The sequence below is a fragment of the Novosphingobium sp. HII-3 genome (assembly GCF_002916655.1).
Taxonomy (GTDB): Bacteria; Pseudomonadota; Alphaproteobacteria; order Sphingomonadales; family Sphingomonadaceae; genus Novosphingobium; species Novosphingobium panipatense.
In genome coordinates this window covers 1-53,778 of sequence record NZ_PPSM01000007.1, presented here as the reverse complement: position 1 = coordinate 53,778, position 53,778 = coordinate 1, and the positions used below count along the sequence as shown (strand labels likewise).

The following is a 53,778-nucleotide window of genomic DNA, read 5'->3' as shown; positions in this document are numbered from 1 at the left end:
GCCGTCCAGTTCGGAATGGCAGGTGCTGACGATGTGCGCGGCGGCCGCGCCGTGCTTCAGCCATGCGGCGACGTTGGGCATCGCTTCGAGACCCGTGGGATCAGAGAGGGCCTTCATCGCACCGCAGTCCGAGTGACCGCAGACGATGATGTCGCGCACGCCCAGCGCCGCCACGGCATACTCGACCGTGGATGTGACGCCGCCGTTTTGCGTGGCGTAGGGCGGCACGATGTTGCCGGCGTTGCGGCAGACGAACAGGTCACCGGGATCCGCCTGCATGATCTGCTCGGGCACGATGCGCGAATCGGCGCAGGAGATCATCAGCGCCTTGGGCGACTGGCCGTGCGTGGTGAGCTTGTTGAAGAGCTCGCTGCTGGCTGGAAAAAGTGTCTTCTCGAAGTTGAAGACGCGACCGATGAGTTCGTTCATGCTGAACACCTTTCTGTTATCCACTGCCGTCGGCGCACGCACCGCGACTTAATGTGAAAAGTTAGGTGTCCTGATTTTCGGCATTCATGCGGCGTTGTTACGAAGTCTTGCTGCGCTGCAGCGCGGCTCAACCTTGCTCTAGCGGCAGGCGGATCGTCGCACGCAGCCCGCCTTCGGCACGATTGCGCAGGTCGAGTGTCCCGTTTTCGGAGCGGACCGCCTTGCTGACGATCGGCAGGCCGAGCCCCATGCCCGCCGTGTCGCGCGCACGCGCCGTGTCCAGCCTGACGAAAGGCTGAAGGGCATCGGCGATCCTGTCGTCCGGGATACCGGGACCGTCGTCTTCCACGACGATCTCGACCGCCCCGCCGTCGCGCCTCACGCGCACCCGGACATTGCCGCCGTAGTGGAGGGCGTTCTCGATGAGATTGGAGAGCGCCCGCCGTATGGGCACCGGCCTTACGCTGATCTCCAGGTTCGACGGCCCCGAATACGTCGCGTCCGCACCATGGTCGGCGGCTGTATCGACCAGGGTTTCGGCCATCACCGCTATGTCGATGCGGGCTACGGGGATCGACCGGCCATCGCTCTCGACATAGGCCTGGATCGAATCGAGGAGCATGCGCATCTCCTCGATATCCTTGTTGAGGCCGTCGCGAACTTCCGGGTCGACGCTGTCGTCATCGAGCCGAAGCCGCATCCGGGCCAAAGGCGTTTTCAGGTCGTGTCCGATCGCCAGCATTGTCTGGGTTCGATCGATGAGGGATTGATGGATGCGCTGCTGCATCTCGTTCAGCGCGCGGATCAGCTCCCGCAATTCATCCGGCCCACGTTCCGGCACCAGACGAGGCGGACCGGAGCCAAGGTGGCGCGTAGCTGCAATAAGCGTGCGCAGCGGCTTCAGCGTCGTGCGCACCAGGACCCAGGCCAGAGCCAAGAGGAGCAGCGTGGGCAGCGCCAGCCTGATCACGCGACTTGCGGTCAGCTTCCACGCGGCGTTCGCATACGTCCGAAACTCCACGAAGCTGTTGTCGGACAGGCGCATGGAACCGCCGATATTGCCTTTGCCCGGAACCCCCTCGAGATGGAGTTCGAGATCGGCAAGCGCCAGTTCGGGGGCAATTTCCAGCACCTGCTCGCGCAGGTTGGACAAGCCGAGGGCCGATCGACGGCGAGCGGCCGGGGCCGACCACTTCAGCTTGAAACGCTGGGTACTCAGCACCCCGGCCAGATCGGTGCGCTCCGCCATCGGGGCCCGCTGCAGTGTTCGCCGCGCCAGCACGAGGTTCTCCGCAATCCTTTCCGCATCGTCACGGCGCAGGACGAACGAGTTCACCCGGTCGAAAAGAAAGGAGTTGGCGGCGAAATCGACCAGAACGACGAGCAACAGCACGGCCAGCAGTCGCTCAGGCAGGCCCAGGCGCCTGAATCGAGCGACAAGCCTGCCTGCCATCAGTTGCGGATCACTTCGGCCTTGAACATGTAGCCGACACCCCGAACAGTCACGATCGGCGGCTCGGCGCCTTCCGCCTGCAGCTTGCGGCGCAGGCGGCTTACCAGAACGTCGATGGAACGGTCCGAACTGTCGCCGATGCGGGAGCGCGAGAGTTCCATGAGCCGCTCGCGTCCCAGAACGCGCTGGGGGTAGCCGAGAAAGGTGGACAGCAGATCGAATTCGGCGCCGGTAAGGTCCACGATCGCGCCACTGGGTGACCGAAGCTCGCGCCGGGCGATGGACACCTGCCATCCGTCGAACTGGATCATGTCGGGGCTGCGCGTATCGGCGGCCGGCTCCGTCGATGAATCAAGCCCTCCCCCCCGACGCAGGACGGCGCTGACCCGGGCCGCCAGTTCGCGCGTGCTGAATGGCTTGGCCAAATAATCGTCCGCGCCCAGTTCAAGGCCAAGGACGCGATCTTCCTCGCTTCCTCGTGCACTGATGAAGATGATCGGAACATCGCTTTCGCGGCGCAAGCGGCGGAACAGGTCGAAGCCGCTGGTCCCGGGAAGCATGATATCGAGCACCACGAGATTGACTGCGGTCTCCCGCAGCGTCACCCACATTTCCGCGCCCGTCGCAGCGGTGAGCACATTGAACCCGCTCTGACGCAGGGCCCGCGCCGTAAGCGTGCGCAACGCTCCATCATCCTCGACGAGCAGAATAGTGGGGGGCGTGGACATCGTTTCTTGCGAATTTCTATGAAGTGGTGCGGCCGTCATCGTGAACAAACTCTGCTGGCATATAGAGGAACCGCGCGGTCAGGGAAACCGCGCGGCGGAAAATCTCTCTCAGTAGCACGGCTTGGCGCCGGCCACTGAAAGGGCATGAGAGATCCGGCCGGAGCAAACGGCGGAAGGCAGCCATAGCCTGCGGTTTTGCCGAGCAACGACCGGAGCGCTTCAGAGTGGGGCTGTCGAATGACAAGGTTTTGGCCCTGACGTGACGAAATGTTGCCGGCGACGACGAACGGGACGGCGAGCGCGACCAGCGCCTTGCGCCGCGTCCTATCGAGCCGTGACGGGTTCACCCGCAGTTCAGTCCTTCTGGTTCAAAAGCTTATCGACGTGCCCACCGCAACCGCCGTTACCCGGTTGGCTCGGAAAGGGAGACGCAAGTCATGAGTACTAATCTACTGAAATCCATCGCCAAGAAACTGGCGCTCGGCGCGGCCGTGGCTGCATCCGTCGTGATGACGGCCTCTCCGGCCCAGGCGCAGGACCGCTACTACGACCGCGGCGACAACACGGCCGCCATCGCCATCGGCGCCGGTGTCATCGGCCTCGCGCTCGGAGCCGCGCTCGCGGATCGGGACGACCGGTATTACTACGACCGCGACCGCTGGGGTTCACGCCGCTACGTGCGGGTGCGTGATCGCCCCGGCTACTATTACTACTACGACAACGCGCCGAACCGCTACTACCGGGACCGTTACTACGATCGGTACTATTCGCAATGGAACCGCCCCGGCTGGCGCGGAGGCGATCGCCGCGACTGGAACCGCAGCCGGCACTGGCGGGATGATCGTCGCGCAAATCGCGGTCGGGACCGCTGGGACGGCCGTGGACGGGATCGGTACGACCGTCGCCGCTGAGGCTGATCGGAATACCGCCATGGGCAGCAGGTGCAAGCGCTGCGCCCTCCCGTGGCGGTGATCCACCGGCCCATCTGAACCACCCTCGCCAAGCGGGACTGAGGCGGCTATGGGCGCCTCACCATGAATACCGCAGATCTGCGCATTGCCCTCTTTTCAGGCAACTACAACTACGTTCGCGATGGAGCCAACCAGGCCCTTAACCGTCTCGTCGGCTTTCTTCTTCGTCAAGGCGCGGACGTGCGCGTCTACGCTCCCACCGTGGCGCGTCCGGCTTTCGAACCCACTGGGCAACTGATCGGCGTGCGCGCCTTCGCAATTCCGGGACGGCCGGAATACCGGTTCCCGTTCTCCATTTCCGGCAGGGCGCGCCGCGATCTTGCTGCCTTCAAGCCGAACGTGGTCCACGTCTCCTCGCCGGATCCGGTCGGCCATCAGGCCGTATCCTGGGCGCGGCGCCAGAACCTTCCGGTTCTCGCCTCCGTCCACACGCGGTTCGAAACTTATCTGCGCTACTACAACATGGCTTGGGGCGAACCCGTGGTAGAAGCCATCTTGCGCCGGTTCTACCGGCGCTGCGACGCTCTGGTCGCGCCATCGGAAAGCATGGCGCAGCTCCTCCGCGAGCAGCGCATGAACTACGATGTGTCGATCTGGTCGCGCGGTGTGGATCACGAGATCTTCAACCCGGGCCGCCGGGATCTCGAATGGCGCCGCAGCCACGGCATCGAGGACCACGAAGTCGTAATCGGTTTTCTCGGTCGGCTGGTTATGGAAAAGGGCCTCGACGTCTTTTCCGATACCGTTGACGAGCTTCGCCGGCGCAACGTGCCTCACAAGGTGCTGGTGATCGGCCAAGGCCCCGCCCGAGAGTGGTTCGAGGAACGCCTGCCCGGCGGCGCCTTCGTTGGCTTCCAGGCCGGCTCTGACCTGGGCAGGGCCGTGGCCTCCCTTGATGTGCTTTTCAATCCGTCTGTGACCGAAACCTTCGGCAACGTCACGCTGGAGGCAATGGCATGCGGCATTCCGGTAGTGGCGGCCGCCGCAACCGGCAGCCAGAGCCTGGTGGACGACCGTGTCTCCGGCCGCCTCATCCCACCGGGAGCGAGCCACCAGTTTGCCGAAGCACTGAAGAACTACGCCGAAGATGCCGCGCTACGCCGCGCCCATGGCGAGGCTGGCGTCGCGCGCGCACGGGAATTCAGCTGGGACAGCATCAATCAGGCTGTGGCCGACACCTACCTGCGGCTCATCCGCCAGAAGACGCGCGGCTAAGCGCAACAGTTCAGGACAAGGCGCGGCGTTTACACCGCGCCTCGCGCCTCTCTCCTCCCTGCCTCTGGCCGAAACCGGCCAGCCGCTTGTGCGCGCGGCATGATCTCGTTTGGGTGTGTCACGCTCCCTTGCGCTGCAGCCGCACCAGGGCACGGTCGATCTCCGCCCGGACCGCGCCGTTCAGTTCACCGTCCACGACCCGGTAGACGATGCGGCCCTCTTCCATCGAATAGGCGACCGTCGCCATGTCGTCATTGAAGCTGGCCACATAGAGCGCGGGCTTGCGCTGTATCAACGCAAGATCGTCGGCGCGGAGAACCAGCGTGTCGCGCATGAAATAGGCGCCGGTCATTTCCGCAGGCGCCACGTCGGCGCTGGCGTGCGTCGCCCCGGCCGTTGCCATTGCAAGCAGGACAAGCCCTGCCTGCAACGCTGTCAGGAATCGCTCCATGACGACTCTTCCTCTCCGGTGCAGACCTGTCCTGCAGGTCTGTCATCTGGAAGAGACTCGTAACATGCAGACACGGTTCCACGAAGCAGTCATTGGTGAGGAAGCTTGATACTGCTGCAAATATCGCACTGCAGTATGATCAGCTGTATTCAACTGATACTCGCTACGTGCTGAAGAATCGAAGCTCTACGGTGCAAATTCAGGGAAAACTGCGAAGGCAGTTTGACAGTTCTCACCGCAGTTGCTCAGGCGCAAAAATTCCGGCGGCAGGGTGGAGGAACCGTCCAGCCCGGATGACGTTGCCTGACGGACGGCCCTGCCCCTGGAACAAAGGAACCTGCGATGACCACCAACACCGCGTCTGCACGCTACGTCGGCTTCGGCAAGTCTGGCAAAGGCTCGATCTCCACCCGGTCCGGTGTGCTGTCGGAACAGCCCTATGGCTTTGGCACCCGTTTCGAAGGCGTGCCCGGCACCAACCCTGAAGAACTGATCGCCGCCGCCCATTCCGCGTGCTTCACGATGGCCACCAGCTTCGCTCTTGCGAGCGCGGGTTACTCTGACGGGACCCTGGACACCGAATGCACCGTGACTCTCGACAAGGAGGGTGACGGTTTCGCAGTGACTAAGTCGGCCCTGAAGCTTTCGGCGGCCGTGCCCGGCATCTCACAGGACGAGTTCGATCGCATAGCGAACGATGCCAAGGCGAATTGCCCGATCTCCAAGCTGTTCAACTGCGAAGTCACTCTGGAAAAGTCGCTGAAGGGCTAGCGCGCCGCACCAAGGCGGGGCTCGCGATCCGTCCAGGCGCAGCCCTGCCGTAGTTGCTCACCCATCTGCAGAGTCACGGCAAAGGGGTAGACGGTGTCGGACATCCCATCGCTGCACCGTGTCGGCGTGACCGCCAGTATCACCTCGCGCCCGCCGATGGAGCCGCTGAAGGACACGCCCCCGCGCCCCGCGAAGCGCGCGACGGACACTTGGACGCCTTCCGGGTTTTCCGGAGTCGTGTAGCGGAATCCTTCGGCGCCGACCGTACCGCCCCAAAAGGGCTCGGTACCGACAAGCTGAATGATCTCTCCAGGCTTGATGCCATTCCACGGGCGGTGATCGCCGGCATCGCCAGGCAGGTTGTCGGTGGCAGAATGACATGCTGCAAGAGCGAAGAACCCTGCAAGCGACGGAAGCGTGAGAGAGGTTAGCCGCGACATGACCCGAGCCTACGAGCGAGGAGCCGAGTCTTCAATCGCAAGGTGCGCCGATTCGCATGCAGTTCTGCTTCGGCGTTTGATCTGCCCGGGTCACACGCCGGAAAACTAATCTTTTTCAAGCCGCCGTAGCGCTGAACTCTCGTTCAACATTATCAGATTCCAGCGCTTTCTATGCGCTTGCGTGTTATGCAACAGCGATTACCGCTAATGAAATTGCGATGCTAAGCCAACTGCGCTTTTGCTGCACCGCACAAGATAACTGCAGCCCGAGGCGAACCAAGCCTCGTCGAAAAGCAAGGATCGCACCATGTTCAAGACTGTCTTCGCCTCCGCCGCCATCGCTCTTCTCGCCGTTCCGGCCGCCGCTCACGCTGATGACAGCCGTGAGTTCTCGCACGAGGGCGTGAACTACACCTACACCACCGCTCAGAAGGGCAAGGTCACCGTGATCAACGGCACGACCTCCGCCGGCGTTCCCTTCCGTCTCTACGTCAAGGGTGGCCGCGTATCGGGCACCTACAACAGCCGCTATGTGTCGTTCACGACCGCAGAGGCCGCCAAGCTGAACCTCGCCCAGTAAAAAACGGGCAGGTTTCGGGCAAACTGATCGCGCAGCTCGCGCGCTCGGGCATCCTCCTCTCCCCCGCCTGAGCCGCTGAGCGCCGAACCAGGCGCCGTCCCGCACCGCCGGGACGGCGCCTTTTTCTCGTGCCGGGCGCTGACAAGGGATGGCGGTTGAAGTAGCGCCTCAGGCGCACATACCTTTGGAAATTTGATGGCTGCGGGCAAATTTGTTCTCTTGCTGATGGGCGGCGGGCTTGCGGGTGCCGCCTTCGCCGCGTTGACGACAGGCGCGATCACGCGACTCCCCGATGCGCAAGAGAGCCTCTCCCCTCCGCCGGTCGCGCAGCCGGACGCGGGTTCTGATAGCGACGAGGGAGCTTTCGTCCTTGGCACCGCGCAATGGCCTTTTCAGGCCGAAGGCGGTGCGGACGGGCTGGCCTACTCCCCGGAAGATCTGGAGGCGCCGGACTATGAGCCGGGCCCCGCGGCGGAAGACAACCGCCCTTTCGCCTACCATGCCGGGGAGCCGCCGAAGCGGATGAGTCAGCCGATGCCATCCGCGCGCCCGGTTCCGCCCCCGACAGGCAGGGTCGGGGGCGCGGGCGACGCCGCCACCGCTGCCGCAAGCCGTGCGGCCGATGCAGCGCAGGACGTGCTCGCGGCCGAAACCGCCCTTTAATCGTTAGCGGACAGGCGCCGCAGGTTCTTGCGGACCTCGCGGCGGTAATGCGACACCATATGGCGGCATACCGTCTCCGGATCGTGGCCAAGCTGCCCCATGGCAAAGGCAATGCCGAGTTCCCAGCCAGCCCAAACCTTTTCGGTCACCATGCGAACCATCTCGGTCCCCGCATCGGCATCGCAGCGATTGATGCGTGCCGTGCGCATCGCGATCACCGATCCGGCCTCCGCCCAAAGCTTGCCGGCCTCGTCCAGCAAGTCCCGGGTGGCGCAATCCTGCTTCATCCGCGCACGTCCTCGTCCTTCGCCCGTGCGCAGGTTTTGCACACGCTCCGGCGGTCCGCTGCCGAACATCGCACATCCTCGGGAAAAACCCGGACGCTCGACCGGCGAGCCGGGTTGCGGCGCTCCTTAGTCGAAGTCCGGCGCGCGGGAAAGATTTTCATCCAAGGGTGACGAAGACCTCCGCCTCGATGACCCACTCCCCCGCCGTCTCGCGCCACTTGGCCGCATAAGTTCCCGAGGCCTCCGGCTGCGGCGAGCCGGCAGCCGTTCCATGCCAGTGCCCCTGCTCCATTGCGACCGGCTCAACCGCCGAAACGATGACATGTTCAGGCGTCCGTTGGTAGATCAGGCGATCGGCATGGCCGAATTCCCGCCGCCAGATCTTTACCTGCGCCATGCGGCCAGCGATCACGGCACTGTCGCTGCCGGTCACCATGACACAGTCCTTTGCCAGCAAAGGTCCGATCGCGGCCGCGTCACCGTCGGCAATGGCGCGATTGAAGGCGGCGCGTCGGGTTCGGACGGCGAGTTCCGTCATAATCCCTCCACACCCGGCCGCAGCGGAGATGCCGCGCCTTCACCGGCGACGGTCATCCACCGCCGCACGTTCCAGCGTTCGACAAGGCCCTCCTTCACATAGGGATCGGCGACCGCAAAGGCCTCCGCCACCTCTGGCCCCTGCCCTGCGAAGAGCAGCATCGCCGTGTCCAGCGGATTTTCGATGGCCCCCGCCAGAAGCATCTCGCCACGTTCGCAGGCTCTCCACGCGTGTTCGAGATGTGCATCACGCAATGCGCCACGCCGTTCGAGATAGCCCGGGGCTAGGTGATAGATGAGCAGATAGTGGTTCATACAGAGATCATGGCGCGCGCTGCGCCCCCCGGAAAGGCCCTGCCTTCAACCATCCACCGGATCTGGAAGGCACAGCGCGCGGGAGCCCATAGATCGGGTCTATGCCGCCCATGGACCAACGGCATCTAGGCCAGCGAGGCAGGATTGCTCTCAATGCACGGCGGTCACGATCGACCGTGGGAGCGCACCGGATGATTCTGAAGATCGCAGGCGTCAGCCTGTCGCTGGCAATGCTGATGATGGCCCCCGGATCGGCCTTCGCCCAAGCCTCCGCAACGGCGTCCGAGGCAACGTCCCCCGGGCCCGGCCAAGGTACGCCCGCCCTTGTTCCCTCCGACTTCGTCGTTCCGGCACAGGCGGAGGCCGACAGCTTTAAGCTCGTGCCGCTCGGCCCTGACGTGGTGGATGTGGACTTCGCCGCGTACATGTCCTCGATCGAGCATCTGCAGGCGACCTTCACGCGCAGCACGGACTGGCCCCATGCCAACCTTTCCGCCGCTGACGCGATGCGCGACATGGAGAACGAGCAGACTCGCTTCCGGGAGCGCAAATCCTTCGCCTACGCAGTCCTGACGCCGGACGGAAAGCGGGAACGGGGCTCGGTGTACGTGTCGCCCAGCCCGGTCGACGGCTACGACGCCGTAGTGAGGCTCTGGGTAACCAAGGCCGAATACGACGCCGGGTTCGACACGCGGCTGTACAGCTGGGTGACGGCCTGGATCGCCGAAGACTGGCCTTTCGCCAGGGTGGCCTACCCCGGCCGCGCCATCGCGTGGAAGGATTGGGATGCTCTCGTGGCGGCGCAGAAGGCTGGCGCGTAAATCTGGCAAGGCCACGCTGCGAACAGGCCTGCGGACACGTCAGGCACCCTGCAGCGCCAGCTTGCCCAGCAGCGCCAGTGCCGCAGCGGGAGCTCGCTCCTTGGCCCCGTTGATGAAGAACGCAAAAATCTCGCGCCCCTCGACGGTCCAGGCTCCGATGCGCTCCTTCCAGGCGTCGAGTTCACCTTCGGCGTAGCCCTGCTCCAGCTCCGCGCGGGCGTTCTGCAGGCGGGCGTAGATGAAGGGGGCGCCCTCGGTCACATCCAGAACGGCGTATTTGGGCGAATCGGCAAGGATGACCGCGACCCCCGCCTTGCGGCACAATGCAAAGAAGGCAGGATCATCGAAGCTTTCGTGCCTCGCTTCGATCGCATGTTGCAGCATCATGCCCTCCTGCCGCGTAGGCAGCAGGGCCAGGAACGCGCCGATCTCATCGGGATCGAACGCCTTCGCTGCAGGAAGTTGCCAATTGATCGGGCCCAGCTTCGGGCCAAGTTCGACGAGCCCCTGAGCCATGAAGTTCGCCACGCCCTCACCCGCTTCGGCCAGATTCCTGCGCGTGGTGCAGTAACGGCTGCCCTTGACGGCGAAGCGGAAATGATCCGGCACCGCGTCGCGCCATTTGGCGAAGCTGGCCGGGCTCTGACGGCGGTAGAAGGTCGCGTTGATCTCCGTCGCGGTCAGCCGCTCGCCAAGGTAGGCGAGTTCGCGAGCGTGCGGCAGGCCTTCTGGGTAGAAGAGGCCGCGCCATGGTGCATAGGTCCAGCCGCCAACTCCGATGTGCACGGTCACCGATTCTTCCCCGTCAGCCGCTTGCGATTGGCGGCAACCTTTCGGCGGTAATGCCGCACGGCCTTGCCCGTGCTTGTGGCCGACCCACCGCCTGCCGCCAGCATCATCCCCGCCGTGGCGGCGGCACGGACCTTCTCCGTGACCATGAGCCGGTTCTCGCGCTCACTGCCCTGTCCCGTCATGATGTCGAACGTGCGCAGCCCGATGACCGTGAGGCTCTCCACCCCCAGCCAGTAGCTGTCGTGGGCCAGCTTCATCCAGTCGGCGGCCGGGTTCCGGTGCATTGCCTGATCCTCGTCACTGCGGGCGCGGGCTGCGCAGTGACGAGGGTGATCGGCTTGGGACCTGTCGTCAATCGTGCTCGCGTCCGTTGGAGCCGATGTAGAGTTCGCCGCCGGTATCCTTGAAGACCTTGCTCATCTCGGCCATGCCCGCCTCGGCGTCTTCGGCGGCCACGAAGGTCTCAACCGGCTGGTTCTGCTTGGCGGCAAACTCGCGCACTTCCTGCGAGATTTTCATCGAGCAGAACTTGGGCCCACACATTGAGCAGAAGTGCGCGGACTTGGCACCTTCTGCCGGAAGGGTCTGGTCATGGTACTGCTCCGCCGTATCGGGGTCGAGGCTAAGGTTGAACTGATCCCGCCAGCGGAACTCGAACCGCGCGCGGGAAAGCGCATCGTCGCGGACCTTGGCGGCGGGGTGGCCTTTCGCGAGGTCGGCGGCGTGGGCGGCCAGCTTGTACGTGACGACGCCAACTTTCACATCGTCGCGATCCGGCAGGCCCAGGTGCTCCTTGGGCGTGACGTAGCAGAGCATCGCGGTGCCGTACCAGCCGATCATGGCCGCGCCGATGCCGCTGGTGATATGGTCGTACCCCGGCGCGATGTCGGTGACGAGCGGCCCGAGGGTGTAGAACGGCGCTTCGCCGCAAGCCTGAAGCTGCTTTTCCATGTTCTCCTTGACCTTGTGCATCGGCACGTGGCCCGGCCCTTCGATCATGACCTGCACGTCCTGTTCCCAGGCGCGCCTGGTCAGTTCGCCGAGCGTGTAGAGTTCGGCGAACTGCGCCTCGTCGTTGGCATCCGCGATCGAGCCGGGACGCAACCCGTCACCCAGCGAATAGGCGACGTCATAGGCCTTCATGATCTCGGTAATCTCGTCGAAGCGTTCGTAGAGGAACGATTCCTTGTGATGCGCCAGGCACCACTTGGCCATGATCGAGCCGCCGCGCGAAACGATGCCCGTCACGCGCTTGGCGGCGAGCGGCACGAAGGGCAGGCGCACACCCGCATGAATTGTGAAGTAGTCCACCCCCTGCTCGGCCTGTTCGACCAATGTGTCGCGAAAGATCTCCCAGGTCAGTTCCTCGGCAATGCCGCCGACCTTTTCGAGCGCCTGATAGATCGGCACGGTGCCGATGGGCACGGGGCTGTTGCGAATGATCCATTCGCGCGTGTCGTGGATGTTCCTGCCGGTGGACAGGTCCATCACGGTGTCCGCGCCCCAGCGGATCGCCCAGACCATCTTGTCGACTTCGCTCGCCACGTCCGAAGCGACGGCGGAGTTGCCGATGTTGGCGTTGATCTTCACCAGGAAGTTGCGCCCAATCGCCATCGGTTCGCTTTCGGGGTGGTTGATGTTCGACGGGATGATGGCGCGGCCGCGCGCCACCTCCTCGCGCACGAATTCGGGCGTCACGTAGTCGGGGATGAAGGCTCCCCAATTCTGCCCGTCACGCACATATTCCTTGAGCCTCGCACGGCCGAGGTTTTCGCGCTCGGCCACGTATTCCATCTCGGGCGTGATGATACCGGCTTTCGCGTAGTGCATCTGGCTGACGTTTCGGCCGGGCTTCGCGCGCAGCGGGCGCTGCACCACGTTGGCGAAGGTGGGGACACCGGCGGAGCGGTCGGGCCCCTTCAGGCCGTTGTCCTCGGGCTTCACCTCGCGACCGGCATAGTCCTCGACGTCCCCGCGCGCGAGGATCCATTCGCGGCGCTTGAGCGCAAGGCCTGCCGAAATGTCGATGGTGGCCTGGGGATCGGTGTAAGGGCCGGACGTGTCGTAGACGCGCACCGGCGCTTCGCCGCTGCCGGGTTCCAGATGGATCTCGCGCATGGCCACACCGAGCGGGCCGACGTGGATCTTCCTCGATCCACGAATGGGGCCGGTGGTGACGCCGATTTCGAGCGTGCTGTTGATGTCTGCCATGGATTGCCTCTCTTCCTTCCATGGGACGGAAAAAGAGACGAAACTGCGGGCCATGGACGGACTTCGACCCGACGCTCCACTTCCTCCGCCCGTACTAACGGGTTCAGGTTCGACGGGTCTTGTGGAGCATACCCACAACTCTCAGCCACTCGCTGGCTCCCCGGGGACGACGTGGAAGATAGACGGCGGCGAAGGCGCGGTCTAGGGGCATAGGCAATGCCGATGCTCTATCGCCTGGACGGCGCCGCTCAGGCCGTTGCCCGCCTTTTCGGAGCCGAGGCCGGTAACGATCCATGGTCGGGCGGGCACGCCGCACCGGGCCAGTTCGCGCCGGTCATCACCGCCGGGCGCGAGGCCGTGGCCGGGCCAAGGCCCCGCGAGCGCACGCCGCGCCGGATGATCCCGCGCCTATGGGGTGTGCCACCGCCACCCTCGGTGCTGGAACAACGCGGCATACTGACGGTGCGCAACCTCGACAGTCCGTTCTGGATCGGCAACTTGCGCAACAGCGAATTCCGCTGCCTCGTCCCCGCAACCGCCTTCATGGAATGGGGCCGCCCTTCGCCGGCTGACGGCAAGCGGCGGCAATGCTGGTTTGCCTGCACCGATCAGCCGGTCTTCGCCATGGCAGCCGTGTGGAAGGACAGCGAGATTCCTTCCTTCGCCCTCCTCTCCTGCCCGGCAAACGCCGCGCTCAAAGCGGAAGGCCGAGACACGATGCCGGTGATCCTGCCCCCCGATCCAGCAGCGCAGGAAATCTGGCTGCGCGGCGCCTGGGACAGGGCGAAGGGTCTGGTGGCGCCCTATTCGTCCTCGCTCATGACTCTGCGCAGCTGACCTTCGCCAAAAGGCTGACAGTTGCCAAAGGCCGGGGCGCGACCCATCTCGCGTGCGATGGCTACCTCTCTCGACAGCCTGCTCGGCGAGATCCGCTCCTGCCGCCTGTGTCAGAACGCGCTCGGCTTCGAGCCTCGTCCCTTCGTTGCCGCCAGCCCCGCCGCGCGGCTCCTCATCATCGGGCAGGCGCCCGGCAGCAAGGTCCACGCCAGCGGCATCGGCTGGAACGACGACAGCGGCGACCGGCTTCGGGACTGGCTGGGGATGGATAAGGCGACGTTCTACGACACGTCCAAGGTGGCGCAGATGCCTTCCGGCTTCTGCTATCCCGGCAAGGCCAGCGGCGGAGACAAGCCGCCCCGCCCCGAATGCGCGCCGCGCTGGCACGCAGCCCTCCTCGCGCAGATGCCGAACATAGGGCTGACCCTGCTGGTCGGCCAGTATGCCCAGAAGCGCTACCTCCCGCGTGGCTTCGCGCCCAACCTGACCGAAGCGGTGCGCCAGTGGCGCGCGGCGCCTGAAGGCCTGTTCCCGCTTCCCCATCCGGCGTGGCGCAGCCGGATCTGGATGGCGAAGCATCCCTGGTTCGAAGCGGACGTCCTGCCCGACCTGCGCCGCCGTGTTGCGCAGGTCCTCGGCACGGATTAGGCCGAAGGTGCGGCTGTGCGGGGCCGCCCGACTGAAACCCAGTCCACCTGCCGCGTCGCGTACATCACGCCTGCGAGTGCGACGAACAGCAGCACCGAACCGATCAGAAGCGACCACGCTTCAAGATTGAGGAGGACGAAAAGCAGCGCGTAGAGCCCGACCAGCAGCGCGCCGATGAAGCGGCCTCGCTTCCAGCTTTTCAGCACAGCGGCACTGTATGCGGTGAGAAGCCCGATCACCGCTGCGCTTGCGAGGATGTACGCGAGCGTGAAGCCGATCACTTCGGCGAAAGCCAGCAGCAGTGCGAAGAACAGCACCAGCGCCGCGCCCGTGAGAAGATACTCCACCGGCGCCACGCGCGCACCGCCCACCACGTCGAACAGGAAGAAGGCGAGGAAAGTGAAGCCGATGAACAGGAACCCGTACTTCACGGAACGATCCACCTTGGAATAGAGGTTGACCGGCTCGACGAGATCGACGTTCACCACCCGCCCCGGAGCGCCGATGACTTCGGGCGCACCGCCGGAAGCCATCCCGCCTGACGCGGCGCTGCGCGTGTCCGTCAGCTCAATCTGTACGCCGTCGTTCCCGCGCACCGGGAAGCCAACATCTTCCATCGCCACGGGCGGTTGGCCCAGAGCGAGCTTGTCGATCCGATAACGCGCGGAAAACCCCGCATCGGAAACTCGCGGCCGGTCCGGCAGGAACGAGCCGGAGAAGCTCGGGCTCGGCCAGCTGGAGGTGACCTCCCACTGCGTCTGCCCGCCGCGAGGGACAAGGCTGATCCCGCCGCTGCCGCGCACTTCCAGCGCATATCCGATGCGAAGCGTGCCGGCACCGTCCCAGGGCAGGAACGCGAAGAAGCCTTGCGCGCCCGACGCGGCGGGGCCCTTGCCGGGCTGCACTTCAAGCGGGCGACCGTTGGCGGTGAGCGATCCGCCGGCGGTAAGGCCGCGCGCATCCGAGGTTCCGACGCGCACCTCCGCGCGCTCCCAGATCAGCCGCTCCCGCGTGACGCCGAAGCGCGCAAGGTCGGCGGGAAGGGTGAAGGTCGCCTTGCCATCAACCCTGGCAGTGAAGAGAACCGACCGGTAGATCGATTTCTGCCGCTCCTGCGGGTCCACGCGGGTCTTCACCCGATTGCTGTCGGGAGAGATGTAGAGCAGCTTCTCCACCTCGGCGACGCGGGTGATCGGTTTTCCATCCACCGTCTCGTTCTGAGTCTGCGTGGTACGAAAGGGCACCACGAGGACCGGGCCGGACAGGATCTGCGGGCCGCCCCATCCGGCGTTGATGGCATTCTGCGCCGTGCGCGACTGGTCCTGCCGATCGTAGACGAGCGCGTAGACCAGCAGCAGCGGAACCATCAGGACGAGGGCGACCAGCCCCACGAACAGCAGTTTCATGCCGGGCGAACGTTCCCGGCGCGGCGTGCTGTCATGCTCCATCAGGTCTCCTGTACTCGTCTGCCCTGTCTCCCGCGATCATGCACGAGCCGTACCCCGGCCGCCACAGATTTGACCCCGGAGCGCTTAGAACGTGTACGCGACGCCCGCCCCGACAAGCCACTGGTTCGCGCTGCCGCGCAGCGACGTGAACGGCGTGTCTTTGCCGTCGTTCAGCATGCGCGAGTAGTTCGCCACGCCGAACAGCGAGAACCCGCCGTCCCGCACGTCGCCCGAAAGGTCGTAGGCGGTCAGCAGCGAAACGTTGGCGCTGTCCCATCCACCCTTGGCGTTGTAGACCGGAAGGCCGCTTGCCGCGCTTTGCCCCGGGGTCACCGAGTAGTAGTAGCGGGCGAAATCGTCGTCCACATGACGCGCGCTGATGGCGAGGACCGCAAAGAGCGCGGGGCTGAGCGGCGTGGCGTAGCTGATCGCGGGTGACCAGGTCATGCCCTTGTAGGCGCCGTTCACGTCCCACTTCACATCCGTCGACAGGGTAAGGGAGTCGTACTCGTGAAGCAGCTTGTACTTGGTCACGCCGGCCGAAGCGCCCAGTTCGATGGCAACGTCCAGCTTCCCAGCGGCGCGCACGACATCGTCCTTGATGCCGCCGTTCCGGTTCGATGCGACCGTGCCGACGGGGCCAAGCGAAAAACCGAAGCCGGAATCGCGATCGTCCGGAATGAAGTCCAGCGCCACGCCGGCCGGGCGGGGGTTGATGTCGATGCCCTTGAAACGCCCCCGCACCAAAGGAACCGGCTGCACGCGATAATCGTCAGAACCGCGGTAGCTTGGCAGATAGATTGCGCCAACGCCGACAGTCAGATGGTCGCCATCGAGAACGTTCTCCTCGGGCGCCTCCTGAGCGGCAAGCGGCATCGACAGCAGCGCAGCGCAAACCGCGAGGAGGCTGGGTGCTAGACGTGAAAGCATGAAGATCCCCTGATTATTTGACAGGGCAACGCATTCGCGCCCCCACGGTTGCGTAAGCCCTGCGACGTATACGTCAGCGCGCAGAAAATATTTCAGCGCGCGGTAACGGCTATAACGGGCGCGCCGTCCGGCGGAGTGTCGTTGCCTTCGCCGAGCCGGCGCTGCATCAGGAACACGTCTATCCACTGCCCGTGCTTCCACCCCGCTGCCGCCAGCGTACCGACCGGCAGAAATCCTGCGCGCGCATGAAGGACGACAGAGGCGGGCTCCGAAGCCGCGATCACGGCGAAGGCCTGCCGGAAACCACGCCGCTCGCATTCGGTCAGCAAGGCTTGAAGCAAGGCGCTGCCGATGCCGCGGCCAAGGCAGTCGTGGCGGACATAGATCGTCGTCTCCACACTGTACCGGTACCCGGCCCGAGGCCCGTAACGCTGCGCAAACCCGAAGGCGAGGACGCGCCCGTTCGCACCCCGGGTTACGAGGAACGGGTAGCCGCCGTCGACCAGATCCACCCTCCGGCGCGCCATCTCGGCGGCGTCAGGCGCTTTGGTTTCGAAGGTCGCAGTGCTTTCCTCCACGTAGTGCGCGAAGATTTCCGCGAGTGCTGCCACGTCCCCCGACGTGGCGTCGCAGATGGTCAATTGCCCGGTCATCATCAGGAACATGCAGCAAAGCGCCGGGACTGCCAAGTTGCAGCAATCGTTCGCAGTGCCTAAACAGCGCGACGATGGACCGATTTTCCGGCAACGATGCCTCGTGTGACCTTGCAATCCTCGGCGGTGGACTTGCCGGAGGACTGATCGCCCTCGCCCTCGCGGCCCGCCGACCCGACGTTCGCGTCAAGATTTTCGAGCAGGGTGAAAGGCTTGGCGGCGATCATGTCTGGTCGTTCTTCGCCAGTGACTTGCCCGAGGGCGGCGAAGCCCTTGTGGCGCCCATGGTGGCGGCACGCTGGGACGGGTATCAGGTGCGTTTCCCCGGCAATCGGCGGGATCTTTCCACGCCTTACCGAAGCGCCACCGGCCCGATGCTGGACAAAGCGGTGCGCGCCGCGCTGCCGGCTGAGCGGATCGTCACCGGCGTGGAGGTCAAGGCGGCGGATTCAGGCGGGGTCACGCTGGCCGACGGCCGCCATTTTCAAGCCGGAGCCGTCATCGACGCGCGCGGGAGCCGAGGCCTGCCACACATGCGCGGGGGCTGGCAGAAGTTTCTCGGCCAGACGCTGCGCCTGTCCGCCCCGCACGGCCTGTCGCGCCCGGTGGTGATGGACGCGACCGTCGCCCAGCTCGACGGCTACCGCTTCGTCTATTGCCTGCCGTTCTCCGAAACCGAAATCTTCGTCGAGGACACGTACTACTCCGATACGCCCGATCTGGACCTGCCCGTCCTGCGCGGTCGCATCGCAGAATATGCCGCTACTTCGGGCTGGGCGGTCGAACAGGTCGCTTACGAGGAAAAAGGCGTCCTGCCCGTCGTCGCAGACGGGGATTTCGGCGCTTTCTGGACTGCGGGCGGCGACCTTCCCCGCGCAGGGACACGGGCGGGGCTCCTTCATCCGCTCACGTCCTACTCGATCCCCGATGCGGTGCGCTTCGCGCTGCTGGTAAGCGGCCTCGACAATCTCTCTGCAGCGGCCCTATCTAGGGCAAGTCATGACCGTGCTATCCAGCACTGGCGCGAAAGGCGCTTTTATCGAATGTTGAGCCGTATGCTATTCGGAGCGGCCGAAGGGCCGGAGCGCTGGCGCATGCTCGCCCGCTTCTACACTTTGCCGGAGGGTCTTATCGAACGGTTCTACGCAAGCCGTTCCACCACCCGAGACATGGCCCGCATCCTGGCGGGCAAGCCGCCTGTGCCGATCGGCGCGGCCCTCGCCAGCCTGACGGGTCGTGGACGCCCGCTGGCCGACCTGGGGGGCCTCTCGTGAAGAAGGCCTGCGTCATCGGTGCCGGCTTCGGCGGCCTCTCTCTCGCCATCCGCCTGCAGAGCGCAGGCATCGCCACCACCCTCGTCGAGGCGCGGGACAAGGTGGGCGGCCGCGCCTACGTCTGGGAGCGGGAGGGCTTTACCTTCGATGCGGGACCGACTGTGGTCACCGATCCCGAATGCCTGCGCGAGCTCTGGGCGCTGTCCGGCAGCGACATGGCCGCCGACGTGACGCTGATGCCGGTGTCGCCCTTCTACCGCCTCAATTGGACGGACGGCGTCACCTTCGACTACTCGAACGACGAAGGCGCGCTGCGCCGGGAGATCGCTCGCGTGGCCCCGGGCGACATCGAGGGTTACGAGGAGTTCGAACGGTATTCCGCTGGCGTCTGGCAGGAGGGGTACGTCAAGCTGGGGCATGAGGCGTTCCTGGACTTCTCAAGCATGCTGAAGGCCGCGCCCGCCCTCGCCCGCTATCAGGCCTGGCGGTCGGTCTACTCGATGGTTTCGCACTTCGTGAAGAACGAGCATCTGCGCGAGGCGCTGTCCTTCCACACGCTGCTCGTCGGCGGCAATCCGATGACGACAAGCGCGATCTACGCCCTGATCCACAAGCTGGAGAAGGACGGCGGCGTGTGGTGGACCAAAGGCGGCACAAACAAGCTGGCGCAGGGCATGGCCGCGCTGTTCGAACGGCTGGGCGGCACGCTGCGCGTCGGGGACAAGGTCCGGCAGATCCACACGATTGGCGACCAGGTCACCGAGGTTGAGTGCGAAAGCGGCTGGCGCGACCGGTTCGACGCGGTCGCCTCCAACGGCGACCTCATGCACACCTACGGCACACTGCTCCGCGACACGCCGCGGGGGCAGCAGATGGCGAAGCGTCTGACGAAGAAGCGCTTTTCGCCGAGCCTCTTCGTGGTTCACTTCGGGGTGGAGGGCACCTGGCCCGGCATTCCCCATCACACCATCCTGTTCGGCCCGCGCTACAAGGGTCTGCTTGACGACATCTTCGAGAACGGCGTGCTGCCGCGCGACTTCTCGATCTACCTGCACCATCCGACCGTCACCGACCCCTCAATGGCGCCCGCGGGCAAGAGCACGTTTTATGCGCTTATTCCGGTCGCGCACATGGGCAAGCTCCCGATCGACTGGGGCGAAGTCGGGCCGATCCTCGAACAGCGGGTCATCGCCGAAGTGGGCCGCCGCCTGATCCCCGATATCGAGGATCGGATCGTCACCCGCTTCCATTACGCACCGCCCAACTTCGTGGAAGACCTTGGCGCGTGGAACGGCAATGCGTTCAGCCTTGAGCCAATCCTGACGCAGAGCGCCTTCTTCCGCGGGCACAACCGCGACGACAAGCTGAGGAACTTCTACCTTGTGGGCGCCGGCACTCACCCCGGCGCAGGCATTCCCGGCGTCGTCGGCAGCGCCAAGGCGACCGCTCGGCTCATGCTGGAGGATCTGCGGTGACCCGGGAGGTCATCGCCCTCAACGCCGCCTGGGCGTGGACGGGTGTGGCCTTTGCGGAGGTGATCGCGCACAGCCTGATGGGGCACATGCTGGTCGTGGATGAAGCAGGCACCTATCACTACGTCGACCCCGATCTTGGCGAGGTCACCGCACTCGGAAACGAGGACGCGGCACGGGCGCACATGGATCGGGCTGAAACAATCGCCATCTGGCGCGCGGATGCTCTTGTCGATGCGGCGGCAAAGCGGCTAGGGCCACCCGCATTGGGCGAAGTCTACAGCCTCACGCCACAGGCCCTCGTCGCCGGTGATTACCGCGAGGAGAACCTGGTGCGGATCGACTTTGTCCGCCTCATCCAGATCACGGGCGAGATCGCCCGGCAAACGCGTGACCTTCCCGAAGGCGCGCTGGTGAACATCAAGGTAGTTGACTGACATGAAGCGTCTCGCCGTCTATTGCGGCTCCGCCACTCCCGCCGATCCCCGCTACGTCCAGCTTGCCGCGAATGTCGGCACTGCCCTTGCCCGCCAGGGCATCGGCGTCGTCTACGGCGGTGGTCGCCTCGGCCTCATGGGCGCCGTAGCCGGAGCCGCCCTGGCCGCCGGTGGCGAATGCATCGGCGTGATCCCCGAAGCCCTTGTAGGCGGCAACGGTCGCGGCGGCGAAGTGGCCAACTACGACTGCGAATTGACGATCGTGAAGACCATGCACGAACGCAAGGCCGCCTTCACCGACCTGTCGGACGGCTTCCTTGTCCTGCCCGGCGGCGTCGGCACCATGGACGAGCTGTGGGAAGCGGTGAGCTGGTCTCAGCTGGGCTACCACAGCAAGCCGGTGGGCATCCTGAATGCTTTCGGGTTCTACGACGGGCTGCTGCAGTTCAACCGCCACATGGCCGAAGTCGGCTTCGTCCGCCCCGCCCACCAAGGCATCATCATGGCGGAAACCGAGCTCGATCCCTTGCTGAAGCGCATGCGCGCCTACGAACCGATCGTGCCGATCGTCAGCATGGACCCGCACACGCTGTGATCCTCATGCGCTTCGACAGGGTTCCCCAGGGAACAGCGTCCGCGATAATAGCGGAGCCTATCGGGGCATGACGAAGGCCGAACGGAACCGCGCCGCGCTCGTCATCGCGGCGCACGATTCCATTCGCAAGGGCTCTCGCAGCTTTGCCGCCGCCAGCCGCCTTTTCGATCGCACCACGCGCGAGAGAGTCTGGCTGCTTTACGCCTGGTGCCGCGCCTGCGACGACATCGCGGACGATCAGGACCACGGCGGCGCCTCGCTCGGAGATCATGGCCGTAGCCTTCGCCCGGAAGCGCGGCTCGCCACGATCCGCAGCCTGACCGACCTCGCGGTGGCGGGGGAGAATACCGGCCATGCCGCCTTCGACGCCCTGGGGCAGCTCATGCGCGAAACGCCCATCAGCCGCGCCATGGTGGATGACGTACTCGCCGGTTTCGCCCTCGACGCAGCGGACTGGCGCCCGCGCACCGAAGCTGACATGCTGCGCTACTGCTTCCACGTCGCCGGGGCCGTGGGCGTCATGATGGCCGCCGTCATGGGCGTAGCGGCCGACGATGACGACACGCTCGACCGCGCCTGCGACCTCGGCCTCGCCTTTCAGCTGGCCAACATCGTGCGCGACGTGTCGGAGGATGACGCCAATGGCCGCTGCTATCTCCCGATGGAGTGGCTGGCGGAAGCCGATATTCCGCCGGGTGAGGTAACGAAGCCGCACTACCGCCATGCGCTGGTCCCGCTGGTCGCCCGCGCTTGCGCACTGGCGCGCGAGTACGAAGTCTCCGCGCGGTTCGGTACGAGCCGCCTGATGTTCCGCCAGCGCTGGGCGGTGCTCGCCGCCGCTGGCATCTACGGCGGCATCGCGCGGGAGGTCGAACGCCTTGGTGCTCACGCCTGGGATCACCGGGTGAGCACCAGCCGATGGCAAAAACTGCGCCTGATCGGCACAGCTTTTGCCGAGGCCCGCCGCCCTCCCCATGCTGCCGGCAAGCCGACGCCATCGCGGCGCGAACTTGCGGCCATGGCGCGCTGAGACATCCCGCTTACAATGCCGAAATAAAAGTGGGAGCCTGTGTCAGCGGCAGGTGTTTCTCCTGAAACAAATCTCAGGAGAAGCGCCCATGCTGTTCACCATTGCTGCCATACTCTTCGTGCTCTGGCTGCTGGGTCTGGTGGTCTTCAATGTCTCCAGCGCCGTCATTCACGTGCTGCTGGTGCTGGCCATCATCGTCGGTCTCGTCCAGCTCTTCCGCGGCCGCCGAGTCTAGTTCTTCGCTGCAAGGCGCCTTACTGCCCGACGGGCGGGGGCGCCTTGCGATAGTATTCGGGCGGGTTGATCCGGCGGAACAGCCGTCCCCGCTCCGAATAGAGCACGAGCGCCAACGCGCCCGTGCCGCAGATGACCATGGCCGCCATGATCGGGCGCGCGGTCCCGTCGTAAGCCTGACCGATCAAGGCGCCGAGCGTCGCCCCCAGCACCATCCGAACGAACGCCATGACCGAGGCAGCCGCCCCTGCGATGCGGGCGAACGGCTGAAGCGAGATCGACTGGAAGTTGGAGCCGATGAAGCTCATCATACACATCGACAAGGTCATGAGCGGCAGGAACGTCCACAAGCCCTCGCCACGCAGCGCCAGCAGGAAGTGGACGGCGCCGATGACGATGTAGCCCAAAAGGGCGGCGTGAGACACGCGGCGGGCGCCGAAGCGCTCGACGATGCGGGCGTTGGCGAAATTGGTGGAGGCCATGACCAGCGCCATGCCGCCGAACAGCAGCGGGAACATGGTCCCGGCTCCGAAATGCTCGCCCAGAAGCTGTTGTGCGCTGTTGATGTAGCCGAACAGCGCGCCCTGAACCAGCGCGGCGCCGAGGAAGTAGCCGATGGCAGCGCGCTCCTTGAGCGCCACGGCCATGTTTCCTGCGATGACCTTGGCGCGGACCGGCTGGCGATAGTCCTCATGGAGGGTTTCGGGAAGCCGGACCCAGGCCCACACGAAGATCACACCGGCAATCGCGCCCATGATCCCGAAGATCCAGCGCCACCCCGCAAAGAGCAGCACCGACTGACCCAGCATCGGTGCGATCATGGGCACTACCATGAACGTCATGGCTATCATCGACTGGCTGCGCGCCATCCGATCCCCCTCGAACCGGTCGCGAAGGATGGTCATGGGCATGACGACCATGGCGGATGTGACGAATCCCATTACCCCACGCGCAATCAGCAGGAGCTCGAAGCTGGCGGCAAAGGCACACACCAGCGAAAGGACAACGTAGGTCGTGATCGCCGCCAGCACGACGGGGCGCCTGCCGAAGCGGTCAGCGATGGCTCCCGGGAACAACGACCCCAGACCCGAGCAGATCAGGAAGACGCCGACGATGAGCTGCCGCTGGTTGGGATCCGCCACCTGAAGGTCCGCGCTGATCGTGCCGAGCGCCGGAAGCATCACGTCGATCGCCAGGGCCTGCAGCGCCTGAAAGGCAGCCATCATGGCCACAAACTCGAACTCCCCCATGGGAAAGTTCTGATCACGCATGGTTGGGGACTTCATGGGCAAGCGAATGCCGCAGATGCACCCCCGGTTCCAGCTAAAACACGAACCGGGTGGCGGAAATATCATCAACGGCTTTATAGAAATCCGCATGTCACCGCAGCATGATCACCGTTCCGGGCCGGCTGAGGACGAAGAGGCCGATGGCCTGCGCAAGATCATCCATGTCGACATGGACGCCTTCTACGCCAGCGTCGAGCAGCGAGACGATCCCTCCCTGCGGGGGTTACCGGTTGCGGTCGGCGGCACGTCGGGGCGCGGGGTGGTGGCGGCCGCCAGCTACGAGGCGCGGCGCTTCGGCGTTCGCTCCGCCATGCCCTCGGTGCGGGCCCTCAGGCTCTGTCCGGACCTCATCTTCCGCAAGCCCCGGTTCGACGTCTACCGCGAGGTGAGCCAGCAAATCCGCGCCATCTTCCTCGACTACACGCCGCACGTGGAGCCGCTGTCGCTGGATGAAGCCTATCTGGATGTCACTGCCGACCTGAAGGGGATCGGCTCGGCCACTCGCATCGCCAAGGAAATCCGGCATCGGATCAAGGCGGACACCCGGCTGACTGCCAGCGCCGGCGTGTCGTACAACAAGTTCCTCGCCAAGCTCGCAAGCGACCAGAACAAGCCGGACGGCCTCTGCGTGATCCGACCGGGTGAAGGTGCAGCCTTCGTGGCCGGCCTGCCGGTTCGGCGCTTCCACGGCGTCGGGCCACGCGGCGCGGAGAAGATGGCCCGACTCGGCATCGAGACCGGTGCGGACCTTGCCGCGAGGGACCTCGCCTTCCTGCGGACCCATTTCGGCAGCTTGGCAGAGTACCTGTTCCGCGCGGCACGCGGCGTCGACCTGCGACAGGTCCGCGCCGACCGCCCGCGCAAATCCGTCGGCGGCGAGCGCACCTTCGGAGAGAACATCGTCGATCCCGGGGCTCTGCGGGAGACCATGGACCACATCGTCGATGTCGTCTGGGAGCGGATCGAGCGGTCCGGCGCGCGTGGCCGAACGATCACCTTGAAATTGCGCTATGCGGATTTCCAGACTCTCACCCGCGCCCGGTCGCTTTCGCACCCTGTCACGGACAAGCACGAATTCGCCACCCTCGGTCACGCGTTGTTGCAGGACCAGTTGCCTCTGCCGCAGCCCGTCCGGCTGATGGGACTGACACTTTCCGGCTTGGAACAGCGGCCAAATGACACCGCATCGGAGGCAAGTGGCCAGTTGCCCCTGCTCTGACCAAAAAGGGCGGCCCGCTTGCGGACCGCCCTGTATTGGGGACACGATAGTAGAACCCGGGCAGGCGGATCAGGTTCCCGAGCCGCGTGCAAAATCTGCCCGCCTTCAAGAAGAAAGCCCTTCCCGGCCATGTCTTTGGGGGGCAGGCCGGGAAGGACAGTCGCATCCCCATTTCTGCGGATGCGGTCAGTTATGGGGGCGGCCGGGGCGGTCCACTGGTTGGCGGAACGGACCGCGACCCGGCCGGGCAGCCCGAAGGCCGCCAAGTGCGTCAGTCGACTGGAATAACCCAGCGAATGCTTCCGTCGTAAACCCCGGTTACGCGCAGGCCCGCAGTGTCGGTGGCCGGTTCGAAGCGCGCGCGCCGCGTGACATGGCGGCACGTAGCGGCATCAAGCCCGGGATGACCACTTGTTCGCGTGATGCTGCAATCCCGCACGCGTCCGGTGACGTCGATCGACAGTCGGAAACCGACCGTGCCGGTATTGCCTGCCCGCACGTCTGCAGTGGGATAGTCTTCCGTCGTCACCCAGCGTGCAACGTCCCCGCGCGGCCGTGCCTTAGCGGCGACAAAGCGGGACGCAGGCTCGCTCGTGGCCACCGCGGGCGTCGCGGGTTCGCGACTGATCTCGCTCAGTGCAGTGGTCGGAAGCGGATCGATGATGACACCGTCCTGCGGAAGTTCAGGCACGAGGTCTATGCGCGGCTTGGGGATAACCGGCGTCGTGACCGGCACCACAGACTGCGCTTCCGGTTCCCGTGTCGGTTCGACTGGCGGCGTGACGGGCGCAGTGGGGAAGAACTGGCTAGGCAGGTTTCTTGGTTTTTCGGTCTCGAAGAATGTGACAGCCAGCCCGTTTACAATCGCCACCGCCAAGGCACCTTGAACAACGGCAACCGCTGCACCGGTCAACGCCTTGCGTTTACTCCCGGAACTCCCATCGACAAAAGACATGGGCATCCTCTCCATTTTTTTGGGGCCCGATCTAGCAGCTTACCGCAAGTCAAGCGCCCTTTATGGACGGCAAGATAACACAAGATCGCTGCTTGGAAATGACTATTTACTAAGCGCGACAACCTTTTATTCGCAGCTTGTTTATCATTGCCTTCCTAAGTTCGCGCTGCATTGCAACACGGGGAAGAGCTACCGCACGCTGGCGAGCGCCTTCTGACGGCGCCGCTGCACCGAACTTCCAAGACCGATTGCCTCACGGTACTTGGCTACCGTCCGGCGGGCGAGCTCGAAGCCCTTGTTCTTTAACAGTTCCACAAGAGCATCGTCCGAAAGAATCGCCTTGGGATCCTCGGCATCGATGAGTTGCCGGATCGCCGCCTTGACCGCTTCTGCCGAAGCGCCCCCCTCCCCCTCCGCAGATCCGACGCCGGAGCTGAAGAAGAACTTCAGCTCGAAGGTGCCGCGCGGACACATGAGGAACTTGTTCGAAGTCACGCGGCTCACTGTCGATTCGTGCATTCCGATGGCTTCGGCAACCGAGCGCAGCGTCAGGGGACGCAGGTGCGACACTCCCTTGCGGAAGAAGCCCTCCTGCTGCTTGACCAGTTCAGCCGCCACCTTGAGGATCGTCTTCTGCCGCTGGTCCAGCGCCTTGATCAGCCAATTGGCATCCGCCAGCTTCTCGGACAGCCAGGCCCGAGCAGCCTTGTCGTCGCACTCACCCCTGAGTTCGACGTAATAGCCGCGATTGACGACGAGGCGCGGCAGCGTAGCCTGGTTCAATGCGATGTCCCAGCCGCCATCGGCGCGGGCCGTCACGAGGATATCCGGCGTGATGGCAGCGCCCGGCTCGCCGCCGAAGCGCAGGCCCGGCTTCGGATCGTAGCCGCGCAGTTCGGCCAGCATGTCAGCGAAGTCCTCGTCATCGACCCGGCAGATGCGCTTCAACCGTGTCAGGTCGCCCCGTGCCAGCAGGTCGAGGTTGTCGATCAGCTTCGCCATCAGGGGATCGTAGCGATCCGCCTCACGCGCCTGAAGCGCGATGCATTCGGACAGGTCACGCGCGCCGATGCCCGTAGGATCGAGCGACTGTACAAGCTGCAGCGCCTCCTCGACGCCGCTCTCGTCGATGCCAAGATCTCCAGCCAGTTCCCGCACGCTGGCGCACAGGTAGCCGGCTTCATCCAACTGGCCGATGATGTAGCGGGCCACGTCTTCCACCCGTCGGTCGCCACACACCGCGCCGATCTGCGCCTCGAGATGTTCGGCCAGAGTGCCGCCCTGGACCGCTCTTTCCTCAAACCCCGGCGTGTCCTCTCCCCCGAGCCCAATGTCACTGCCCCAACTGGCGTCCCCGCGTGCAGCACCGTCACCGGTGTCGCGGTCATGGTCCAGCGCGGAGGCGTCGATGTCGAGGGGGCGGTCGTCAGCGGCGCGTCCTTCGCCGATCAGGCGATCGACTCCGGAGGTTTCAAGAGCGGTGCTGCGAAGATCGGACGCCACATCCACCGCATCGGTGGATGCTCCCCCTGCAGCCACGTCAAGCAGCGGATTGCCGTCGAGCGCCTCACCAATGAACGCTTCGACTTCGAGGTTTGACAGCGCCAGCAGCTTGATCGCCTGCTGGAGCTGCGGCGTCATCACCAGCGACTGGCTTTGCCTGAGATCCAGGCGTGGCCCCAGAGCCATCCCTCAGCAGTCCGGGATGAACCGATCCCTCGTCAGGCCCGGATCACGCGAAGCGGGATGACACGCATCGGCCCCCGTCCGTTCCCAGCCTGCCGAAGGGCCTTCCAGATTCACAGGGTGAAACCCTCACCCAGATAGAGCCGTCGCACGTTCTCGTCCGCCACAAGCGCTTCCGGGCTACCGGCGAACAGCACCTGGCCGCCGTAGATGATGCAGGCGCGATCGACGATGTCGAGTGTCTCGCGCACGTTGTGATCGGTGATGAGCACGCCGATGCCGCGCGTCTTAAGATCCCTCACGAGATCCCGGATGTCGGAGATCGAAAGCGGATCGATGCCGGCGAAAGGTTCGTCGAGCAGCATGATCGAAGGCTTGGCCGCCAGCGCGCGCGCAATCTCGCAGCGACGGCGCTCACCGCCGGAAAGGGCCATCGCCGGGCTGGAGCGCAGCCGTGTCAGGCCGAATTCGTCCAGCAGCCGGTCCAGTTCGGCCGCCCGCACGTGCTTGTCCGGCTCGTTCAGTTCGAGCACCGCGCCGATGTTCTGCTCGACCGTCATCCCGCGAAAGATCGAGGTTTCCTGCGGCAGATAGCCAAGGCCCAGGATCGCGCGCCGATACATCGGCAGCCGCGTGACGTCGACGCCGTCCATCAGGATGCGGCCCGAGTCCGGCCGCACCAGGCCCATGATCGAATAGAAGCAGGTCGTCTTGCCCGCGCCGTTAGGCCCCAGCAGGCCGAGCACTTCACCCTTCGCCACGGAAAGCGAAATGTCAGTGAGGACCGCGCGCTTGTCGTAGCTCTTGGCAATCGAGATTACCTCAAGCCCGCCGTTTTGCGCCAGGAGCGCGGAAGCGATAGCCCCGGTCGAGCCGGTGGCGGTGGGGTCCTGCGAGATATCGGCCGTCATCGCGCGGGGCTTACCGCAGGGAGGCAGCGCGCGGCAAGACGGCATTTGCAATACCGTCAGGCCCCTGGCAGGTTTCGTGCATGACCGCGCAGGCGACCGGGCGCGTGCCGCCAGCGCGAAGGGCCATTGGAACTGAACTTGTCATAAAGGCCTTTCAGTGATGTACTGGAACAGTCGCAGCGACGAGGAGAACCGCCCTCATGAACCGCCTTTCACACCCCCCAGCGCACCAGGAGGTGCGAGGTTCCAGCGCCCGCGCCGCGCCGACGTTCTCCCCGGAAGAGCAGGTTGCGCCCACGGGAGACTGGCGGCGCAAGATGAGCGACAACATCGCCTACGCGCTGCTCACTTACACCGCCCTCCAGATCTTCGTCACCATAAGCGCGCTCAAGACCCATGGCGGATCGCTGCTGCCCTACTTCGCGCTTGTGGTTCTGGTCATGGCCATCATCCCGGCCTGCCGCCGCTTCGAGGCCCGCTGGAAGCAGCTGGACGACGAAGGAGCGCATGACCCCGCGCTTGCGCCCTTCTACAAGCGCGACCGGCTTGCGCTCTGGCTTCTGGCGATCGGCCTTCCCTTTGCCCTCACCGCCATCTTCAAGGGGCTCTCCCTCGCCTTCGCCTGAAGCGCCGCGCCGCTCCAAACTCCCGTTTGCCCTTCGCCGGCACGGCGACTAGGGCAACGCGCAAGACACGCATCATCGGGAGTTCACAGGCATGCTCAGTCCGGATCAGGCAAAGGATCGGGCTTTCGATCTCGTCGAGCGCGCGCGCAGGGCCGGAGCCGAAGCTGCCGACGCCGTATATGGCGCAAGCTCCTCGGAAGGCATCCAGGTAAGGCTCGGCAAGCTGGAGGACGTGGAGCGGTCGGAGAGCGAACATATCGCACTGCGGGTGTTCATCGGTCAGCGCTCTGCCAGCATCGGATCTTCGGACCTCTCCCCCGCCGCCCTGGACGAACTGGCCGCACGGGCCATCGACATGGCCCGCGCTGCGCCGGAGGATGCATTCGCCGGCCTTGCTCCGCAGGACCGCCTCACCCGCGGCCCTTTCCCCCATCTCGACCTCATCGATACGCACGAACCCTCCCCCGAGGCGCTGCGAGAGGCCGCGCTGGAAGCCGAGGATTCGGCGCGCGCCTTGAAAGGCATCACTAACTCGGACGGCGCCACAGCAAGCTTCGGACACGGGGTCTTCGCGCTTGCGACCAGCCATGGCTTCGCGGGCGCCTACGGTTCGACAAGCCACTCCCTCAGCACATCGGTCGTCAGCGGTGACGGTGCGGAAAAGCAGCGCGACAACGCATGGCGGAGCGCGCACCACTACGCGGACCTGCCCTCGCCCGCCGACATCGGCCGCCTCGCAGGGGAACGAGCGGTGGCGAAACTGGGATCGGGCAAGATGAAGGGCGGCGTCCTGCCGGTCATCTTCGACCCGCGCGTCTCCGGCTCCATCGTCGGGCACCTGCTCGGCGCGATCACGGGCAATGCCATCGCGCGGCGCTCCAGCTTCCTGCTCGACAAGCTGGATGAGCAGATCTTCGCGCCGGGCGTGCTGGTCGTGGATGATCCGCACATGCCGCGCGGCCTGCGCTCCCGGCCCTTCGATGGCGAAGGCCTGGCGACGAGCGCGCGCAACATCATCGAGGATGGCCGCCTGACCGGCTGGCTCCTTGATTCTGCCTCCGCCCGCCAGCTCAACCTTGCGCCCACTGGCCATGCCGCCCGCAATGGAGGCGGTGCGCCAGGCATTTCCGCCGGCAACGTCCACCTTGCGGCGGGGACCGCGACGCCTGCCGAACTGATGGCCGGCATCGCTGACGGCGTCTACGTCACGGAACTGATCGGACAGGGCGTCAATGGCGTGACCGGCGACTACAGCCGGGGTGCCGCCGGTTTCCGTATCGCAGATGGAGAACTGGCCGGCCCGATCGCCGAATTCACCATCGCGGGCAACCTGCTGCGCATGTTCCGCGAGCTGACGCCTGCCAACGACCTTGAATGGCATCGCGCGGTCAACGTGCCCACCCTTCGCATCGATGGCATGACGGTGGCAGGCGACTGAGCTGCACCAGCCGGCCGGGCGCGGACTTCGTCCCGTCCGGCAGCCACTTGAGAGCGACCCGCGAAGCGCAACGCACCATCTGAAAAATGGGCAGGTGGCGTGTTTATAGATGTCGGTTGTAAGGCAAACTGGAGCGGGCGAAGGGATTCGAACCCTCGACCCCAACCTTGGCAAGGTTGTGCTCTACCCCTGAGCTACGCCCGCTCTGGCGTTTGGTGGATCGGCGGCGAAAGCGCCTTCCGATCGGGTGGAGGGGCCACTAGCAGCGGTTCTCACCCTCTGCAAGAGGCGCTTTCACAAAAACTTCAGCGAGACCTGCGTATTCCGAGAATCAAGGTGACACCGCCCAACATGACCAGCACGGCAAAGCCGTCTGCCACCAGATCCGCCATCTCCGCATCGCGATTGAGAGAGGGAATCATCTGCACGACCTCGATCGCGCCTCCCAGGGCGACAAGGGCGAGAGCGATAACCAGCTTGGGCACGCGCGGATGACCGAGCACGGCCAGCACCGCGAGCGTGGCGAAGGCCATCATGTGCTGCAGCTTGTCGCTAGGCGCACCCGGCAGGGTTGGCGGATGCGGGAGCACGGCCATCGTGACGGCCAGGACAAGCGCCAGCCAGAACAGGATTCGGAAGAGGTTCTGCATGCGCGCGACTATCGCGGCGGAATGTGAATGTTTCAAATCGAACTTACCCTCATCGTGCGCCGGAAAACCACGCGCTGACCCCGAAGGGGAAATATGTTCGCGATGAAAGGAAACTGGAGCGGGCGAAGGGATTCGAACCCTCGACCCCAACCTTGGCAAGGTTGTGCTCTACCCCTGAGCTACGCCCGCTCTGGCGCTTCGAAGCCCGCTGCCTAAGCGGCGGGTCCGGGGTGGAGGCGGCCCACTAGCAGCGGTTCAGGGGCGTCGCAAGCGGAAAAAGCAAAGTTTTTTCACTGAGCCGCGAAACCGGCCACAATGGCGCATTCGCCCTTCACAAACGGTGCGGAAGAGCCAATCTATGACCGACATTTCACGAAACGGAGCACGAATCTTGGCCAGCATGGGTCTCAATCTCGACGAGCAGAAGGCAGTTGACCGTTTCCGCAAGGCGGTGGCCGAGCCTTCGATGACCCAGCTCGTGATCCTTGATTTCTGGGCTGAATGGTGCGGCCCCTGCAAGGCGCTCACGCCCATTCTTGAAAAGGTGGCGGCGGAATACGCCGACAAGGGCGTGCTCCTTGCCAAGGTGAACGTCGATGAAGAACAGTTCATTGCCGCGCAGTTTCGAGTACAGTCGATCCCCACGGTCTATGCGATCTTCCAGGGCCAGCCCGTCGCGGACCTGACCAGCGCCCGGACCGAATCGCAGCTGAAGGGAATGCTGGACCAGCTCCTCGCGAAGCTTCCGGTTCAGCCTGCTGGCGAAGACCAGCCCGACCTCGCGCCGCTTATCGCCATGGGCGAGGAAGCGCTTGCCCAGGACGATGGCGAGCGGGCGGCAAGCATCTTCATGCAGATCCTGGAATTGGCGCCGGACAACGGCGAGGTGCTCGCGGGCCTCGTCCGCTCCTTCGTTGCCGCCGGCCGGATCGAGGAGGCTGAGCAGGTTCTGGATTCTCTGGGCGAACCGCTTTCCACCGATCCCCACGTGGAGCGCGCCCGTAACACTCTCGCCCTTGCCAAGGACAAGCCGGAGGATGGGGAACTTGCCGCCCTGCGTGCCGCCGCCGCCGAGCGTCCAGCGGACATGGACGCGCAGTTCGCCTTCGCCGGCGCAGCCTTCGCAGCGGGCGAACGGGATGCTGCCGCTGAAACGCTTCTGCGCATGATCGCCGCCGATCGCGAATGGAACGAGGGCGCGGCACGCGGCAAGCTCCTGCAGATCTTCGAGGCCATCGGCCTGGAGGATCCCTGGGTTTCCGCGACCCGGCGCAAGCTTTCCACGCTGCTGTTCGGCTGACGCGGTTGGCGCGGATCACCATCTTCCCCCTGCCCGGTGCGGTGCTCTATCCCGGATTACAGCTTCCGCTGCACATCTTCGAGCCCCGCTACCGCGCCATGGTGAGCGACGCTCTGGCCCGCGATCGCCGGATCGGAATGATCCAGCCGCGCCGCGCGAACGAAGGCGCCCCGCTGTTTTCCATCGGCTGCCTCGGGCGCATCGGCGATGTGGAGGCACTCGAGGACGGGCGCTTCAACATCATGCTCGAGGGAGAGACGCGGTTTCGTATCCTGCGCGAACTGGACGTGACCACTCCATTTCGACAGGTCGAGGCCGAACTCCTTCAGGATCCGGAAGAAGTGCTCGCGCCCATCGAACGCGCCAGCTTCGAACGGGAGGCCCGCCGGTTCGCCAAGGCACAGGGATACGTGGTTGACTGGGAGCAGGTCGGCCGTCTGGACGACACCTCGCTCATCAATGGCGTCTCGCAGATCGCGCCGTTCGACATCGCTGCCCGGCAGGCCCTGCTGGAAGCTCCCGGTCTCTCCGCCCGCTGCGAACTGCTGGTGCAGCTCATGCAGTTCTTCGGACGCGCCGGAGACGACGACGAGGGCGGCACCACCCTGCAGTAACGGCCCGGCTTACAAGCTGTCGAAGACGTAGCCCAGCGACCGTACGGTCCGCAGTGGGTTGCCGGCACCCGCGCCGCGCAGCGCGCGCCGCAGCCGGCCGATCCAGACATCGACGGTGCGTTCGTCCACCGGCGGCTCCTGCTTGCCCAGAGCGGAGATAAGCTGCGCCCGGCTGAAGACGCGGCCGGGATGTTCGATGAAGTAGCGCAACAGCCGCAGCTCGTTCGGCATCAGCGATATGGGCTTCCCCTTGAAGCGCGCCTGGAACGCCGCCACGTCCACCATCAGGTCGCCCTGGGCGAGAAGGCGGATACCGGTGCTGTCCTGTTCCCCATGTCGCGCGCCCAGGACCCGGTCGAGCAGGGCACCCCGCGCCAGCGGACCCACCATGTAATCGTCCGCCCCTGTCCGCAGCGCGCGCTTCCGATCCTCGAGATTATCCTCCTCCAGCACCATCGTTACATGCGCATGAGACGTCAGGCTGTCTGCCCGCACCCGGCGGCACAGCTCAAGGCCAGACATTTCCGGCAACACCCAGTCGATGAAGATCCAGAGCGCGCCTTCGATCAGCGGCAGTTCGGCAACGTCGGTCCAGGGATGGAAGGCGACGTCGAACTCTCCATGACGGAATGGCGCGTGCCCGCCGGATAATTCGCTTGCAAGCAATATGTCGATCCGCCGCATCGCCCCTCGGCCCGCCCTTCATCTGGTGCTTTCCTGACTGCGGGAACTCTTGCCGCCCCTCTGTGACGGAGCGGTGACAAACAGGCGACAAGACCGTGAAAGGTGCAGATACTTGAGGACGGGTGCCGGGAGGACCTATCGAAAGCCCAGGCTGCGCGAGATCGCCGCGGCTTCTTCCTGCACCATGCGGGCAAGCTCATCGAGGCGCCCGCTCGCCCGCGCCGTGGGTGCGGCAATCACGAGAGCGCCCACGAGCCCCCCGGCCGCGTCGCGCACGACCGCCGCGGTGCCGGTCACCCCTTCCGCCGCCTGATCAACGGTCTGGGCATAGCCATCCGCCCGCGCCTGCTCGACGGCTGCGGACAGCGCTTCGCGGCCAAGCACGGTCCGTGGCGAAAGGCGGGCCGGAACGATGCGCTTGAGATAAGCCTCCACCGCCGCAGGGGAGCATGTCGCCAGCAGAGCCCTGCCGCTGGCGGTGGCATAGAACGGCCGCCGGTCCCCCACCGAAACCGAATAGCGCACCACATTGCGGCTTTCGACGAGGTCCACATAGGTGACCATATCCCCCTCATCGTCCCCCACCGCCAGCAGCACCGTCTCACCGCTTCGGGCAGAAAGGCGGCGCATACCCTCGCGAACGAGGTCGGAGCTCTGCAACCGCCGCCGCGCTTCCATCAGCGCGCTGCCCAGCCCGAAAGCGCCGGGGCCGAGCCGCCAGGCACCTTCCGCGCCGAGCACCAGATCTTCGTCAGCCAGCCCGCGCAGAAGCGCCGCCAGGCTGCTTTTCGGCGTGGCGAGGCGGCGGCTGAGATCCGCCAGCGAAACCGGCTCGTTGCTGGCGCACAGCGCTTCCAGCAGACGGATGACGCGCGTTACCGATTGCGGAGAGCCACCCCGCCGCTCGTCACTCCTACGCTCGCCCTCGCCCAAGCCACCCTCACTTGAAGTGCGGGAGAACGTCCCGCGCGAAGAGGCTCGCATAGGCGAGGAAGCGTTCCGCCGGAAGACCGGGCGGCTTCATCATCGTGAATTGCTCCAACGGCGCCTTGTCCTGAAGGTGCCGGAAATGAGCGACGGCCTCCTGGGGCGTGAGGATCTGGAGGATGCCGCTGCGTTTGAATGCCTCCAGGCTCATCGGCGCCATCGCCAGATCATCCATCCCGATCGCGTTGTCCTCGCTCATCCAGGCGCCGTAGCTGTTGTTCACGTAGTGGAAGTAGGGAGCCAGTTCCTCCAGCGCAGCGGCCTTGTCGTGCGCCACGACCAGCATCAGCCCCTGCAGCCAGATCCGCGCCGCCGCCGGATCCTTGCCGGCCGCCTCCAGCTTCTCCCGGTAAAGGGGCCACATCTCGATATTGCCAAAGTAGCCATCGGCATACCGGGCAACGCGTTCCAGCGCCTTGGGCGCGAACCCGCCGATGTAGAGCGGTATTTGCGAGCGCCCCGACCGGGGGCTTACTCGCCCCCCGGAGAGGGTGAAGAAGGGGCCCCCCCGATCGATGGTTTCGCCTGCCCACAATTGGCGAACGATGTCCAGAAAGGCATCGAAGCGAGCGCCGCGACGGCTGAAATCCAGACCGTGCGCGTCGTATTCTCGGCGCCGGTAGCCAAGGGCGAGGCCCAGTTGCAACCGCCCCTGCGAAAGGATGTCGAGGACGGCGCAATCTTCGGCGAAGCGCAGCGGCTCGTACAAGGGGGCAAGCGCGATCCCGGTGCCCAGCCGCATCCGCCTTGTCCGCGCGGCCATGGCAGCCAGGGTGACAAGCGGAGACGGCATGTAGCCGTCATCGGCAAGATGGTGTTCCGGGACGAAGGCTCCGTCGAAGCCCAGCGCCTCCGTTTCCGCGACAACGTCCAGCGTCTCGGCGTAGAGACCCTCGAACGGTCGTCTCCAGGGTTCCGGATTGCGGAAATCGTACAGGTAGCTGAAGCTCAAACTGCCGGCCATCGCCACTCCTCCCCACGTCGGCCGCACCCTAGACCATGAGCGACGCCCGGCAACGCGCAGGAGCGATCATTGCAGGACTCAGGCCCGGTGCGGTGCCAGCAGGATGACCGCCGCGCCAATCAGGCAAAGGGCCGCGCCCGCCAGATCCCATCGGTCCGGGCGTACGCCCTCGGCAAGCCATAGCCATACGAGCGCCGACGTGATGTAGACGCCGCCGTAGGCGGCATAGGCCCTGCCCGCCTGCGAAGTGTCGACGAGCGTCAGAAGCCAGGCGAAAAGCGCCAGCGAAGCCGCGCCCGGCACAAGCCACCACACGGGTTTGCCCAGGCGCAGCCAGGCCCAGAATGCAAAGCAGCCGGCGATTTCGGCCAGGGCGGCGGAGGCATAGACGGCGCCGGTGAGAAGCGGCGCCGGGATCATCAGGAAAGCAGGGATGCCTTTATGCCGTCGATCACGTACTGGGCAGCAAGCGCGGCGAGCAGTACGCCCAACAGCCGGGTGATGACGGCTTCCACCTTGTCGCCCAGCACCTTCATAAGCGGGCCTGCCGCCGCCAGTGCCGCAAAGGCGAGCGCCATGACGCTTAACATCGCCGCCAGGATCGTAACCATCTGCTGCGTCTCATGCGCACGGCTGGCGAGGAGCATCATCGTCGCGATCGAGCCCGGCCCTGCCAGCATCGGCATGGCCATGGGGAAGACGGACACGTCTTCCACTTCAGGCGTCTCGGCGTTGTGCGCGATGATCTTCTCCGCGCGCTCCTCTCGCCGCTGGGTGCGCTTCTCGAACACCATATCGATCGCGATCATGAAAAGCATGATGCCGCCTGCGATACGGAAGGCATCCAACTCGATATGCAACGCGCCGAGCAACGTCTTGCCGAACAGGGCGAAGACGACGAGAATCGCAGCCGCTATGACGCAGGCTCGCAGCGCCATCGACACGGCCTGTCTTCGGCTTGCGTCGGCGGAGAGGCCCGCATAGATCGGCGCGCAGCCGGGCGGATCGATCACCACGAAGAGGGTAATGAAGGCGCTCAGGAAGAGTTCGTACATCGGCGTGAGCCTAGCTTCCCGGAACGACGTTGTCCTCTACGATTGTGTCGAATTGTGCACCGTTCCACATTTCTATCGCCACTGTCCGAGAATCGTCGCCGCTGCGCACCGTCAGGTGCCAGCGCAGCGTGCCGTCCATCGAAGTGCCCCCCATGAACGTGCGCGCATCGGCCGCAGCGTCGGCAGGAAGGGCATCGGTGCGTGGCGGCGCCGCCTGCGAAGCCCCGCGACATCTGGCGACCTTGGCAGAGAGCATCTCGGGCTCCGGCAACGGCGCGGGCAGGCTGTCGCCATGGTCAAGCACCCAGCGGTACTCTCCCTTCTTCTGCTGTTTCCAGATCGTGGTGAACCAGCCAACCGAGCCGTCCGGCCTCTGCCATGCACCCTTCGTCACCCCGAGCGAGCCGTCGCAGCTCATCCAGACCTCGTGCGGCTGCCACTGGACTGGAGCCGGCGGGTCTTCCTGCCTCTTCAGCCACTCCCGTGCCTCCACTTCCTGAGGCACGAACATGATCGCGGCATCGTCCGCATATTCGCGAAACGCCGTCCACTGTCCCTTTTCCCGCGCCATCCGGGCGAACGCCATCTCGGCGGCGACCAAAGCGCTCGGGTTGGCGGTGCCGGCCCCTGGCGGCAGCGGCGGCCTGCCGCGGGACCGGGCGTCCGCCTGGAGCGGCGCGACAGCGGCCGCCGCCAGCACCAGGCCGAACGCCAGCCGCTTCATCGACCACCCCGCGAGGTCGGAACCACAGTCAGAGCGATCCCTCGTCGAAGGAGAGCCCGGCGTTGCGATGCGCGGCAACGATGGTGTTGCGCAGCAGCACGGCAATGGTCATCGGACCTACACCTCCGGGCACGGGCGTGATGGCGCCCGCCACTTCGCTTGCGGAGGCGAAGTCGACGTCGCCCACGAGCCGGGTCTTGCCCTCTTCGCTTCCCGGCACGCGGTTGATTCCGACGTCAATCACGGTCGCACCCGGCTTCAGCCAATCGCCCTTCACCATCTCGGGACGGCCCACGGCGGCCACCACAATGTCGGCGCGGCGCACCACCTCGGGAAGGTCCCGGGTGCGGCTATGGGCGACCGTCACCGTGCAGCTCTCGGCCAGAAGGAGCTGGGCCATCGGCTTGCCGACGATGTTTGAACGGCCAATCACCACCGCATCCAGGCCGGACAGCGAGCCCAGCCTGTCCTTGAGCAGCATGACGCAGCCCAGCGGCGTGCAGGGCACGAATCCCGGCAGACCGGTGGCGAGGCGGCCGACGTTGACGACGTGGAACCCGTCCACGTCCTTATCGGGGTTGATCGTGGCGATGACCTTCTGCTCGTTCATGTGCGACGGCAGCGGCAACTGGACGAGAATGCCGTCCACGGCCGGGTCGGTGTTCAGCCTCTCGACCACAGCAAGCAGCTCTTCCTCCGACGTGTCGGCCGGCAGCTTGTGTTCGAAGCTCGCCATGCCACAGGCGAGCGTCTGCTTGCCCTTGTTGCGCACGTAGACCTGGCTGGCCGGATCCTCCCCCACCAGCACCACCGCAAGTCCCGGCTTGCGTCCGGTCTTCGCTTCGAAGCCAACGGCAGCCGTCGCCACACGCGCGCGCAGGCCTTCCGCGAAGGCCTTTCCGTCGATGATCTGCGCCATCAGTAGCCAGCCATGGCAAGGTTGCCGAAGATGATCTGGAGGATCTTCAGCCCGATGATCAGCACCATGGGCGAGAAGTCGATCGCGCCGGTATTGGGCATGATGCGCCGGATCGGCTTCAGGAGCGGATCAAGGATGGCGTTGAGGGCCGTGAACACCGCCGCAACGAACTGGTTCTGCGTGTTGACGACGTTGAACGCGATCAGCAGTCCGAGAACGAACTGCACAATGACCACGAAGACGATGATGTCGATCAGGTAGCTGATGATCTGGAAAATGGTGAGGAACAGCAACACCGGCTCCTTGGAGGCTTGAGGCTCCGCCAGCCGCCTCACACGAAGGCGCTCGCGGCAATGTCTATGGTCGGGCTGATAGCCGAGCAGACGCCACCGGGGCAAGGGCGCGTCTGCAGGGGCTCAAGAGAGATCGACCGGCGTGCACCGCATGTCCTGCTCCGGCGTCGGCGGCGGGGAACCTGCCGCCGAGCAGACGGGGGTTACTGCGCGAGCGTGGAGCTTCGCTCGATCCGCCAGTTCAGCTGTTCCTCGCTGGCACCGGGGACATCGTTCACGCGGCGCAGGACGATGGTGCCGCGCTTCGATTCCCGGCCGCCGCCGTAATCGACCACCACAGGCGCCTCGTAGTAGATCGAGCCCGCCGCTCCGCCGGTGTCACCCTTGCCGACGGCAAGACGGGGCGATGCTCCGCCGAATTCCGCCTGCAGCTTTTCCGGGGTCATCTGCGCATCGAGGCTCCACGCGCGCGACGCCGCCTCCCATTCGCCCGCACGCAGCGCACTGACGTAGTAACGCAGCAGCCGCTCCGGATCGCGGCGCTCGCTCAGCGCGCCCATGTCCAGCGCGATCGCTGCCGGACTGGTCGCATCGGTAGCCTCGCTGACAGGACCCGCGTCGACCACCGCCTCGCTTGCGTCCACCTCGGCGCTGGCGCTTTCCAGCACGGCTGGATCTTCCCCAGCCTTGCCGCACGCGGTCAGGGCCAGGAGCGAGCCCGTAAGAAGGATGGCAAGTGCGGCTTTTGTACGCATGCGGTCAGTGTGGCCTTTCAGTTCCCGATTTCCAGTTCCTTCAGGCTGCCCGGATGAGCGTTCCGGCGCCCTCCTGCGTGAAGATTTCGAGCAGCATGGCATGCGAAACCCGTCCGTCAAGCACAACGGCAGCCTCGCAGCCCGCTTCGACGGCGTGGATGCAGGTCTCAAGCTTGGGAATCATGCCCCCTGAAATCGTGCCGTCTTCCTTCAGCCCCTCGATCGCGGCGGGCGTGAGGTCGGTGAGGAGATTCCCCTGCTTATCGAGCACCCCCGGCACGTCCGTGAGAAGGAACAGGCGCGACGCGCCCAGAGCCGCAGCGATGGCGCCCGCCATCGTGTCGGCATTGACGTTGTACGTGCCGCCCTCGGGGCCGACGGCGATCGGCGCTATGACCGGGATCATCCCGGAGTTCGAGATCGTCTCGATCACCTTGGTGTCGATGGTCTCCGGTTCACCCACGAAGCCCAGATCGACGACTTGCTCGATCCGGCTGTCGGGATCCTTGCGGGTGCGCTGCACCTTGCGAGCGGTGACCATGCCGCCGTCCTTGCCGGACACACCCATCGCCTTGCCGCCGGCCTTTGCGATCCAGCCGACGATTTCCTTGTTGATGGCACCGGACAGGACCATCTCGGCCACTTCGGCGGTTGCCTTGTCGGTGACCCGCAGACCATCGATGAACTGACTTTCGACGCCGACCTTCTTGAGCATGGCCCCGATCTGGGGACCGCCACCATGGACGACGACGACGTTGATGCCCACGGCCTTGAGCAGCACCACGTCTTCGGCGAAGTCCACCGCCTTTTCCGGGTCGCCCATCGCATGGCCGCCGTACTTGACCACGAAAGTGCGACCGGCGTACCGCTGCATGTACGGCAGCGCGTCGACGAGGGTCTTGGCCTTGGCCAGCAGAGCGGCGTGGTGCGGATTCGACATGCGAGCGCTATTACGCTCGTACGCGCGATTTTGAACCCGTCTCGGCTGTTTTTTTGCCCTTTTTCGCGTGGCCCGTAGCGTCAGGCGTCCAGCTTGCGCCCGAGCTTCACGAAAAACCAGATGAAGGGCGGCACCATGATCGTCGAAAGCACCAGCTTGGAGATGATCTGGCCTTCCATGATCTGCACGATCGGCAACCCGGTGCCCGCGAAGGAGATGGTGATGAACAGGAACGTGTCGATGATCTGCGACAGCATCGAGGCGACCCAGGCCCGGACCAGCAGCAGTCGTCCCCCGCCTTGCGACAGCTTGGAGAAGATCAGCACGTTGAGCGTCTGCGACACGCCGTAGGAGATGAGGCCCGCGAACTGCATCCGCGCGCCCTGCCCCAGCAGCCGGGCGTAAGCCTCCTGATCGTTCCAGAACGTCGCGGGCGGCACCACGTGGATGACAAGGGTGAGCAGCACCATCGAGACGATGAGCGGGATGAATCCGAAACGCACCAGTCGGTTGGCGGTTTGCGTCCCGTGCAGTTCCGCGATCGCGCTCGACAGGACGACCAGCAGGAGGAACGCGAAAATTCCCGATTCGACGGCCAGGTCACCCAGCACCGGCCAGGTGCCCAATGAGGCCAGCTTTGTACCCAGCACGCCCGCCAGGACGACGAGGCCACCGTAGAGCAGCGAGAAGACGAAAAGAGAGCGGGTGATTACAGGCGCCGGACGATCCATCCACACCCCCTAGCGGCGATCAGACAATTGCACTAGTCGTCCCGCGCCCGCGCAAGTAGGGTTTCACGTTATTCTCAACCGTTTTTCCCGCGGAGCCAAACGCCTCGATGACTGTCGCCTATAGCCTGATCGGCATCGTTCTCATCATGGCGGCAGCATTCCTGCTCTCCACCGACCGCAGGGCGATTCGCCTGAGAGTGGTGGGCGCGGCGTTCGCCCTTCAGGCCGGGCTTGCAGCGCTGGTACTCTATGTGCCCTTCGGCAACCGGCTGCTGCGCGGTGCGGCCTCGGGCGTGGAGAGCCTGCTCGGCTACGCCCATGCCGGGGTGGATTTCCTGTTTGGCCCGCTCGCATCGCCGGAAGTTGGCGGCACCAGCTTCGCGATCGCGGCGCTGCCGGTCATCATCTTCTTCGCCTCCCTTATCTCCATCCTCTATTATCTGCGTATCATGCCGCTGGTGGTGCGCTGGATCGGCGGTGCGCTGGAGAAGGTCACCGGCATCTCCAAGGTCGAGAGCCTGTGCGCGGCCTCCAACATCTTCGTCGGCCAGAGCGAAGCCCCGCTGGTCATCCGGCCCTATCTGGCCTCCCTCAATCCCTCGCAGCTGTTCTGCGTCATGACCGTCGGTCTGGCAGGCGTGGCAGGCACGATCCTGGCCGCCTACGCCTCCATGGGCATCCGCATCGACTATCTTGTCGCAGCCGCCTTCATGTCCGCGCCGGGCGGCATTTTCATGGCCAAGATGATCATGCCGGACCCGCGCCCCGGCACCTCGCCCGCCGACGAGGACATCCATGAGACCACCGTGCCGCCCGCCGGCGCCGTGGCCGCGGCGTTGAACCGCGCGGACGTGACTCACCTCCCCGGCGTTCACGTGGACGAACTGGAAGCGGTCGAGCACGACGAGGAGAAGCCGGCCAACATCATCATGGCAGCGTCGCAGGGCGCACAAACAGGCGTGAAGCTGGCGGTGGCGGTCGGCGCGATGGTGCTTGCCTTCGTCGCCCTCATCGCCATGGCCAACGGCTTCGTCGGCTGGGCCGCCGGTCTCTTCGGCTTCCAGGGGGTGACCTTCCAGTCCCTGCTGGGTTATCTCTTCGCTCCCGTGTTCTATCTTCTCGCCACGCCGGACTGGACCGAGGCGATGCACGCGGGCGGGCTGTTCGGCACCAAGATCGTCCTCAACGAGTTCGTCTCCTTCATCGAAATGGGCAAGGACACCGGCCTTTCGCCGCGCACCGTGGCCGTGGTGACCTTCGCGCTGTGCGGCTTCGCCAATTTCTCCTCAATCGCCATCCAGATGGCAGTCACGGGCGGCCTTGCGCCCAACCAGCGCCCCGTGATCGCCCGGCTGGGCATCCGCGCCCTCGCCGCAGGCAGCCTTTCGAACCTGATGAGCGCGGCGCTCGCGGGCCTGTTCCTGACCGTCGCCTGACGGGTCTCCTTCCGATCCCGAGGGCGATGCTTTGCGCGCGCGCTGGACAAGCGTGCGCGGCATGCGTCTCTCTCAACGGGAGAGGAGACCTGCATGACGGACCTGTTCCGCCAAACCTACGGCCCCACCGCCCTCGTCACGGGCGCATCGTCTGGTATTGGACTGGCTTTCGCCGAAGAGCTGGCGCGGCGCGGACTGGATCTCATCCTCACCGCGCGCCGGACGGATCGGCTGAAAGCGCTTGCGGACCGGCTGACCGCCGCCCACGGCGTGGCTGTCAGCGTCATCGGCGCTGATCTTCAGGAGCCGGACGCGCCCGCTCGCATCCTCCAGCGCACGGGTCATGCCGACATCGGCCTCCTCCTCAGCAACGCGGGATTCAACATCAAGGGCGCGTTCGAACTGCAGGACCCCGTGCGCATGGCAGGGATGCTGACGGTGAACTGTCACGCGCCGATGCAGCTAGCGCACGGCCTCCTCCCGCACCTCAAGCGGCGCGGCAAGGGCGGCATCGTCTTCACCGCCTCGGTCGAAGGTCTCATCGGCTGCCCTTACTCGGCCGCCTATTCGGCCACCAAGGCGCTTGTCGTGGCGCTTGGAGAGGCGCTCTGGGGAGAACTGCAAGGCACAGGCGTGGATGTGCTCACCCTGTGCCCCGGCGCGACCGATACCGAGGCTACCGCGGGCATGAAGGGGCTGGCGAACCTGCAAAGCCCGAACGACGTGGCCCGCCTCGCGCTCGACAATCTGCGCGAAGGCCCCACCTTCGTCCCGCATGAGCACTACCGCGCGATGTTCCAGGCGATACGGGCGCAGCCGCGCCGCGAAGCATTGGCCGCGATGGCAGAGAGCATGAAGCGCATGGCTAGGTAGCGGACCGCAGTGCCAGCCCGCTTGCCGACAGGAGTATCCCGGCCAGTATGAGCGCCATGCCGATCAGGTGATAGGCCTCCAGCAGCTCTCCCAGCAGCAGGGCCGAAAGCAAGGCGCCGAACAGCGGCATCAGCGTGATCGCCTGCCCCGCCGTGGCGGGCCCAAGCTGCGCCGTGACGGCGTTGTAGATGAAGTAGGCCAGGACCGAAGGGAATACGCCTACGTAGAGAAAGGCGCCAACGACCGGCCAGCTCCACGCAACCACGTGGCCACGCGCCCATTCCCCGGCGGCCAGCGGTGCCATTGCGAGCGCACCGATGATGAACACCAGAAGCAGAAAACTACCCGGCGAAATCGGCGGTCTGGTGCGCAGCAGCACCGTGTAGAGGGCCCAGACGACCACGCCCGCGAGGATCAGCGCATCCCCCGCGCCGAGGTGAAGCGCCTGCAGGGCCGAGACATCGCCCCTGAACACGATGAAGACCACGCCGATGCTGGAGACGAGCACGCCGAGCTGGTGAAGCGGCCCCGCCCTCGCCCCGAAGATGAGCCGGTTGAACACGAGAACGAGCGCCGGGATGGACGCCTGCAGCAGCAGCGCATTGGTGGCGCTGGTATGGCGCAGGCCCGAGTAGATGAACGCGTTAAAGCAGACGATGCCGAGAAAGCCGAGCACCAGGATCGGGCGCCATCCTTCAAGCGCCGCGCGACGCTCCGCCCAGGCCTGCCGCACCGTGAACGGGAGGACGATAAGCGCGGCAATCAGCCATCGGCCGAATGCCAGTGTGAACGGCGGTATCTCGTCCTTCACAGCCCGGCCGGTAATCGAATTGCCGGCCCAGAAGAGCATCACCATCCCCAGCAGCACGAAGGCCCGGATCGTGGGACGCTCCTTCCCGGCAGCCGCCATTGCGCGGATCAGCCCAACGCCTTGTCGAGCATCCGCGCGAGCCGCAGACCGGCACGCTGGATGCGTTCGTCGACGACCGGAATGGCCTGTTCGATCGCGGCATTGGTCCACACGATGCGCGGCGGCTCCTTGACGTCGCACGGCAGCGTCCCACCGAAGGCCAGCGGGTAGAGGAAGTCACGGCTGATCTCGTAGCTTTCGCGCGTCCAGTCCTCGAGAGTTCCGGTCGCCAGCCGCCCCTTCTCCGCAGGGGAATAGACCCGCACGAGCGGCGGCGATGCCGAGGTGATCGCCCGCTCTGCCAGCGTGCTGTCCCAGATCGAATGCAGGTTGCGGCCCGGCGCGTCCCCGTAGTCCGCCTTCACCGCGTTTCCGCCTTGGTCCTCGTTCTCGCCGACGTGAAGCGGCTGGTGCAGATCACCGACGAAGTGGACCAGGAAGGCCAGCGCCTCCAGGCGAAGGACGGGAGCGAGCTTGCGGTTCGCCAGCAGCTTTTCATCACGCTCGATCTGCGCGGTCGCGCACATGCCGTCGCGGCACAGCTGCTTCATGTCGAACGTGCCGCAGATGGGCTGGTCATGGTAATGCCAGGAGTTCTGGTAGGCCCAACGCCAGCGCTCACCCTTGATGCAATCCGGCCATGTCGCGGCATCCTCGATCGTGCGCATCGAGCATTGCGGTGTATCGATCTCGGCCTCGTGCGCCAGCAGCCGCCGGATCGCCGCGCGGGTTTCCGGCTTCACGTTGGCCATGGCGATGGAACCGATGGTGCGATGACCGTAGCTGCCCCAAGCCATGGCCTGGCTCGACAGAAGGCTCGCCGCGGCGGCGGCGATGATCAGCAACTTGCGCATGGGAAAGCGTTCAACCTCAGGTAACGGGATGCTCAAACTGTTCGATCACCCACTCCTCCGTTTCGGCAGCGGCGATCCAGGCTTGCATCCACTCGTGCTCCCATACCGCCTGCATGTAGGCCTGGGCGAAACCGGGTACGCCGATCCCGTACGTGAGGAAGCGGCTGACGATAGGGGCGTAGAAGACGTCCGCCGCGCCGAACGTGCCGAAGAGGAACGGCCCTCCTTTGCCGAACCGTGCACGCGCCTCCGCCCAAAGCGTGAGAATGCGCACGATGTCAGTGCGGGTCTCGTCCTCCAGGCCCGGCAACTGCACGCGGGCGCGGATGTTCATGGGGCAGTGGCGGCGCAGCGACAGGTAGCTGGAATGCATCTCCGCCACCATCGAGCGCGCCATGGCCCGGGCCGCGTCCTCCTTCGGCCAGAAACGATCGCGCCCCACCTTGTCGGCCAGATAGTCGACGATGGCGAGGGAATCCCAGGCCACCGCGTCGCCGTCCCAAAGAATCGGTACTTTGCCCTGGCTGGGGGCCAGATCGTCCGAGCTGCGTTTCAGGCTCTCCCATTCCTCCCCGAAAAGAGGAACGGTGATCTCGTCGAAGTGCAGGCCCGACTGCTTGCAGGCGAGCCAGCCGCGCAGCGACCAGCTCGAATAGTTCTTGTTGCCAATGATGAGCTTCACGGGACGGCGTTCCTCGAGTGGCTAGAGACCGGGCCTAGTGGCTACCACGCAGCCTGTCGAGGGCGACTACGCCCCCTGCCTCAGAACGCGCGGGTCAGCAGGTAGAACAGGGCACCGACGATCGCGCTTGCGGGGATGGTGATGAACCAGGCCACGATCACGCGGCTGGCGACCGACCAGCGCACCGCGCTGGCGCGGCGCGCGGCGCCGGTGCCGACCACCGATCCGGTGATCGCATGCGTCGTCGAAACCGGAATGCCGAGCGCGGAGGCCCCGAACACCACGATGGAACCCGCCGTCGAGGCGCAGAACCCGGAGTGATGGTTTAGCTTCGTCAGCTTGGACCCCATCGTCTTGATGATCTTCCAGCCACCCGACATCGTGCCGAGAGCGATTGCGAGGTAGCAGGAGAGCACGACCCAGTGCGGCACGTGGAAGCCTTCCGGCATGTAGCCCGTCGAGTACAGCAGCACCGCGATGATACCCATCGTCTTCTGCGCGTCGTTGCCGCCGTGGCTGATCGAATAGGCGGCGCTGGAAAGCAGATGCAGGCTCTTGAAGATGCTGTTCGACTGGCGTGGGCTGGTGCCCTTGAACAGCCAACTCGTCACCAGCATCAATGCCATCGCGATGCCGAAGCCCAGCAGAGGCGACACGAAGATCGCCGCGATCGTCTTGATCGTGCCCGAGCTTTCCACCACGCCGAACCCGCCGTGCATCATGCCCGCGCCCAGCAGCCCGCCGATCAGCGCATGGCTGGAGCTTGAAGGAATACCCTTGATCCAGGTGAGCACATTCCAGAACATCGCCCCCACCAAGGCGCCGAAGACCACCGCCGGCGTCACCGCGTCGACCTGGATGATCCCCTTGCCGACCGTCTCCGCCACGTGCAGGCCCACGAAGAAATAGGCCGCGAAGTTTCCGGCGGCCGCAAAGAGCACCGCGAAGACAGGAGAAAGCAGCCGGGTCGCAACCACGGTCGCGATGGCGTTCGCCGCATCGTGCAGGCCGTTGAGGAAATCGAAGGCGAGCGCGAGCGCGATGAGGCCGATCAGCAGCGGCAGGGCAAGACTGTGGTCCATGGGTCGGGCCTTACGAGTGGTCGATGACCAGCCCGTCGATCTCGTTCGCAAGATCCTCGAAGCGGTCGACCACGCGTTCAAGGCGCTTGAACATTTCCTGACGCACGAAGAAGTGCATCGGCTCCTTGAGATCGGCCTTAAACAGCCGCTTCAGGCCGGCTGCGTGGATCTCGTCTGCATGACCTTCCATGCGCACAAGGCGCTCGGTGAGTTCATGCAGGCGGTGACCGTTGTCGCCGATCTTGCGAAGCAGCGGGATCGCTTCCGCGGTCAGCCGCGCGGAATCGACGATGATCGCGCACATGTCGATCATCTCGGGCTCGAACTCCGTGACGTCGTAGAGGTCGGACGCGTTCGCCGTCTGCTGCATCTCGTCGATGGCGTCGTCCATCGTGTTGATGAGGCTGGTGATGGCGGAGCGGTCGAACGGCGTCAGGAAGCTGCGGCGCACCGTCTGGAGCACTTCGCGCGTGATGTCGTCGGCATCGTGCTCACGCTCCGCGATCTCGCGGATGTGCTGTGCGCGGCCCGGCCCGCCCTGGGCGAGGCGGGCAAGCGCATCCGCACCCGCCACCAGCGTTGCGGCCTGCTTCTCGAACAGGTCGAAGAAGTTGCCCTGCTCGGGAAGGAGCTTCTGGAACCAGGCGAACATGGCATTGACCCCTGTCTTGCTTGCCACTGTATCCACGGCCACGCCAAGCAGGCGGGCGGGACTGGCGGCGGCGCGGAATTCACGTGCGCCGAAGGAACGGATGAGAGCGCGCAGATCTTCCTCGTCAACCGCAGCCGCTGCATCGGCAAGCGAAAACCACCTGCGTTCCCGCTGATGCTGTTCGTCCCAGGTTGCGAGTTCGTCGGTGACGGCGAAGGGATATACGTCGACGTCGGCCCAGACCGACGCGCCGGAATTGCGCTGCTTGCGATAACGGTATGAGCCCAGCGGCACCGGGCAGGTTGCCCCGAGCACACCGGCTTCTTCCTCGGCTTCGCGAGAGGCGGCGGCATGCGGGGCGATGCCCTTCATCAGGCCGCCCTTGGGAATGACCCACCGGCGCGACTGGCGCGAGGTGATGAGCAGGATCTGGATCGGCGCATCGACGGCATTGCCGATCGTGCGGTAAGGAAGAACGGCAATCTGGCGCATCGGCGAGATCTCCTTTCATCCCCATGCCAGCGAAGGTCGGCCCCATAAGGGACCAGCGGCCGTCACGCAATCGTCACATGCCGCAAATCACACTCTGATTGTGCACGGCCACCACGATCAGCCCGGGCAGCTGCGGGGCGGCCGTCACGCGATCAGGACCGCCACCCTCCGGCGGCGCGGGGAACCCTCGTCAAAGCTCCGAATCGCCGAGGACGGCGGCGCGCAGTTCGTCGATGCCCAAGCTTTTTTCCGAGCTGGTGACGTGGACCACCGGAAATGCGGCGGGGTGCTTGCGCGCTTCGGCGACGGTGGCGGCGTGGACGGCGTCCAGTTCGGTGGCCTTGATCTTGTCCGCCTTGGTCAGAACGAGACGGTAGCCCACCGCGGCCTGATCCAGCATCTCCATCATCTCGAGATCGACGGGCTTCACCCCGTGGCGCGAATCGATCAGCACGAGCGTGCGCTTCAGCACCACCCGGCCGCGCAGGTAATCGCGCACCAGCCGCCGCCAGGTCTCGACCACCTTGGGCGGGGCCTTGGCGAAGCCGTAACCCGGCATGTCGACCAGCCGGAAGCGCAGCGGCTCGCCGACCTCGAAGAAGTTCAACTCCTGCGTGCGGCCCGGCGTAACCGAAGTCCGCGCGATCGCCTTGCGGCCGACCAGCGCGTTGAGCAGCGACGACTTGCCGACATTGGATCGTCCCGCGAAAGCGATCTCCGGAACTTCCGGATCAGGCAGGAACTTGAGCGCGGGCGCGCTCTTCAGGAACGTGACCGGTCCCGAAAAAAGCTTGCGCGCGCGCTCGGTCAGGTCGTCATGATCGTCGCTCACTTGGCGCGCGCCGCCGAGCGCTTCTTGTCCTGGGCATCCTTTTCGGCCTGCGCCTTCAGCTGCGGATGGCGGCTGTAGAGATAGCTCTGCTGCGCGATCGTCAGGATGTTGGACGTGATCCAGTACACCAGCAGGCCCGATGCGAAGGGCGCCATGATGAACATCATGAACCAGGGCATAAGCTTGAAGATCTGCTGCTGCGCCGGGTCCATCTGGGCCGGATTAAGCTGGAACTGCAGGTACATCGTCACGCCCAGCAGGAGGGCCAGCACGCCGATTGCAAGGAAGCTGGGCGGATCGAAGGGAAGCAGCCCGAACAGGTTGAGGATGTGCAACGGATCGGGCGCGGAAAGATCCTTGATCCACAGCACGAACGGCTGATGGCGCATTTCGATCGCCAGGATCAGGGTCTTGTAGAGCGCGAAGAAGACCGGGATCTGCAGGAACATGGGCAGGCAGCCCGCCAGCGGATTGACCTTCTCCTGCTTGTAGAGGGCCATGATCTCCTGCTGCTGCTTCTGCTTGTCGTCCTTGTAGCGCTCCTGGATCGCCTTCATCTTGGGCTGGATGGCGCGCATGGCCGCCATCGAGGCGAAGCCGCGCTGGGCGACGGGGAACATGATGCCGCGCACGATGGCGGTCAGCAGGATGATCGCGACGCCAAAGTTGCCGACGAGGCTGAACAGCTTGGTGAGCAGCCAGAAGATCGGCTTCTCGAACCAGCGGAACCAGCCCCAGTCGATCGCGAGGCCGAAGTTGGCGATGCCCTGCTTCTCGTAGGCGTCAAGCACGGTGTGCTCTTTGGCGCCCGCGAAGATCTTGGTCGTCACGCTCTGCCGGGTGCGGGGCTGCACGACCTTCTGGTCATAGACCACGTCGGCGCGGAAGATCTGGTTACCCAGCGAACGGAAGGTGCTTTCCGCCTTCGCGTTCACGGGGATCAGGGCGGACATCCAGTAGATGTCGGTGAAACCGATCCAGTCCGCCTTGCCCGCTTCGGTGATGGTGCCGGCTTCGGCCACGTCCGAATAGTCGTTCCCGAAGGTCACCGAACCGTCGAACGCGCCGATCGGCCCCGAGTGCACGTTCCAGGTGTCGAGGCTGGCGGTCTTCTCGGTACGGTTCACAAGCGCGAAGGGCTTGACCACGACCGGGGCGCCGCCCGCGTTCTCGACCGTCTGCACCGCCGAGATCATGTAGTTCTCGTCGATGGAATACGTGATGACGAAGCGCTGGCCGGTCGGATTGGACCAGGTCAGCGTGACCGGCGTGCCGGGCGTCAGCGTGGCGTTGGCAGGCGCGGTCCAGACTGTGCTGGCCGTGGGCGCCGCAAGGCCGCCCTCACCCACCCAGCCGACCTGAGCGAATTGCTGCGCGGGCGTGCCGGCCGGCGAAAAGATGCGAACCGGACCCGAATCCTTCTCGACCGTCTCACGGTGGCGGTTGATGACGAGATCGTCGACGACCGCGCCGGTCAGGTTGATGGAGCCCGAGAGTCCGGGCGCCGCGATCCGGACACGTCCGCCCGAGGCGAGCTCGGTCTGGAGGTCCTTGCGTTCCAGCGCCACGTCCGCGGCATCGCGCAGACCGCCTTCGCGCGTGGGCTTGGTGGGGCTCGACGCCTTTTCCGCGCCGCCTGCCGCGACGACCTGGGTCGGCGTCTTGGCCTGCGGATAGAAGTAGCCGACCCCGGCCTCCCAGCCGAAGAGCACGAGCGCGGTCAGCAGGACCGCTAGGATGATGTTGCGCTGGTTTTCCACGAAGGCTTGTTTCCTGCTCGTATTCCGGTCAGCAGCGGCGCGGCGCCACCGGTTATTCTCTAGATCGCGTCAGTCCGGTACGGGATCGTGACCGTGCCCGCCCCACGGCTGGCAGCGCAATAGACGCCACAGCGCCAGCAATCCACCCTTGATCGCACCATGCTTGCGTACCGCCAGGATCGCGTACTGCGAACAGGACGGGGTGTAGCGGCAGGTGGGCGGCATGATCGCGGACGGGCCGATCTGCCAGAGCCGCGCGACACCGATGATCGCCAGCCCCGGAAGCGAGACGAGGAAGGCGAGGAACCGTTTCACTTGCGAGGCCCGCGTCTGCGGCCCTGCGGGCGAGGCGAATCGCCCTTTCCGTCCCGCGCCCGGCCAAGGGCGGCGATGAGTTCGGCGCGCAGCAGGGCGAAATCGCGTTCCACCCCGCCTTCGCGGCCGATCAGCACGTGATCGGTGTCCGCCAGCCCGTGTTCGGGAAGGAGTTCGCGCAGTAGGGCGCGGAACCGCCGCTTCATCCGGTTGCGGACGACGGCGTTGCCGATCCTTTTCGTCACCGTGATGCCGGCACGTCGGCCAAGACCATCATTGCGGTTGGCCAGCAGCACGAAACCCGGACGCGCGACTCGCAGGCCGCGGTTGGCGGCCAGGAAGTCCGAACGACGGCTCAGGATAGTGTAGGCGTCAGCCATGTCGGCAAGCTAGGCACGGCTCGGCGCGAATGTCCCGAGGGCGATTCGCAACAAAGCAAAACGGCGCCAGCCCATGCCCTCGCCACAGGCGAAAGCGTGGGCTGGCGCCGCTCCGGCAAGGGCACGAAGCCCCTGCCATACCGGCGAATCAGGCCGAGAGCTTCTTGCGGCCGCGAGCGCGGCGAGCGCGAAGCACCTTGCGACCGCCGACAGTCGCGGTGCGAGCGCGGAAGCCGTGACGGCGGGCGCGGACAAGGCGGCTGGGCTGGAAAGTGCGCTTCATGTCAGTCCTCGGAAATTTGAACAAATAAGGGCCGCCCGAACCGGACGACCACGGAAATCGTTGGGCGCCGTTACTGGAGCGAGGGCACAGAGTCAAGAACAGGCGCGTACCGGGCGAACTGAAAGCGCGGTGCGACCTCGATCTGCACATCGTCCAGCGGCACCCACGCAGCCATCTCACCGGCCCCGAACCAGCGGGCGGAGGAAAAAGGAACGGCATTGGTCATTGCATAGAACGCGATCGCTTCGGCGGCGCTCATTCCCATCTGTCGGTAATAGTCCGTATAACGCCGGTTTTCGGGTGAAGTAGCCGCGTAGTCCGCAGCCTCCAATCCCGATTCGTCTTGCCACGAATGGACCGCGAACTCCGCGCCGGGATCGGCGTAGCGCCGGACACCCGCGAGGAAAAGCTCCACACCGCCGGATCGGACGGAACCGCCCGTCGGCACGTAAGTCGAGATCGAACGCTGGCGAATCATGCGGCCGACCTGCAGGTTTGCAAGATCGTCCTCAGTGCCCGGGCAGTCGATCATTTCCAATATCCGGATTCCCGGATGATCTTGCAGCATGGCCGCGAACTGCTGCGGCGTGCGGCTATCGGTCGCATCGACAAGTGCCGCCCGCCCTTCGTCAAGCACGCGAAACGGACCGTATGCGGCGCCCGCCGGCCTGGTCCGGGCGGGAGCGCCGGCGAGGCGGCGCTCGCTGCCCGCAGACGGAACGGAAGCGGCGGTGCCGGCCTCTCCCGCAGGAGCATCAGCGATGTCTTGCGCCTTGGCCAAAGGTGCGGCAGCGAACGCAGCACATGCAAGGCAGATGAGGAACGGGCGCATGCGCAAAAAGTGCGGCCGCCCCCCTTACCCACTTCCTGAGAAACAAGGTTAAAGTGCTGTAAGCCATGATTTTGGAAATGGCGCTATGGCCCTCCCCGGTACTAAGCCTCCCTCTTGCAAGGATTTCCTGAAGAAAGGCTTACACCGTGGTCGCCATTGTCTCGACCGTCGCGTACCTCGGGCTGGAGGCGCGCGCCGTTGAGGTGCAATGCCAGATTGCCCCCGGTATGCCGGGCTTCACCCTTGTCGGCCTGCCGGACAAGGCGGTGCGGGAAAGCCAGCAACGCGTCAGCGCGGCTCTGACCGCGATGGGGCTGGCGCTGCCGCCCAAGCGGATCATCGTCAATCTGTCGCCTGCCGATCTGCCCAAGGAAGGCTCGCACTTCGACCTGCCCGTCGCGCTCTCTCTTCTCGCCGCGATGGGCGTCATCGATGCCGAGCACCTTGGCGACTTCGTGGCCGTGGGGGAGCTTGCGCTGGACGGACGGGTGATCCCGTCCCCAGGCGTTCTGCTGGCCGCCCTCCATGCGAGCGAGTTGGAGAAGGGTCTCATCTGCCCCGCGTCGCAAGGGTCGGAGGCCCGATGGGCCAGCGGCGTGCCCGTGCTTGCCGCGCCCAATCTCATCAGCCTGCTCAATCACTTGCGGGGCCAGCAGGTGTTGCAAACCCCGCCGATGGGCGAAGTCGCTCCCCCGGCGCGCGGGCCGGATCTGCGGCAGGTAAAAGGGCAGGAAACCGCCCGCCGCGCGCTGGAGATCGCCGCAGCGGGCGCGCATAACCTGCTCACGTTGATGACAAGAGGACCACGTGCAGCAAGCCGGGGTTCGGATGACGCGGGGCGGGTCGATATTCATTCCCCTGAGGGCCACGCTCAAGAGCTTGTGGCTTTCGAGAGGGAGCTATTGAGCATCCTAGCGCAGCAGTACGGGAATAGGTCGCGCGGTGTGCCAAGAGGGCGCGGGTAACGGGAGGCGGGGTGGCGGTAAGTTTCCGATACGCGGCTACGATTGTAGGTCACGGCTCTGACGACTGCTCAGCATCGGGTGATCGAACGATCATCCCAAAAGCAGGCACCGGGAAGCAGCTACCCTGCCAGTGCCTTTTCGCTGTGTTCCGGCTCCCTATCCGCGCAAATCAGGCAAACAACTACATTGCGCAGGCAGAAGGGTAATTGAAATTTTCTGTCGCAGTACATCGTGTCGCATCGGAGCGGGACGCGGGTGAATGACCCTCGCAAACGGGGGAGAGCCGATGCCTCAAAAAACCGAACGATTTCCGACTGTTATGCGAATTTGGGAATATAGCCTGTGGAGCGGCGTGCAAAATTGACCCCCTTAGCGGGGTGATCGGCGTCTAAAATTGACCCCCTTCATCTCATCATGAGAAGCGCCGCCGTTTGGGTTCCGGACGGCGGGTACAGGGATGTTGGTTGT

The 53,778-nt window shown here is 65.2% G+C and carries 62 protein-coding genes, 2 tRNA genes, 1 pseudogene and 1 riboswitch (1 of these 66 only partly in view); of the genes and pseudogenes, 22 read left to right on the top strand and 43 right to left on the bottom strand.

Annotated features, from left to right (window positions below; translation table 11 throughout):
- The 3 genes from C2R25_RS01870 to C2R25_RS01860 form a co-directional block, all read right to left on the bottom strand.
- Window positions 1-429, bottom strand: the 5' portion of a protein-coding gene (locus C2R25_RS01870; RefSeq protein ID WP_103727628.1) for a carbonic anhydrase. Its footprint begins 261 nt before the window's first position; only the first 429 of its 690 coding nucleotides appear in the window; it begins with the start codon at window positions 427-429; its stop codon lies off the left edge, out of view.
- 127 nt (window positions 430-556) lie between these two features.
- Window positions 557-1,882, bottom strand: a complete 1,326-nt coding sequence (locus C2R25_RS01865) for an ATP-binding protein (RefSeq protein WP_103727605.1) — start codon at window positions 1,880-1,882, stop codon at window positions 557-559.
- A complete protein-coding gene (locus tag C2R25_RS01860) occupies window positions 1,882-2,610 on the bottom strand; it encodes a response regulator (RefSeq protein WP_103727604.1) in 729 nt (242 codons plus the stop codon). The genes C2R25_RS01865 and C2R25_RS01860 overlap by 1 nt, the downstream gene beginning before the upstream one ends.
- A gap of 437 nt (window positions 2,611-3,047) precedes the next feature.
- Between C2R25_RS01860 and C2R25_RS01855 the strand changes: the two genes are divergently transcribed.
- Window positions 3,048-3,521 (top strand): TrbC/VirB2 family protein, encoded by a 474-nt coding sequence (locus C2R25_RS01855; RefSeq protein WP_103727603.1) that lies wholly within the window; start codon window positions 3,048-3,050, stop codon window positions 3,519-3,521.
- Window positions 3,522-3,644: 123 nt separating this feature from the next.
- Entirely contained in the window at window positions 3,645-4,796 is a 1,152-nt protein-coding gene (locus C2R25_RS01850; RefSeq protein ID WP_103727602.1) for a glycosyltransferase family 1 protein, read from the top strand.
- Between the two features lie 118 nt (window positions 4,797-4,914).
- Here the strand turns inward: C2R25_RS01850 and C2R25_RS01845 are convergent, their stop codons facing one another.
- A complete protein-coding gene (locus C2R25_RS01845; protein ID WP_103727601.1) occupies window positions 4,915-5,247 on the bottom strand; it encodes a hypothetical protein in 333 nt (110 codons plus the stop codon).
- Between the two features lie 342 nt (window positions 5,248-5,589).
- Between C2R25_RS01845 and C2R25_RS01840 the strand changes: the two genes are divergently transcribed.
- Window positions 5,590-6,018, top strand: coding sequence for an OsmC family protein (locus C2R25_RS01840; protein WP_103727600.1), 429 nt, complete (start codon window positions 5,590-5,592; stop codon window positions 6,016-6,018).
- Here the strand turns inward: C2R25_RS01840 and C2R25_RS01835 are convergent.
- The gene (locus C2R25_RS01835; RefSeq protein WP_103727599.1) at window positions 6,015-6,458 is read right to left on the bottom strand and encodes a COG3650 family protein; all 444 of its coding nucleotides are present in this window, start codon (window positions 6,456-6,458) and stop codon (window positions 6,015-6,017) included. The genes C2R25_RS01840 and C2R25_RS01835 overlap by 4 nt on opposite strands.
- Before the next feature lie 307 nt (window positions 6,459-6,765).
- Between C2R25_RS01835 and C2R25_RS01830 the strand changes: the two genes are divergently transcribed.
- Complete coding sequence (locus C2R25_RS01830; RefSeq protein ID WP_103727598.1) at window positions 6,766-7,038, top strand: hypothetical protein; 273 nt, start codon at window positions 6,766-6,768, stop codon at window positions 7,036-7,038.
- A 195-nt stretch (window positions 7,039-7,233) separates the two neighbouring features.
- Window positions 7,234-7,701 carry a hypothetical protein gene (locus C2R25_RS01825; RefSeq protein WP_103727597.1) on the top strand — a complete coding sequence of 156 codons (468 nt, stop codon included), beginning with the start codon at window positions 7,234-7,236 and terminating at the stop codon, window positions 7,699-7,701.
- On the opposite strand, the gene C2R25_RS01820 is transcribed toward C2R25_RS01825, so the two are convergent.
- From C2R25_RS01820 to C2R25_RS01810, 3 genes are all read right to left on the bottom strand, one after another.
- On the bottom strand, window positions 7,698-8,057 hold the full coding sequence (locus tag C2R25_RS01820) for a hypothetical protein (RefSeq protein ID WP_103727596.1): 360 nt from the start codon (window positions 8,055-8,057) through the stop codon (window positions 7,698-7,700). The two genes, C2R25_RS01825 and C2R25_RS01820, sit on opposite strands and share 4 nt — an antisense overlap.
- 88 nt (window positions 8,058-8,145) lie before the next feature.
- Entirely contained in the window at window positions 8,146-8,526 is a 381-nt protein-coding gene (locus tag C2R25_RS01815; RefSeq protein ID WP_103727595.1) for a DUF4440 domain-containing protein, read from the bottom strand.
- The gene (locus C2R25_RS01810; RefSeq protein WP_103727594.1) at window positions 8,523-8,840 is read right to left on the bottom strand and encodes a YciI-like protein; all 318 of its coding nucleotides are present in this window, start codon (window positions 8,838-8,840) and stop codon (window positions 8,523-8,525) included. Before C2R25_RS01810 ends, C2R25_RS01815 begins: the two co-directional genes overlap by 4 nt.
- A gap of 191 nt (window positions 8,841-9,031) precedes the next feature.
- On the opposite strand from C2R25_RS01810, the gene C2R25_RS01805 reads away from it, so the two are divergent.
- On the top strand, window positions 9,032-9,661 hold the full coding sequence (locus tag C2R25_RS01805; protein ID WP_103727593.1) for a twin-arginine translocation pathway signal protein: 630 nt from the start codon (window positions 9,032-9,034) through the stop codon (window positions 9,659-9,661).
- Window positions 9,662-9,700: 39 nt separating this feature from the next.
- On the opposite strand, the gene C2R25_RS01800 is transcribed toward C2R25_RS01805, so the two are convergent.
- The 3 genes from C2R25_RS01800 to thiC all read right to left on the bottom strand — a co-directional run bounded on the left by C2R25_RS01800 (window position 9,701) and on the right by thiC (window position 12,664).
- Window positions 9,701-10,453, bottom strand: a complete 753-nt coding sequence (locus C2R25_RS01800) for a DUF72 domain-containing protein (protein ID WP_103727592.1) — start codon at window positions 10,451-10,453, stop codon at window positions 9,701-9,703.
- Window positions 10,450-10,737: a hypothetical protein gene (locus tag C2R25_RS01795; protein WP_103727591.1), complete on the bottom strand. Its 288-nt coding sequence runs from the start codon at window positions 10,735-10,737 to the stop codon at window positions 10,450-10,452. Before C2R25_RS01795 ends, C2R25_RS01800 begins: the two co-directional genes overlap by 4 nt.
- A 67-nt stretch (window positions 10,738-10,804) precedes the next feature.
- Window positions 10,805-12,664, bottom strand: a complete 1,860-nt coding sequence (gene thiC / locus C2R25_RS01790) for a phosphomethylpyrimidine synthase ThiC (protein WP_103727590.1) — start codon at window positions 12,662-12,664, stop codon at window positions 10,805-10,807.
- A gap of 62 nt (window positions 12,665-12,726) precedes the next feature.
- Window positions 12,727-12,837: riboswitch (TPP riboswitch) on the bottom strand.
- A gap of 43 nt (window positions 12,838-12,880) precedes the next feature.
- Here thiC and C2R25_RS01785 point away from each other — a divergent pair.
- A complete protein-coding gene (locus C2R25_RS01785; protein ID WP_103727589.1) occupies window positions 12,881-13,501 on the top strand; it encodes an SOS response-associated peptidase family protein in 621 nt (206 codons plus the stop codon).
- A gap of 57 nt (window positions 13,502-13,558) precedes the next feature.
- Window positions 13,559-14,149 carry a uracil-DNA glycosylase family protein gene (locus C2R25_RS01780; RefSeq protein ID WP_103727588.1) on the top strand — a complete coding sequence of 197 codons (591 nt, stop codon included), beginning with the start codon at window positions 13,559-13,561 and terminating at the stop codon, window positions 14,147-14,149.
- Here C2R25_RS01780 and creD read toward each other — a convergent pair.
- The 3 genes from creD to C2R25_RS01765 form a co-directional block, all read right to left on the bottom strand.
- On the bottom strand, window positions 14,146-15,597 hold the full coding sequence (gene creD / locus C2R25_RS01775) for a cell envelope integrity protein CreD (protein ID WP_103727587.1): 1,452 nt from the start codon (window positions 15,595-15,597) through the stop codon (window positions 14,146-14,148). The two genes, C2R25_RS01780 and creD, sit on opposite strands and share 4 nt — an antisense overlap.
- Before the next feature lie 84 nt (window positions 15,598-15,681).
- Window positions 15,682-16,527 carry a MipA/OmpV family protein gene (locus C2R25_RS01770; protein ID WP_233203712.1) on the bottom strand — a complete coding sequence of 282 codons (846 nt, stop codon included), beginning with the start codon at window positions 16,525-16,527 and terminating at the stop codon, window positions 15,682-15,684.
- A 92-nt stretch (window positions 16,528-16,619) separates the two neighbouring features.
- Window positions 16,620-17,180: a GNAT family N-acetyltransferase gene (locus tag C2R25_RS01765; RefSeq protein ID WP_103727627.1), complete on the bottom strand. Its 561-nt coding sequence runs from the start codon at window positions 17,178-17,180 to the stop codon at window positions 16,620-16,622.
- Window positions 17,181-17,254: 74 nt separating this feature from the next.
- On the opposite strand from C2R25_RS01765, the gene crtY reads away from it, so the two are divergent.
- The 6 genes from crtY (at window position 17,255) to C2R25_RS01735 (ending at window position 22,223) form a co-directional block, all read left to right on the top strand.
- The gene (gene crtY / locus C2R25_RS01760; RefSeq protein WP_103727585.1) at window positions 17,255-18,454 is read left to right on the top strand and encodes a lycopene beta-cyclase CrtY; all 1,200 of its coding nucleotides are present in this window, start codon (window positions 17,255-17,257) and stop codon (window positions 18,452-18,454) included.
- Window positions 18,451-19,929, top strand: coding sequence for a phytoene desaturase (locus C2R25_RS01755; RefSeq protein ID WP_103727584.1), 1,479 nt, complete (start codon window positions 18,451-18,453; stop codon window positions 19,927-19,929). The genes crtY and C2R25_RS01755 overlap by 4 nt, the downstream gene beginning before the upstream one ends.
- Entirely contained in the window at window positions 19,926-20,363 is a 438-nt protein-coding gene (locus tag C2R25_RS01750) for a hypothetical protein (RefSeq protein ID WP_103727583.1), read from the top strand. Before C2R25_RS01755 ends, C2R25_RS01750 begins: the two co-directional genes overlap by 4 nt.
- Before the next feature lies 1 nt (window position 20,364).
- Window positions 20,365-20,958 carry a TIGR00730 family Rossman fold protein gene (locus C2R25_RS01745; RefSeq protein ID WP_103727582.1) on the top strand — a complete coding sequence of 198 codons (594 nt, stop codon included), beginning with the start codon at window positions 20,365-20,367 and terminating at the stop codon, window positions 20,956-20,958.
- Between the two features lie 67 nt (window positions 20,959-21,025).
- Window positions 21,026-21,988 (top strand): phytoene/squalene synthase family protein, encoded by a 963-nt coding sequence (locus C2R25_RS01740; RefSeq protein ID WP_103727581.1) that lies wholly within the window; start codon window positions 21,026-21,028, stop codon window positions 21,986-21,988.
- 88 nt (window positions 21,989-22,076) lie between these two features.
- Window positions 22,077-22,223, top strand: a complete 147-nt coding sequence (locus C2R25_RS01735) for a lmo0937 family membrane protein (protein ID WP_103727580.1) — start codon at window positions 22,077-22,079, stop codon at window positions 22,221-22,223.
- A gap of 19 nt (window positions 22,224-22,242) precedes the next feature.
- Here the strand turns inward: C2R25_RS01735 and C2R25_RS01730 are convergent, their stop codons facing one another.
- Window positions 22,243-23,493 (bottom strand): multidrug effflux MFS transporter, encoded by a 1,251-nt coding sequence (locus C2R25_RS01730; RefSeq protein WP_233203711.1) that lies wholly within the window; start codon window positions 23,491-23,493, stop codon window positions 22,243-22,245.
- Window positions 23,494-23,599: 106 nt separating this feature from the next.
- Here C2R25_RS01730 and dinB point away from each other — a divergent pair, with 106 nt between their 5' ends.
- Window positions 23,600-24,730, top strand: a complete 1,131-nt coding sequence (gene dinB / locus C2R25_RS01725) for a DNA polymerase IV (RefSeq protein WP_103727626.1) — start codon at window positions 23,600-23,602, stop codon at window positions 24,728-24,730.
- A gap of 271 nt (window positions 24,731-25,001) precedes the next feature.
- Here the strand turns inward: dinB and C2R25_RS01720 are convergent, their stop codons facing one another.
- The 3 genes from C2R25_RS01720 to lptB all read right to left on the bottom strand — a co-directional run bounded on the left by C2R25_RS01720 (window position 25,002) and on the right by lptB (window position 28,282).
- Window positions 25,002-25,601: an energy transducer TonB gene (locus C2R25_RS01720; RefSeq protein ID WP_233203710.1), complete on the bottom strand. Its 600-nt coding sequence runs from the start codon at window positions 25,599-25,601 to the stop codon at window positions 25,002-25,004.
- A 273-nt stretch (window positions 25,602-25,874) separates the two neighbouring features.
- A complete protein-coding gene (gene rpoN, locus C2R25_RS01715; RefSeq protein WP_103727577.1) occupies window positions 25,875-27,374 on the bottom strand; it encodes an RNA polymerase factor sigma-54 in 1,500 nt (499 codons plus the stop codon).
- Window positions 27,375-27,484: 110 nt separating this feature from the next.
- Window positions 27,485-28,282, bottom strand: a complete 798-nt coding sequence (lptB, locus tag C2R25_RS01710; protein ID WP_103727576.1) for an LPS export ABC transporter ATP-binding protein — start codon at window positions 28,280-28,282, stop codon at window positions 27,485-27,487.
- Window positions 28,283-28,482: 200 nt separating this feature from the next.
- Here lptB and C2R25_RS01705 point away from each other — a divergent pair, with 200 nt between their 5' ends.
- Both C2R25_RS01705 and C2R25_RS01700 read left to right on the top strand, forming a co-directional pair.
- On the top strand, window positions 28,483-28,908 hold the full coding sequence (locus tag C2R25_RS01705) for a hypothetical protein (RefSeq protein ID WP_103727575.1): 426 nt from the start codon (window positions 28,483-28,485) through the stop codon (window positions 28,906-28,908).
- Window positions 28,909-28,999: 91 nt separating this feature from the next.
- On the top strand, window positions 29,000-30,346 hold the full coding sequence (locus tag C2R25_RS01700; protein ID WP_103727574.1) for a TldD/PmbA family protein: 1,347 nt from the start codon (window positions 29,000-29,002) through the stop codon (window positions 30,344-30,346).
- A 129-nt stretch (window positions 30,347-30,475) separates the two neighbouring features.
- Here C2R25_RS01700 and C2R25_RS01695 read toward each other — a convergent pair.
- The 3 genes from C2R25_RS01695 to C2R25_RS01685 all read right to left on the bottom strand — a co-directional run bounded on the left by C2R25_RS01695 (window position 30,476) and on the right by C2R25_RS01685 (window position 31,185).
- Window positions 30,476-30,550 (bottom strand) — tRNA-Gly (locus C2R25_RS01695).
- A gap of 101 nt (window positions 30,551-30,651) precedes the next feature.
- Entirely contained in the window at window positions 30,652-30,996 is a 345-nt protein-coding gene (locus C2R25_RS01690; RefSeq protein ID WP_103727573.1) for a hypothetical protein, read from the bottom strand.
- A gap of 114 nt (window positions 30,997-31,110) precedes the next feature.
- A tRNA-Gly gene (locus C2R25_RS01685) sits at window positions 31,111-31,185 on the bottom strand.
- 211 nt (window positions 31,186-31,396) lie between these two features.
- Between C2R25_RS01685 and C2R25_RS01680 the strand changes: the two genes are divergently transcribed.
- Both C2R25_RS01680 and C2R25_RS01675 read left to right on the top strand, forming a co-directional pair.
- Window positions 31,397-32,296 carry a tetratricopeptide repeat protein gene (locus C2R25_RS01680; protein ID WP_103727625.1) on the top strand — a complete coding sequence of 300 codons (900 nt, stop codon included), beginning with the start codon at window positions 31,397-31,399 and terminating at the stop codon, window positions 32,294-32,296.
- 5 nt (window positions 32,297-32,301) lie between these two features.
- A complete protein-coding gene (locus C2R25_RS01675; protein ID WP_103727572.1) occupies window positions 32,302-32,910 on the top strand; it encodes an LON peptidase substrate-binding domain-containing protein in 609 nt (202 codons plus the stop codon).
- Between the two features lie 9 nt (window positions 32,911-32,919).
- On the opposite strand, the gene C2R25_RS01670 is transcribed toward C2R25_RS01675, so the two are convergent.
- From C2R25_RS01670 to C2R25_RS01620, 11 genes are all read right to left on the bottom strand, one after another.
- Window positions 32,920-33,594, bottom strand: coding sequence for a response regulator transcription factor (locus C2R25_RS01670; RefSeq protein ID WP_103727571.1), 675 nt, complete (start codon window positions 33,592-33,594; stop codon window positions 32,920-32,922).
- A gap of 135 nt (window positions 33,595-33,729) precedes the next feature.
- Complete coding sequence (locus C2R25_RS01665; RefSeq protein ID WP_103727570.1) at window positions 33,730-34,527, bottom strand: IclR family transcriptional regulator; 798 nt, start codon at window positions 34,525-34,527, stop codon at window positions 33,730-33,732.
- 7 nt (window positions 34,528-34,534) lie between these two features.
- Window positions 34,535-35,545, bottom strand: a complete 1,011-nt coding sequence (locus C2R25_RS01660) for an LLM class flavin-dependent oxidoreductase (protein ID WP_103727569.1) — start codon at window positions 35,543-35,545, stop codon at window positions 34,535-34,537.
- A 78-nt stretch (window positions 35,546-35,623) separates the two neighbouring features.
- A complete protein-coding gene (locus tag C2R25_RS01655; RefSeq protein ID WP_103727568.1) occupies window positions 35,624-35,965 on the bottom strand; it encodes a YnfA family protein in 342 nt (113 codons plus the stop codon).
- Entirely contained in the window at window positions 35,965-36,600 is a 636-nt protein-coding gene (locus tag C2R25_RS01650) for a MarC family protein (protein WP_103727567.1), read from the bottom strand. The genes C2R25_RS01655 and C2R25_RS01650 overlap by 1 nt, the downstream gene beginning before the upstream one ends.
- 10 nt (window positions 36,601-36,610) lie before the next feature.
- A complete protein-coding gene (locus tag C2R25_RS01645) occupies window positions 36,611-37,324 on the bottom strand; it encodes a hypothetical protein (RefSeq protein ID WP_103727566.1) in 714 nt (237 codons plus the stop codon).
- Window positions 37,325-37,352: 28 nt separating this feature from the next.
- Window positions 37,353-38,243, bottom strand: a complete 891-nt coding sequence (folD, locus tag C2R25_RS01640) for a bifunctional methylenetetrahydrofolate dehydrogenase/methenyltetrahydrofolate cyclohydrolase FolD (protein ID WP_103727565.1) — start codon at window positions 38,241-38,243, stop codon at window positions 37,353-37,355.
- Window positions 38,243-38,536: a YggT family protein gene (locus C2R25_RS01635; RefSeq protein WP_103727564.1), complete on the bottom strand. Its 294-nt coding sequence runs from the start codon at window positions 38,534-38,536 to the stop codon at window positions 38,243-38,245. The genes folD and C2R25_RS01635 overlap by 1 nt, the downstream gene beginning before the upstream one ends.
- Window positions 38,537-38,739: 203 nt before the next feature.
- The gene (locus C2R25_RS01630) at window positions 38,740-39,291 is read right to left on the bottom strand and encodes a hypothetical protein (protein WP_103727563.1); all 552 of its coding nucleotides are present in this window, start codon (window positions 39,289-39,291) and stop codon (window positions 38,740-38,742) included.
- Window positions 39,292-39,331: 40 nt separating this feature from the next.
- On the bottom strand, window positions 39,332-40,231 hold the full coding sequence (gene argB / locus C2R25_RS01625; protein ID WP_103727562.1) for an acetylglutamate kinase: 900 nt from the start codon (window positions 40,229-40,231) through the stop codon (window positions 39,332-39,334).
- Window positions 40,232-40,311: 80 nt separating this feature from the next.
- The gene (locus C2R25_RS01620) at window positions 40,312-40,962 is read right to left on the bottom strand and encodes a queuosine precursor transporter (RefSeq protein WP_103727561.1); all 651 of its coding nucleotides are present in this window, start codon (window positions 40,960-40,962) and stop codon (window positions 40,312-40,314) included.
- 107 nt (window positions 40,963-41,069) lie between these two features.
- On the opposite strand from C2R25_RS01620, the gene C2R25_RS01615 reads away from it, so the two are divergent.
- Window positions 41,070-42,398: a NupC/NupG family nucleoside CNT transporter gene (locus C2R25_RS01615; RefSeq protein WP_103727560.1), complete on the top strand. Its 1,329-nt coding sequence runs from the start codon at window positions 41,070-41,072 to the stop codon at window positions 42,396-42,398.
- A 93-nt stretch (window positions 42,399-42,491) separates the two neighbouring features.
- Complete coding sequence (locus tag C2R25_RS01610) at window positions 42,492-43,271, top strand: SDR family oxidoreductase (protein WP_103727559.1); 780 nt, start codon at window positions 42,492-42,494, stop codon at window positions 43,269-43,271.
- Here C2R25_RS01610 and C2R25_RS01605 read toward each other — a convergent pair.
- From C2R25_RS01605 to C2R25_RS01555, 11 genes are all read right to left on the bottom strand, one after another.
- Window positions 43,264-44,181 (bottom strand): DMT family transporter, encoded by a 918-nt coding sequence (locus tag C2R25_RS01605; protein WP_103727558.1) that lies wholly within the window; start codon window positions 44,179-44,181, stop codon window positions 43,264-43,266. The genes C2R25_RS01610 and C2R25_RS01605 overlap by 8 nt on opposite strands.
- Before the next feature lie 8 nt (window positions 44,182-44,189).
- Complete coding sequence (locus tag C2R25_RS01600; RefSeq protein ID WP_103727557.1) at window positions 44,190-45,035, bottom strand: S1/P1 nuclease; 846 nt, start codon at window positions 45,033-45,035, stop codon at window positions 44,190-44,192.
- Between the two features lie 16 nt (window positions 45,036-45,051).
- Window positions 45,052-45,717: a glutathione S-transferase family protein gene (locus tag C2R25_RS01595; RefSeq protein WP_103727556.1), complete on the bottom strand. Its 666-nt coding sequence runs from the start codon at window positions 45,715-45,717 to the stop codon at window positions 45,052-45,054.
- An 80-nt stretch (window positions 45,718-45,797) separates the two neighbouring features.
- A complete protein-coding gene (locus C2R25_RS01590) occupies window positions 45,798-46,799 on the bottom strand; it encodes an inorganic phosphate transporter (RefSeq protein WP_103727555.1) in 1,002 nt (333 codons plus the stop codon).
- A 10-nt stretch (window positions 46,800-46,809) separates the two neighbouring features.
- On the bottom strand, window positions 46,810-47,943 hold the full coding sequence (locus C2R25_RS01585; protein WP_103727554.1) for a DUF47 family protein: 1,134 nt from the start codon (window positions 47,941-47,943) through the stop codon (window positions 46,810-46,812).
- A gap of 190 nt (window positions 47,944-48,133) precedes the next feature.
- Window positions 48,134-48,775, bottom strand: coding sequence for a ribosome biogenesis GTP-binding protein YihA/YsxC (gene yihA / locus C2R25_RS01580; protein WP_103727553.1), 642 nt, complete (start codon window positions 48,773-48,775; stop codon window positions 48,134-48,136).
- Window positions 48,772-50,535 carry a membrane protein insertase YidC gene (gene yidC / locus C2R25_RS01575; RefSeq protein ID WP_103727552.1) on the bottom strand — a complete coding sequence of 588 codons (1,764 nt, stop codon included), beginning with the start codon at window positions 50,533-50,535 and terminating at the stop codon, window positions 48,772-48,774. Before yidC ends, yihA begins: the two co-directional genes overlap by 4 nt.
- Window positions 50,536-50,604: 69 nt before the next feature.
- Window positions 50,605-50,850: a membrane protein insertion efficiency factor YidD gene (gene yidD, locus C2R25_RS01570; protein WP_103727551.1), complete on the bottom strand. Its 246-nt coding sequence runs from the start codon at window positions 50,848-50,850 to the stop codon at window positions 50,605-50,607.
- Complete coding sequence (rnpA, locus tag C2R25_RS01565; protein ID WP_103727550.1) at window positions 50,847-51,230, bottom strand: ribonuclease P protein component; 384 nt, start codon at window positions 51,228-51,230, stop codon at window positions 50,847-50,849. The genes yidD and rnpA overlap by 4 nt, the downstream gene beginning before the upstream one ends.
- 148 nt (window positions 51,231-51,378) lie before the next feature.
- Window positions 51,379-51,513, bottom strand: a complete 135-nt coding sequence (gene rpmH / locus C2R25_RS01560; protein WP_039388288.1) for a 50S ribosomal protein L34 — start codon at window positions 51,511-51,513, stop codon at window positions 51,379-51,381.
- 70 nt (window positions 51,514-51,583) lie between these two features.
- Window positions 51,584-52,294, bottom strand: coding sequence for an alpha/beta hydrolase (locus C2R25_RS01555; RefSeq protein WP_233203709.1), 711 nt, complete (start codon window positions 52,292-52,294; stop codon window positions 51,584-51,586).
- Window positions 52,295-52,491: 197 nt separating this feature from the next.
- Here C2R25_RS01555 and C2R25_RS01550 point away from each other — a divergent pair.
- Window positions 52,492-53,166: pseudogene (locus C2R25_RS01550) on the top strand (magnesium chelatase domain-containing protein); the annotation flags it as partial.
- Window positions 53,167-53,778: the final 612 nt, after the last annotated feature.

Bases quoted from the DNA above. Each gene is read 5' to 3' on its own strand.
- C2R25_RS01865 (WP_103727605.1), bottom strand. From the start codon at position 1,882: ATGGCAGGCAGGCTTGTCGCTCGATTCAGGCGCCTGGGCCTGCCTGAG.
- C2R25_RS01860 (WP_103727604.1), bottom strand. From the start codon at position 2,610: ATGTCCACGCCCCCCACTATTCTGCTCGTCGAGGATGATGGAGCGTTG.
- C2R25_RS01855 (WP_103727603.1), top strand. From the start codon at position 3,048: ATGAGTACTAATCTACTGAAATCCATCGCCAAGAAACTGGCGCTCGGC.
- C2R25_RS01850 (WP_103727602.1), top strand. From the start codon at position 3,645: ATGAATACCGCAGATCTGCGCATTGCCCTCTTTTCAGGCAACTACAAC.
- C2R25_RS01845 (WP_103727601.1), bottom strand. From the start codon at position 5,247: ATGGAGCGATTCCTGACAGCGTTGCAGGCAGGGCTTGTCCTGCTTGCA.
- C2R25_RS01840 (WP_103727600.1), top strand. From the start codon at position 5,590: ATGACCACCAACACCGCGTCTGCACGCTACGTCGGCTTCGGCAAGTCT.
- C2R25_RS01835 (WP_103727599.1), bottom strand. From the start codon at position 6,458: ATGTCGCGGCTAACCTCTCTCACGCTTCCGTCGCTTGCAGGGTTCTTC.
- C2R25_RS01830 (WP_103727598.1), top strand. From the start codon at position 6,766: ATGTTCAAGACTGTCTTCGCCTCCGCCGCCATCGCTCTTCTCGCCGTT.
- C2R25_RS01825 (WP_103727597.1), top strand. From the start codon at position 7,234: ATGGCTGCGGGCAAATTTGTTCTCTTGCTGATGGGCGGCGGGCTTGCG.
- C2R25_RS01820 (WP_103727596.1), bottom strand. From the start codon at position 8,057: ATGTTCGGCAGCGGACCGCCGGAGCGTGTGCAAAACCTGCGCACGGGC.
- C2R25_RS01815 (WP_103727595.1), bottom strand. From the start codon at position 8,526: ATGACGGAACTCGCCGTCCGAACCCGACGCGCCGCCTTCAATCGCGCC.
- C2R25_RS01810 (WP_103727594.1), bottom strand. From the start codon at position 8,840: ATGAACCACTATCTGCTCATCTATCACCTAGCCCCGGGCTATCTCGAA.
- C2R25_RS01805 (WP_103727593.1), top strand. From the start codon at position 9,032: ATGATTCTGAAGATCGCAGGCGTCAGCCTGTCGCTGGCAATGCTGATG.
- C2R25_RS01795 (WP_103727591.1), bottom strand. From the start codon at position 10,737: ATGCACCGGAACCCGGCCGCCGACTGGATGAAGCTGGCCCACGACAGC.
- thiC (WP_103727590.1), bottom strand. From the start codon at position 12,664: ATGGCAGACATCAACAGCACGCTCGAAATCGGCGTCACCACCGGCCCC.
- C2R25_RS01785 (WP_103727589.1), top strand. From the start codon at position 12,881: ATGCCGATGCTCTATCGCCTGGACGGCGCCGCTCAGGCCGTTGCCCGC.
- C2R25_RS01780 (WP_103727588.1), top strand. From the start codon at position 13,559: ATGGCTACCTCTCTCGACAGCCTGCTCGGCGAGATCCGCTCCTGCCGC.
- creD (WP_103727587.1), bottom strand. From the start codon at position 15,597: ATGGAGCATGACAGCACGCCGCGCCGGGAACGTTCGCCCGGCATGAAA.
- C2R25_RS01770 (WP_233203712.1), bottom strand. From the start codon at position 16,527: ATGCTTTCACGTCTAGCACCCAGCCTCCTCGCGGTTTGCGCTGCGCTG.
- C2R25_RS01765 (WP_103727627.1), bottom strand. From the start codon at position 17,180: ATGACCGGGCAATTGACCATCTGCGACGCCACGTCGGGGGACGTGGCA.
- crtY (WP_103727585.1), top strand. From the start codon at position 17,255: ATGGACCGATTTTCCGGCAACGATGCCTCGTGTGACCTTGCAATCCTC.
- C2R25_RS01745 (WP_103727582.1), top strand. From the start codon at position 20,365: ATGAAGCGTCTCGCCGTCTATTGCGGCTCCGCCACTCCCGCCGATCCC.
- C2R25_RS01740 (WP_103727581.1), top strand. From the start codon at position 21,026: ATGACGAAGGCCGAACGGAACCGCGCCGCGCTCGTCATCGCGGCGCAC.
- C2R25_RS01735 (WP_103727580.1), top strand. From the start codon at position 22,077: ATGCTGTTCACCATTGCTGCCATACTCTTCGTGCTCTGGCTGCTGGGT.
- C2R25_RS01730 (WP_233203711.1), bottom strand. From the start codon at position 23,493: ATGCGTGATCAGAACTTTCCCATGGGGGAGTTCGAGTTTGTGGCCATG.
- dinB (WP_103727626.1), top strand. From the start codon at position 23,600: ATGTCACCGCAGCATGATCACCGTTCCGGGCCGGCTGAGGACGAAGAG.
- rpoN (WP_103727577.1), bottom strand. From the start codon at position 27,374: ATGGCTCTGGGGCCACGCCTGGATCTCAGGCAAAGCCAGTCGCTGGTG.
- lptB (WP_103727576.1), bottom strand. From the start codon at position 28,282: ATGACGGCCGATATCTCGCAGGACCCCACCGCCACCGGCTCGACCGGG.
- C2R25_RS01705 (WP_103727575.1), top strand. From the start codon at position 28,483: ATGAACCGCCTTTCACACCCCCCAGCGCACCAGGAGGTGCGAGGTTCC.
- C2R25_RS01700 (WP_103727574.1), top strand. From the start codon at position 29,000: ATGCTCAGTCCGGATCAGGCAAAGGATCGGGCTTTCGATCTCGTCGAG.
- C2R25_RS01690 (WP_103727573.1), bottom strand. From the start codon at position 30,996: ATGCAGAACCTCTTCCGAATCCTGTTCTGGCTGGCGCTTGTCCTGGCC.
- C2R25_RS01680 (WP_103727625.1), top strand. From the start codon at position 31,397: ATGGGTCTCAATCTCGACGAGCAGAAGGCAGTTGACCGTTTCCGCAAG.
- C2R25_RS01670 (WP_103727571.1), bottom strand. From the start codon at position 33,594: ATGCGGCGGATCGACATATTGCTTGCAAGCGAATTATCCGGCGGGCAC.
- C2R25_RS01660 (WP_103727569.1), bottom strand. From the start codon at position 35,545: ATGGCCGGCAGTTTGAGCTTCAGCTACCTGTACGATTTCCGCAATCCG.
- C2R25_RS01655 (WP_103727568.1), bottom strand. From the start codon at position 35,965: ATGATCCCGGCGCCGCTTCTCACCGGCGCCGTCTATGCCTCCGCCGCC.
- C2R25_RS01650 (WP_103727567.1), bottom strand. From the start codon at position 36,600: ATGTACGAACTCTTCCTGAGCGCCTTCATTACCCTCTTCGTGGTGATC.
- C2R25_RS01645 (WP_103727566.1), bottom strand. From the start codon at position 37,324: ATGAAGCGGCTGGCGTTCGGCCTGGTGCTGGCGGCGGCCGCTGTCGCG.
- folD (WP_103727565.1), bottom strand. From the start codon at position 38,243: ATGGCGCAGATCATCGACGGAAAGGCCTTCGCGGAAGGCCTGCGCGCG.
- C2R25_RS01630 (WP_103727563.1), bottom strand. From the start codon at position 39,291: ATGCGTACAAAAGCCGCACTTGCCATCCTTCTTACGGGCTCGCTCCTG.
- argB (WP_103727562.1), bottom strand. From the start codon at position 40,231: ATGTCGAATCCGCACCACGCCGCTCTGCTGGCCAAGGCCAAGACCCTC.
- C2R25_RS01620 (WP_103727561.1), bottom strand. From the start codon at position 40,962: ATGGATCGTCCGGCGCCTGTAATCACCCGCTCTCTTTTCGTCTTCTCG.
- C2R25_RS01615 (WP_103727560.1), top strand. From the start codon at position 41,070: ATGACTGTCGCCTATAGCCTGATCGGCATCGTTCTCATCATGGCGGCA.
- C2R25_RS01610 (WP_103727559.1), top strand. From the start codon at position 42,492: ATGACGGACCTGTTCCGCCAAACCTACGGCCCCACCGCCCTCGTCACG.
- C2R25_RS01605 (WP_103727558.1), bottom strand. From the start codon at position 44,181: ATGGCGGCTGCCGGGAAGGAGCGTCCCACGATCCGGGCCTTCGTGCTG.
- C2R25_RS01600 (WP_103727557.1), bottom strand. From the start codon at position 45,035: ATGCGCAAGTTGCTGATCATCGCCGCCGCCGCGGCGAGCCTTCTGTCG.
- C2R25_RS01590 (WP_103727555.1), bottom strand. From the start codon at position 46,799: ATGGACCACAGTCTTGCCCTGCCGCTGCTGATCGGCCTCATCGCGCTC.
- C2R25_RS01585 (WP_103727554.1), bottom strand. From the start codon at position 47,943: ATGCGCCAGATTGCCGTTCTTCCTTACCGCACGATCGGCAATGCCGTC.
- rnpA (WP_103727550.1), bottom strand. From the start codon at position 51,230: ATGGCTGACGCCTACACTATCCTGAGCCGTCGTTCGGACTTCCTGGCC.
- rpmH (WP_039388288.1), bottom strand. From the start codon at position 51,513: ATGAAGCGCACTTTCCAGCCCAGCCGCCTTGTCCGCGCCCGCCGTCAC.